This is a genomic window from Paenibacillus aurantiacus (assembly GCF_042431225.1).
GTDB classification, from domain to species: Bacteria; Bacillota; Bacilli; order Paenibacillales; family Paenibacillaceae; genus Paenibacillus_Z; species Paenibacillus_Z aurantiacus.
The window spans coordinates 402,114-458,936 of sequence record NZ_JBHMDO010000003.1 but is presented as its reverse complement, the minus strand read 5'-3'; the positions used below and the strand labels follow the sequence as shown (position 1 = coordinate 458,936).

Sequence of the window (56,823 nt, the reverse complement as noted above, 5' to 3'; positions counted from 1 at the left end):
CCTGCCAAATAACTTTAACCGTGGCGGTCGTGGCGAAGTGGTTAACGCATCGGATTGTGATTCCGACATTCGGGGGTTCAATTCCCCTCGATCGCCCCATTATTATTGGGGATTAGCCAAGCGGTAAGGCAACGGACTTTGACTCCGTCATGCCAAGGTTCGAATCCTTGATCCCCAGCCATGTTTGCGGAAGTGGCTCAGCGGTAGAGCATCGCCTTGCCAAGGCGAGGGTCGCGGGTTCGATTCCCGTCTTCCGCTCCATTCATGTGGCGCCATAGCCAAGTGGTAAGGCAGAGCTCTGCAAAAGCTTTACCCCCAGTTCGAGTCTGGGTGGCGCCTCCACCTTTTTAACACATGTGCCCTTAGCTCAGCTGGATAGAGCGTTTGACTACGAATCAAAAGGTCAGGAGTTCGAATCTCTTAGGGCACGCCAATTGAATATGCCGGTGTGGCGGAATGGCAGACGCGCGCGACTCAAAATCGTGAGGGAAACCGTGGAGGTTCGAGTCCTCTCACCGGCATTACAATTCCGTATTAACTACGGTGACTAAACACTGATTGGATCAAGTCCAGTCAGTGTTTTTTTGTTGAGTACTTTTGGCAGAGGCACAACATAGGTGCACCCAATGCTGCTGAACGTTGTTGTTACTTTCATTACTATTATTTGCTCGGTACAACACATAGACCGGCGCATGGATCGATATCCTCTATAATCATTGAACGAAGGGCCCTGGACGATCGGGCTCCTTTTTAGTTTAAGCCACTGATATTAGCCACGCTAAAGATTGCTCCATCCTTGGTCCATAACGGACTAGACCGAGGTCTAGGTTCAAAAACCGCCTGCGGTCCGTTTTGAAAACATCGCCAAACACCTAAACTATAAACATAAGCAAGGCAATGAAACAAAGCAGTCGATGAGAACGTAAAAAACATTACGAGGATTTAGGAGAGGCGGTGACAACAATATGAACGGTAAAACGGCACTGGGTGTAATTCTTGTTGTAGTCGGCGGATTAATGGTTTGGAACTTCTTTGGACACGGATTGTCCGGATTGATTGGGTTCCTGATGCCTTTCATTCTGATCGGATTGGGTGCGGTCGGGCTGAAGAACAACAGCAAAGTGATCGGCGCGATTTTGGTCGCAGTCGGCGCACTGATGTTGCTTCCTAAACTGTTGGGGATCGTAAGCTTGCTGATCGCGATCGGCATTATCGTATGGGGCGTATCGATGTTCAAACGCAGAAGAGAATTTTAAGTGAACATGAAATCGTTATAGGAGGGGCAAATATGAGCATCATTCGTCGAGTCCGCGATATTACGGTCGCCACATTGAACGAGCGACTGGAGAAAGCGGAAGATCCGGTTAAACTGATCGACCAGTTCCTTTGGTCGACTCGCGAAGAAATCATTAGCGCAGAGCGCTTGTATCAACAATATAGCGCCCACAGCAACCAATTGAAAGTACAGTGGCTGCAGGCTGAACAACAGAAGGAGAAGCGCGAACAGCAAGCGCTGACGGCCCTCAAAGCCGGCGAAGAGCATATGGCGCGCGTCGCGCTCCACGATAAAGCGGCAAGCGAAGAACGGGCTGCGCAGTATCGCGATCTATACGAACAGTCCAAAACGAGTCTCATCGAGCTTGAAGAACAACTTCGCGAACTTCGCAGCGAGTACCAGACGGTCTACGACAAGCGCGAGTATTACTCGGCACGCATGGAGTCGCTCCGGTTGCAGCAGCGCATGAACGCACGATATGCGGGTCAAGGTATTCATAATCAAGGGCTTGGCCAACAGCCAGCCGGAATGTTCCGCCGCTTGGACGACCGCATTACGGATATGGAGCTGGAAGCAAGAAGCTTGCGCGACCTTCGCCGGTCCGGTCAAGAGTTCCTGAGCGAGGCTGGAGCTGTCCTTCAATCCGCGATCGAACGCGAAATGGAACAGCTGAAGCGTAAATTACAGCAGGAAGGATGGAAGTCGCAATGAAGAAACTGTATCGGTCGCGCCGGGACAAAAAACTCTTCGGTCTTTGCGGGGGCATTGCCGAAGCGCTGAATGTGGATGCGACATTATTGCGGATTCTTCTGATCGTACTCACCGTATTTTCGGGCGGAGCCGTTATCATCGTGTACATTCTGGCGGGATTGGTCGTTCCGAGCGAGCCGCCTAGCTACCCTAACTTCGATCCACGATATGGCCATGGTCCTTATAATAACGGCTACCAAGGCGGATATGGCTCAACGCCGCCGCGTCAGCCGCATAACTACGGTGGTCCTTATGCAGGAGCTACGCCGCCGCAGCCTGATTCGGGCGCTTTCAACGGTGGTTGGCAAAACCCGCCGCAAGCCCAGCCTGCAGCGCATCTTGACGGTGTGATGGACGATCTGGAGAAAAAAGTACTGCGCAGAGAAATTGAAGAGCTGCGCGCTAAACTAGCCAAGTATGAGAAGGGAGAATAATAGAATGAACATTTTCAAACGCGTAAAAGACATGACGAAGGCATCGGTGCACGAACTGCTGGATAAAATGGAAGACCCTGTGGTAATGTTAAATCAGTACTTACGTGACATGGAGGCCGAGATTCATACGGCTGAAGTGACGGTAGCCAAACAAATGGCGAACGAGCGCCGCATGAAGCAGCGCCTGGACGAGGTAGTCCGCAGCGCGGCTGACCGCGAAGCGAAAGCGGAGACCGCGATTCGTTCCGGTCAAGAAGAGCTGGCGCGCAAATTGCTGGAAGAGAAAATTTATTTCGACCAGAAAACATCGGAATACCTCGAGCTGCATGGCCAAGCCAAAGGTCAAGCAGACGATCTAATGCACCAACTGCATACAATGAAAGACGAGTTCTATCAGCTTCGCAACAAACGCAACGAGCTTGCGGCCCGTGCTCAAATGGCTAAAGCGAAGAAGCAAATGGCGCAAGTATCCGCGGTTCATTCCCTCGAAAGCGGAAGCGCATCGCGAGGATTCAGCCGCATGGAAGAGAAGATCATCCAATTGGAAGCGGAAGCCGACGTTCTCCGCGTGCCTTACGGCTCGACAGGCGGCAGCTCCTCGCTGCACAGCACAGTAGACGTTTCGAAGCAGCTTCAAGTAGAAGAGCAGCTGCAGGCGCTTAAAGCGAAGCTGCAAAAGCCAGCTGCCGAGCAAGAATAGTCGAAGGCGTCACAGAGCATCAGTCGCGCTAAACGGTAGCGAGTCTTCCACGAACCGCGCACTGAGCGGAAGCCCGCCAATTAACGTGTAACATTATAGAGTTGGCATTGAGCGATCGTCTATGGTCGAATGTGACAGACGTCCCACACCGGGACGTCTGTCTTCGGCTATAGACCGCTTATCTACATAAACGGGAGGCAATCATTCGCATGGCAGATCGATCGGAGCCGAATCATAGCAAGGAACGCGCACAGCAAAGGGGAGGACCTCAGGGAGAGCAGCGAAGAGGCGGGAACATCGCGGAAACGGTCATTTGGCTGCTCGTTATTCTAGGGCTGCTCGTACTGGTTATGCAGGGGACGGGCTATATCAAGCTGTTCCAGTTCCAGAGCAAAGCCGCCGCAATCGGTCTCGGATTTATCGCGGTTGCATTAGCGCTCGCCGCGGCGTACAGTTATTTGCAGGGACTTAAACTCAAAACCGCGATTCAGCGTTTAACCGAAATGCAGCTTCGCGGGAAATCGAAGCCGAACGTCACACTGCCACCGGTTGCGGTAGATGGCTCCGAAGACGCCGTCGAACAGGAAGAGAATGACGTCTACACGGAGCAGGTTCGTTTCTCCGCGGTCATTGAAGAACGGCAGCGGCTTGCGAGAGAGCTTCATGACGCGGTCAGCCAACAGTTGTTCGCGATCTCGATGACGGCCACGGCGGTGAGTCGGACACTGGAGAAGGATTGGGAACGTGCCAAACGCCAAGTGCAGCTTATCGAGGAGATGGCTGCCGTGGCGCAATCGGAAATGCGTGCGCTGCTGCTTCACCTTCGTCCTGTTCACCTGGACGGTAAAAATCTTGGTCAGGCGCTGCACAGTTTAGTGGAAGAGCTCAAGCAGAAGGTGCCAATGGCGATTACGCTTGATGTGGATGACTCGATTTGTTTAGACTCGGAGGCAGAGGATCATTTGTTCCGCATCGCGCAGGAAGCGTTGTCGAATACCCTTCGGCATTCGAAAGCGGAGCAGATGGAGATTCGGCTTCAGCGGATTGACGGTGTCGCCCAGTTAATGCTGCACGATAACGGCGTCGGTTTCGATCTGGAATCCAAGAAGCAAGCTTCTTACGGCTTGCTAACGATGGAGGAGCGGGTTAACGTGCTTGGTGGATCGCTTCGAATCGTGACGGAGCCAGGAGCTGGGGTTACAATCGATATTCGGGTGCCGCTCGCGGCATAGAGGGAGGAGTACGCTGGAATGGAGGCTTTGGAACAGATGGAAGTATTGGAACAACCGATTAAAGTGCTGCTGGTAGACGACCACGAGATGGTGCGGATCGGCTTAGCCGCTGTGCTCAATACAGAGGACGGCATCGAAGTCGTCGGGGAAGCGAGCAACGGCATGGAAGGCATTCGATTGGCGACTGCTTATCAACCAGATGTGGTGCTGATGGATTTGGTCATGGAGGGTATGGACGGCGTCGAGACGACCCGCAAAATCATGGAGTTGTATCCCGATTGCCGCGTTATCGTGCTGACCAGCTTTTTGGACGATAGCAAAATGTATCCGGTTATCGAGGCGGGCGCGTTCAGCTACTTGCTGAAAACGTCGCGGGCGACCGAAATCGCCGATGCGATTCGCGCCGCGGCAAGGGGGCAATCCGTACTTGAGCAGCAGGTGGCCGCCAAAATGATGAACCGGTTCCGTCAGCCGAAGGTAGAAGCGAAAGCCGCCTTGCACGAACAGCTGACCGAACGCGAAATGGAAGTGCTGCTGCGGCTGGCACGCGGTATGTCTAACCAGGAGGTCGCGGAGGATTTGTTCATCGGCATTAAGACGGTGAAATTCCACGTCACGAATATTTTCACGAAACTCAACGTGGATGATCGAACACAAGCGGCGATCTATGCGCATAAGCACGGACTTGCGGAATAGTGGTGTTGCGTAGGAGAGCGGGCTGTTGTTCGGCAAGTTAGGCATGAGCAGCTGGATATTGCTTAATCGAGGTATTGAATGAAAGGCGGTGCGAACGAGCAGTTCGATCGCCAAGGCAGCGAGAAGTGAAGTCCTTATCAGTGTATGCTGGACCATGACGCCAACCGCGCCTGCGACAAGAGTACATCGAGCCGTCGGTTTGCTTCGATGGGGGTAAAGGGAGTTTCATACCGACAAATTAGAGAGATTAGGGGAGGTCGCGACACGCGGCCTTTTTTGCATTTTCGGACAAGCCGAGCAAGAATGGGGCTAACGTACGAGAACGCATGCGCCAAGCCAAACGTGAAAGGCTGGTGGACGAGAACGCATGCGTGAAATTGAACGTGAAGGCTGACTTACGAGAACAGATGCGTGAAGCCGAACGTGGAAGGCTGCCGGACGAGAACGCATGAACTGAAGCGATCCGACCAGTGCCTGGACGGTTGCCGATAACCCCTCGCGACAAGGGAATAGAAACGCAGGCATCATGGAATGGATGACTGACTATCGGGGAGGAAAGGGGTTTCTGCCAAGATCGTTTACGGACGCGTGGCTTCCTCCAGCTGTTTGAGGTAGGCATATGCGTGTTCGTTCGTCGTGCCGCACATGTCCAAGCTCGGCATGAGACTGCCGCAGACTTCGGGTCTCTCGGGTTGTCCGAATATACGGCATAGATTCTGGTCGGTCAGTTGTACGCATCGAACGCCGGCCGGTTTGCCATCCGGCATGCCGGGGATGGCGGAGGAGATCGAAACGACGGTGCAGCAGGCTGCGCATCCTAAGCGGCACTCCAAGGCAATCAACTCCTGTCTAGTCGGGTGGTATGAATGAGGGTTGCATAGATAGTGCTTGTCTCCCGAAGACGAACAATCGGATAGTCGCAGCTGCCTTCGGTTGCAAGTGCTTCCATCTCGGGCCAGACGATGACGGTGCGAATGTTATCCAATTGATCGAGCAGAGGAAGGTCGTCGGCTTTTCGGATGAGGACGAGTTTGGGATATCGTTCTTGCTTGAAGCCTTCTACAAGCGCGATGTCGATGTCATGCATCTGGGCTAACAGTTGATCCAATGTCGCCGGTTGGTTCGTTAATACTGCGGTGCGGCGGGCAGAGCTAATGGCCGTGACGTCGGCACCGGCTTCTTGATGCTGCCATGTGTCCGTGCCCGGGTGATCCATCGTAAAATCGTGGGCATCGTGTTTGACCGTCCCCACGCGATAGCCCGTTGTCTTCAACAGGCGCACCATCGCTGCGACAAGCGTTGTTTTGCCGCTGTTTTTGTAGCCCACGATTTGAATAACGGGCAAGGGCTTAGGTTGGGATTGCAGCATGTGTCCTAGGCCTCCTTGATGGTATTACAGATTAGTATAACATAGCCGGGGGCCGTATGGATTTGGCCTCGGTGGTAGAGTGGTCCGTGCTCTTCTGCTACAATGAAGGTACTTATAGAAGAGCGTCGGCACAGAGAGGAAACAGCAGGAGCAGCCTCATGGCGCAGGGGGAGAAACGATACGTGGAACAGCTTCAAGGAGCGTCGCGCTTCAATCGAAGAGCCATTAAAGTTGAAGAAGCGCAGCGCCGAATTCTGCATGCTTGTGTACATGGCCGAGTCGAACACGTCCCGATCGGACAAGCCATCGGGAGAAGGCTTGCCGCATCGTTAACCGCGACGAACGATTGGCCGCCCTTCGCGCGCTCCGGTCTGGACGGCTATGCGGTGCTTAGCGCGGATACGGTCGGTGCCAGTCCGAGTCAGCCGGTTCAGCTGGCCGTCATTGATCAGGTGGCAGCCGGCGAATTGACGAAGCGCAGCGTGCACACGGGGACTGCCGTGCGGATCATGACCGGGGCGGCGGTGCCGGAAGGCGCGGATGCGGTCGTCATGCTGGAGCAAACGGTAGCGTTGGAACGAGACGGCCAAGCGTGGGTAGGGATCAAGCAGTCCGCCGGCGCCGGCCAGAACGTGGCGAGAGCCGGTCAGGAATTCCACGAGGGTGATGCTATAGCGGTTAGAGGCGCGCTTGTGAGACCCGGGCACATTGCTTTGCTGGCGACATTCGGGTATGAGAAGGTGCCCGTCTATGCGCGGCCGAAGGTCGGCATCTTGTCGACAGGCTCCGAGCTGCTGCCGGTCGGCGCAGACCTTGCGCCAGGCTTAATTCGCGATAGCAACAGCGTCATGATCGCGGCGCTAGTGAAAGAAGCGGGGGGCGAAGCTTACACGATTGGCCGTATTACGGATGATCTCGCGGCAGTAAGGGAAGCGTTGTTTCAAGCGGCTGATGAATATGATCTGCTGCTGACAACGGGCGGGGTATCCGTAGGCGACTACGATGTGATGGCGGCTTTCATGCGTGAGCTCGAATATGGCGGTGAGGAAGGATCGGCCGTGCTTACACGCACATCGAGCAGCGAGGATGCAACGATCTTGTTGCATCCTCGCACGGAGATCGGCGAAGCGGCTGATGCCATAGCAAGGGCTAATGAGGGCCAGGGAGAAGGGACTGCGAGGGAAGGGCAAGAAGCGCGTGACGCCAGCGATTGCACGAAGATGCCAAAGTCCGGAGCAGAAACGGAAGGCGGTCGAATCGGTGATAGCGGCACATCTCTGCTATTCAACAAAGTCGCGATGCGGCCTGGAAGCCCGACGTCCGCCGGGCTTGTTGGAGGCAAGCCGCTGATTGCGCTATCGGGCAACCCCGGGGCTTGTTATGTAGGGTTCGAGCTGTTCGCGCGACCAGTCCTTAAACGGCTGCAAGGCGTGAGCGAGGCTGCTGCGAGGCCCCGGACAACAACAGCGACGCTGACGGCCGATTTTGACAAAGGCAGTCCGCACGAACGATTCGTCCGCACCCGCCTGTTCGTCAAAGACGGCATTCAGTTCGCCGATCCGCTGGCCTTCAACAAATCGAGCATGATGGCGTCGCTCCCGGACTCGGACGGCTTCATCTGCATTCCGGCAGGGCCATCGGGAGCTTCGGCGGGATCGCTGGTCGAGGTGATCGTGCTGCAAGATTAGGATAAGCGCGCAAGGGAAGCAATCATCAGTTGCCTGGCGTATCGGGAACTGTCAGACGTAGCGATTCAGCCAAAAACCGTTCCAGGGTACCGTCGAACTTTGATACGGCGTATCGTTATAGTAGTACTGGCGAAGATGGAACGATAGCACACCTGATTGCAGGAGCTCCGAGAATGGCAGGTTGCGGATCTCGTCGATCGCACTTGCGAGCTGCCTCGCGATGCCATCGCCGCCTGCCCATGCCCGGATGGCGGTGTGCGGGTGCGCGGCGAAGGCGGCATGGAGCTGCTCCAAGTCCAGGTGCCACTCGCTGTCTGTACGGCGAGCCAAGCCCGTTCTCCAGGAAGCGCCGCGAACGAGAGGCGCGTCAATCGCCTCTTGAAGCAGGGGATGCAGCGAGCCGCCTGCAGCATCGAATGCGGCCTGAAGCGAGTTCGTCTCGTTGACAAGCGTCTGGATGCGAGGGATCCATTGGGCTTGCGCTTCGGATGCCGTGTGCAGGGAGGTTACTCTGAGCTCGGCAACGGCTTGGGCAGCTTGACGGACGCGCAGGCTTTGCTTAAGCCAACGGTTCGCCTGTTCAATGGCGTCTTTGGCCGCATGCAGCATCTCGAGCGGAAGCCCTCCGCCGTAGGGCTGTCGATCGGGATTGGCTGCTAAGTCTTGGTGTGCAATCGGCCGGACGGGGAGGATGGCATCGATACGGTCTACAACCGGCGGATGAATGGATGGTATTCGCATAAAAGGCCTCCTTGGTGCGTCGTCCTCCACGGAACGCGCATCTATGTATACAGATTGTAACATTTATTCATGGTAAAAGGGAAGGGAGTCCAAAAAGACCTGCTTTATCGCAGGTCTTCCGTCATCGGCGTCGTTTAGATCGATACATTTCGGAACGTTCTTGGGTATCGACTACAGAAGCAGGAACAGAAATGCGATCAGCGAGAGATCGATCGCGAACGCCTCGCCGAACGGATTATAAGGACGGTAAGTATAGGGCCCTGGCTCCGGATACCGGTAGAACGGATCGAGCGGATCGAATGGATACGCTTGTATTTCTGCCTTCGCCGGTGGGGCAACTGCTGCTTTCGTTTCGGCTTTCTTTCCTTTCTTGGCGTTCTTGCCTTTGGCTTTCTTCTCTTCGCTTGTTGGCTTCTCCGAGCTGATGGCGGGACCGATCTGGTCGGCGTTCAACGTGACCAGGCCGCCGCGGCAGTGCGATAAAATTCCGATATGGCGGGTGCCTTCCTTAGTAATAATGCACACGGGCATGCCGCAAAACATATTGATACGCTCCTCATGGAGCGGGAAGATAGGTTCCATCGTCTTCGCGCACCTCCCTGGGTTTCCTGCTGGCAGTATATTCACCTAAGGGCGGATGCGTATGGTTATTTACCCAGATTGCGTCCCCGGTTAACGAATCACGCGGCATCAATAAAGCCGTAATCGTCCGGGATGCAAGATAGGGATGCAGCCACGTTTCGTTCAATATTCAGTGCAGCTAAAGATGAGAGTATTGGGATAAGGAGGCGCGATTAACGGATGCGGACTTCGGAACAAAATCGGGGCCTGGGCACGGCGGCTGGCGTCCTGCTGGCGTTGGCCGTCCTTGTAGCGGCGGCGGGATGGGCGATTTGGAACAAACAATCAGCAGGCGGGACTGCGACCGGAGAAAAGGCCGCCATTATGCGTGATTTCCGCGAAGTGTGGACATGGAGCGACGCGTCGTTTCGCGATGGTTCGGCGTCCGCGGCTTGGTCGTTCCGATTCGATGGGCGATGGACGAAAAACCAGGCGCAGTGGGTTGCGGAGGAACTGGGGATCGAAACGGTTGTCGCGGAGGACAACCACACGTATTCCGGCGTCTCGACTAGTACAGGGCCGATACCGCGCAAGACGACGCTTTGGTACCGAATTGCCGCAACAGACGAGCAAAGGGGCGAAACTGCGGGCGGGCTTGCGACGGATGCGGACGGCGCGGAAGAGGCGGACATGGTCCTTCTTCTCGAATTCGGAACAGGGGTGGAGCTTGCCTCAATTGGCAATGCTGTAGAAGAGCTGGAGACGAAGATGAAGAAAGAAGGACTCGCATATCGGAGCGGATTCGTCGGCCGAGGCGTTCGAAACGATCGGGCGGATGACGCGGCCGGCGCGATTGCCCTTCGGGCTGAGGCTGCCCGTAAGGAGTCGTACGATGACGGGCATACGGCGAGCATCACCTACTACACCTCGAAGCTGAACAGTGCGGTCGACAGCGGCGGCAAACGGGTGAATCTTCAAATCGCGCACAGCCGCAGCCGGGACGCGAAGCCGGAGTTGATCGTCGGCGTGCCGCTAATTACCGGGGATTATACGGCGGAAAATTAGCAAACATTAGCTTAGCGATCAGTATTTTTTATGTGCCAATGAATAGCAATTGGGTCCGTCGATATGCTAAACTACAATACATGATCAAGACAAATGGATAGTGGAGTAGAAAAAAATACATAGGAAAGAATGAGGCATATGACCGACGTGAGCAAGCAAGAATCGATTGCCGCAGCGGGAGCGGTATACTACTTATTCGGTGCTACAGGCGATTTGGCCCGGCGCAAACTGTTCCCTGCGCTGTTCAGCTTATATAAGGAAGGCAAATTGGCGGAAGATTTCGCGGTGGTGGGACTTGCCCGCAGACCTCGGACGAACGAGGAGTTCCGCCAAGACGTGTACGAGTCCATTGTGGAATTCTGCCGCTACAAGGCAGATGACCAGCAGCTATGGGCAAAATTCGCGGAACATTTCGTCTACATGCCGCTGGACATCAACAACGTTGAAGGTTTCCGCGAGTTGGGCAAGCTGACGCTTGAATTGGACGCGAAGTTCGGCATTCCGGGCAACCGGCTGTTCTACTTGGCGCTTGCGCCAAACTTGTTCGGCCCGGTATCGTTCAACCTGCGCGACGGGGGGCTGCTCGAGACGAAAGGCTGGAGCCGTCTTGTCATCGAGAAGCCGTTCGGCTACGATCTGGAGTCCGCGAAGAAGCTCAACGACCAGCTGAGCCAAGTGTTCAGCGAGGAACAAATTTACCGGATCGATCACTACCTCGGCAAAGAGATGGTGCAGAATATTCAGGTGCTCCGATTCTCCAATGCGTTCTTCGAGCCGTTGTGGAACAACAAGCATATCGCGAACGTGCAAATCACGCTAGCCGAAACCGTCGGCGTCGAGGAGCGCGGCGGCTATTACGACAAGTCCGGCGCGCTGCGGGATATGGTACAGAACCATCTTCTCCAGATGCTCTCGATGATCGCGATGGAGCCGCCTAGCCGTCTGCATCCGGAAGATATCCGCGATGAGAAGGTGAAGGCGCTGCGATCGCTTCGTCCATTCGCATCCGGCGAGGATGTGGCTCGCAACGTCGTTCGCGGCCAATATGCTGCCGGCGCGTTGAAGGGGAAGGGGCTTCCGGCCTACCGGGAGGAAGATTCCGTCGCGCCGGAGTCGAAGACAGAGACGTACGTGGGCGCCCGCGTATTCGTCGATAATTTCCGCTGGGCTGGCGTGCCGTTCTATATCCGGACGGGCAAGCGGCTTCCGGTGAAGACGACCGAGGTCGTTATCGAGTTCAAGAACGTGCCGGACAATGTGCTGTTCGCCAATCGTCATGACCTATCGCCGAACTTGCTCGTCATCCGCGTCAATCCGATGGAAGGCATCTATATCAAGATCAATGCGAAGAAGCCAGGCGCGGACAACGCGATCCAACCGGTCGTCATGGAGTTCTGCCAAAGCTGTTTGATCGGCATCAACACGCCAGAAGCGTACGAGCGCTTGATCTACGACGCGGCGCGTGGCGAATCGACGTACTTCACCCGCTGGGATGAAGTGGCGCAGGCGTGGTCGTTCGTCGACCGGATGGCGCAAGCTTGGAAGGAAGAGACCTCCGAGCTGCACGGCTACGCGGCCGGTTCGTGGGGGCCTACCCGCATGGACGAACTGTTAAGCGAGGACGGCTACTTCTGGTGGCCGGTCAACGGCCAGGACGAGGACAATGTCATATGGATTTCCGGCAGTCCGAAGTAAGCAAACGCGGCAGAAATGTCGTATAATAGAAGGAAACGCGCAGCCGATTCCATCGCCGGGCCACGTGCCCGGCGAAGGAGCGGCGTTTTGCGTGTTAAAGGCCTGCACGCACTAATCGATAACCATACCGCTCAAGCGTTCATCCCGGGACATATTCAAGCCCGGCCGTTCGCGAGGGAGCGGCAAGTGGTCTACGAAGGGAATGTACCATGAGCAAACCGTTAACCGAAGAATTACAGCGAGAAGTCGATAAACGACGCACGTTCGCTATTATCTCTCACCCGGATGCGGGTAAAACGACGTTGACCGAGAAGCTGCTCTTGTTCGGGGGCGCGATCCGCGAAGCCGGCTCGGTCAAGGCGCGCAAAGCAAGCCGCCACGCGACGAGCGACTGGATGGAGATCGAGAAGCAGCGGGGGATCTCCGTCACGTCCTCGGTCATGCAGTTCGATTACAGCGGTCATCGTATCAACATTCTGGACACGCCGGGTCACCAAGACTTCAGTGAAGACACGTACCGCACGCTGACGGCCGCGGATAGCGCGGTCATGCTGATCGACGTCGCCAAAGGCGTCGAGGCGCAGACGATTAAGCTGTTCCAAGTGTGTAGCCGGCGCGGCATTCCGATCTTCACGTTCATCAATAAGCTGGACCGCGAAGGCCAAAGCCCGTTCGATCTGATGGAAGAGCTGGAGCGCGTGCTCGGCATCCGTTCGGTGCCGATGAACTGGCCGATCGGGATGGGCCGGGAGCTGTGCGGCGTCTATGACCGGATGAAAAACCAGGTCGAGCTGTTCCAAGGCAACGACCATTCGAAGATCGAAGTGCGCAAAGTCGCCGACTATCGCGACCCGATCATCCGCGAGATGGCAGGCGACTACTTGGCTGATCAGCTCATTAACGATCTGGAGCTGCTTGATGTGGCAGGCGATCCTTTCGATCTGGACAAAATCGGGGGTGGCGAACTGACGCCGATCTTCTTCGGCAGCGCCGTCAACAATTTCGGCGTGCAGACGTTCCTGGAGAACTTCCTGGAGCTCGCGCCGAAGCCGACGCCGCGCGTAAGTACGAGCGGACCGGTAGAGCCGACCAGCGAGAAGTTCTCCGGCTACGTCTTCAAAATCCAGGCGAACATGAACCCGGCGCACCGCGACCGGATTGCATTCCTTCGTATCGTCTCCGGACGGTTCGACCGCGGGATGAGCGTGCGCCACGTGCGCAACGGCAAGGACATCAAGCTGTCCCAGCCGCAGCAGTTCCTCGCGCAGGATCGGGATATCGTCGAATCGGCGTACCCGGGCGACATTATCGGCCTGTTCGATCCCGGCATCTTCCGGATCGGGGACTCCTTGTCGCAAGGCAGCGAGATCGTCTTCGACGAGCTGCCGACGTTCTCGCCGGAACTGTTCGCCAAGGTCACGGTCAAGAACGCGCTCAAGCATAAGCAGTATCAGAAGGGCATCGACCAGTTGACCGAGGAAGGCACCATCCAAGTGTTCCGCACGACGAGCTTCGACGATACGATCCTCGGCGTCGTCGGCCAGCTCCAGTTCGAAGTATTCGAATACCGGATGCGCGCCGAATACGGGGTCGAAATCCAGCTACAGCGAATGCCGTACCAGTTCGCGCGCTGGATCGTCGACGAGAAGATCGATCCGTCCAAGTACCGCATTAACTCTACGCTCGTGAAGGACAAGAAGGACAATTACGTCGCCTTGTTCGAGAGCGAATACGCGATGCGCACGGCCATGGACAAGAACCCAAGCTCTAAGTTCTTGGAGATGGCGCCGTAATACAACCCAAAAACGCATGCTTTCCCTGTGGGGAAGGCATGCGTTTTCTTATGCAGCCGTCGTGTCGGCTGCGGTATCACGTGGCCTCACGAGGTTTGGCCGCCGACGTGTGACCGAGCACCGCGTGCCGCGATGGCACCGCGCGACGGGAGGTGCGCGCGGTGCGGAACCTAACGGTGTCCGGAAGGGAATGCCGCTTTGCTAGAAGAGGCCGGATCCGGAAGGAACGAACGTGCGAGCTGGCAAGCGATATTCTCTCGGCGAAACGAGCACTCATGAATAGCGTGGCTCGTCACGGCTGCATTTCGTGGGGCGCATCCCTGGTAGCCCTTCACTACCTACCGTATAAATGCATCCAGCAGCGGGTCGTACACGCCGTGCAGGAGCAGGTAGAGCAGAGCGCCAAGCCCCGCGCCGACGAGCGAGCCGTTAATGCGAATGCGGTTCAAGTCTTCGCCGACTTTATCTTCAATGAAGGCGATCAATCGCTGCTTCGTGAAGGTGTTTAGCGTCTCGCGCACGACTTGACCGATCACGCGATGCTCCGCGTCGACAAGCTTGCCAAGCAGCGACTTGATGAAACCGTCGACCCATGCTTTCTTGGCGGCATCCCTCTTGAACGCCGCCCAATAGTCTGAGACGAATCGTTCGGTCCACTCGCGCAGCGCGGTCATGGCCGGTTGTTGGGCAAGCGCCAAAGCTCTGGCATCTTCTTCTCCGTCTTCCCTCGTCATGCCCTCGCTCGTCTGCGGTAGCGAAGCCAATTCTTCGTCCAGCAGCCGGCGGAATGTTTGGAGAATGCCCTCGATGGAAGGCGCGAACGACAGGCGAGCGAGCACGTCGTTCTTCCAATTCTCCAGCGTCTCCGACAACGAGCTCTCCGCATCAAGCTGATCGGCCACTTCGCCGAGCATCCGCAATAGCAGCAGCCGCAGCTCGTGGTCGTGCCGCTTCAGATCGGCAAGGAAGAGAAGCAGATCGGCATGGATGGCTTCGGCGGCATCCTTCAAATTAAGCGCGTCGGATTCCTCGGCGAATATGAACGCGGCTTTCTTCAGAAATTGCATGAAGCCGCCGCCTTCGTTCAGCTGTTTGTCCTTCTCCTCCTCCAGAATGCGGAAGATGGCATCTTTGGTCTCCGGCGCGGCAGCGGCTTTCTCCGCTTCCGATACAAGGCGGTCGAGCAGGAGATGAATATCCTCGTGCGCGAGGAGCCAGCGTATCGACCGGCCTGCATAGGGCGTCAGGTCGGTCCGGCGAAGGAGCTCTTTGAGCCGCTCATCCCAGCCGGCGCTGATGCGAGTGAAGTCCATGCGGCTCAGCAGGCCGCCTAGCAGGCGCCAACCTGCGCGTGCGAGCTCTTCGCCCGGGAAGCGCCGATCGATCCAGCCGATGGCAATGTCCGCGAGCGGCGCTTGCGCCAGCTTAAGCTTGAGCGTCTCCGGTGGCAGCAACTGCGTCTCGACCATGCGGACGACGCCGTCGATCAGCTTGTCGCGGTTGCGGGGGACGATGGCGGTATGCTTGCCTTTGATCCCGAGCGGATGGCGGAACAGCGCGGTCACCGCGTACCAATCGGCCAAGCCGCCGACGAGACCGGCTTCGGCCATATAGAAGAGCAAGCTGGACCACCATGTATCCGGATAAGAATGACGGAGCCAGGCGGCCGCCAGGAAGACTAGGGCAACGACTGCGAGAACCACGTTCGCTATGCGTTTGTTCGACATCTCGCTACCTCACCCCCCAGCCGGTCGCCAGGAACAGGAGCAGACCGATCAGGCCGCCGACGACCGTGCCATTCAGCCGAATGAACTGCAGATCGCGTCCGGCTTTGTCATGGACGAAACGGATCAGTTCGGCTTCGGTGAATTGCTCCAAGCCCTCGCGCACGAGCCGGCCGATGGCATCGTGCTTCTGCTCGAAGCCCCGCATGGCGGCTTGCTTCAGTGCGCCGTCCAAACTCTCGAGCGAGGCGCGGCTGCCGCTGAATTTGCGGACGAACTCGGCGATTCGGCGATGCATCCATTCGGAGCGTTCTTGATCCGGTGTACTGCGCGCCGCACCTTTTTCTTCGGCCGCCGCAGCCGGATCAGGCTTCAGCCGACGCAGCCATTCCTCCAGCATGGCGCCGAGGTCCAAATGTTCGCGGGCGAAAGCGATGAGCTGCAGCTTGCCGCGTTCGACCTTCTCGCGCAGCGCTTCTTCTTCGCGCAGCCGGCGGGCATATTCCGCCAGCAGCTCTTTGAGGTGCAGGCGCTTCGGATTGTCGGGACGAAGCTGCTGCTGCAGCGCGAGCGCGAGCTTCATTTGGACGACATGGCTCATGCTGACCGGGTTGATACCGGCGACCGAGTTGACGAATTTGCGGTTATTGCGGTCGCCTTCGTAGGTTTTCAGCGCGGAAGCAACGAGCTGTTCCACCGCCTGGCGAAGCTCGGTTGTTTTGACCAAACGGATGCCTTCGCGGATGAGGAAGTCGAGCAGCTTGTCGTCATAGCCGTTGCGAATCGTCCAGTCCGCTACGTCTGCGAGCAGGTCGGAGGCTTGGAAGTTATGCGCGTGATCGAGGAGAAACGCCTGCACCTTGCGGGCCAGCTCGCCGATATCGGCGCCTTCCATCGCCTCGGACGCGAACCGCTGCAGCAGCCGGGTCAGATCCGCTTCGCCGCCGTGCTTGGTCAAATAGGTCTCCAGCATATCCGCGACTTGGAATTGTTCGACTTTCCGCCGAATGCTCGGCAGCGACAACAGCTCATGCTGAACCATGTCCACGATCTCGTTAATGAGCCGGTCACGGTTGCGCGCGATAATGCGGGTTCCCATGAAACGGGGCCACGGAATGCCGAGCGGCTGACGGAAGAGGGCGCTGACCGCGAACGTGTCGGCCAAGCCGCCGATGGTCGCCGCGCTGAACCCGGAATAACATAGGCCGCCCCAGAACGTGTGTTGAAAGGGATAAGCGGCGAGAGTGCCCACGAACGAGAGCGTGAGCGCGGAGTCGGCGTAACGCTTCACATGGTCTTTTTTGATCATAGGGTTGCTCCAATCCAGGATTGCTTTAGGGTCTGCAGGTTTGGTTCTAATTAAACAAGCAGGTGCCTGACGCTAACAGAACCGAACGCTTATCGAAGAAAATATAGAATAAACGTAACCAGTATAAGGGAAGGGGGATATTTCTACAACCGACCGAGGACGGGCGAGGAGGAAACGGAAGGCGGGTATGCGGTGGAGCCTGAAGATGAAATATGACGGTGGCGAGTGACGATGAAGATAGAGAGTGATGTGCGGCAGAAGATTGGACTGTAGCGCCGAGAGTGATGTGCGGCAAACGCGGTCTGGTCAGTAGTACTGGAGAGTAATATGGGAAAATGGCGCTGTTGGAATGCTCGGAGTGACAGAAATGCTGAGAAGTGGCCTGTAGTGCTGGAGAGTGACATAGGGGAAACTAGCGCTGTGGAGTGCTCGGAGTGATAGAAATGCTGAGAAATGGCCTGTAATGGCTGGAAAGAGACATAAGGGAAACTTGCGCTATTGGAATGCTCGGAGTGACAGAAATGCTGAGAAAATGGCCTGTAATGCTGGAGAGTGATGAAAAATTGAAGAGCGGGAATGAAGAAGTAAGAAGTCAGGAGCGCGAAGCGAGTCTGGACTACGTCCAGTGACTGAAATGCGCGGCAGCTGGATGGCGGTTACGCGAAAACGATCGAACAATGGAATGCGCGCGGAATGACTCGTGCCGGTATTGTTTCGCGGCGTGCCGATGATGAAGGGTAAAGGGTATGCTGTCCCAAGCGCTGGCCTGAGTCCCTGTTGCAGGACGGCTAAAACGCTTGGAATCAGCGAACGCTACATTACAGTGGGATCATCCGTCTAAGCGGCGATCTTGGTTAACTTGGGCTTGGGTTCGCGACGGCTTCCGTTTGGCGAAGATGGTCATATAGCGTTTGCACCATTTTCTGCTGGTCGGGCTCTGTGCTCTGCTCCCAGATGACTTCGAACAGAACGCCAAGACCGGGAAGCGCCATTTCGTCTCCGCCGATCGAATCGGTGATGACGCCTCGCAGTTCGTCGTTGGATTTATTTTGGACCCGATTAATGATGGCTTGCCGCAAATCGAGCGTTACCTTCACACGTATCCCTCCATCACTCGTTATCGCATATAATATGGCCTTGTCGGGGGTCTTTCATGCCGTGCGCGGTTTGCGGATCGATCGCCGATTTATGGTATAATGGGCAACGTGTGCAGGTTTATCCGAAGGGAGATACTCGGGCATGGCGAAAAAGCAATTCGCGGTCATCGGCATGGGGCGGTTCGGCTCCAGCGTCGCGGGCGCATTGACGAATCTGGGGTTTGAAGTGCTTGCCATCGATCGGGATGAGCAAAAAATTCAGGACATAGCGGACCAGGTAACGCATGCCGTATCGGCGGATACGACGGACGAGGACGCGCTTCGCGCCATCGGCGTTCGGAACTTCGACGTCGTGGTCGTGGCGATCGGCGCCGACATTCAGGCGAGCATTTTGACGACGCTCATCCTGAAGGATTTGGGCGTGCCGCGGCTGATCGTCAAGGCGCAGAACGAGCTCCACGGCAAAGTGCTGGGCAAAATCGGCGCGGACAAGGTCATTTATCCGGAGCGGGACATGGGCCTTCGCGTGGCGCACCATCTCATCTCGCCGAATATTCTCGACTACATCGAGCTGTCCGACGCTTACAGCATTGTCGAGCTGAAGGCGCCTTCCCAGGCGGTCGGACGCAACTTGAAGCAGCTGGACGTGCGCGCCAAATTCAAGTGCAACGTGCTGGCGATCAAATCCGGGGATCACATGAACATATCCCCTTATGCAGAAGACATCATCCGGGAGCAGGATATCCTCGTCATCGTCGGCAAAAACGAGGATCTGGCGCGACTGGAAATCGAATACGTGGAAGGCTGAGCAGCGAACAGTGAGCATGGATCGGATTATAACCATTACCTCCGCGCAGAACGACAAAGTCAAAGCGATGGCGTCGCTGCTGGAGAAGAAACACCGCGATCGCGGCGGGAAGTTTATTATAGAAGGCATTCATCTTATTCTAGAAGCGGTGCAAGCAGGCGCGGGTCTTGAGAGCGTCGTCTACGATATGGAGCGGGGCGTGCCGGAGGAGCTTCGAAGCACGCTTGCGCAGGCGAACGGCGAATACGAGGTGATCGAGACGACGCGCGCGATCATCGCCAAATGCACAGGGACGGACTCGCCGCCCCCGGTGTTCGGCGTCGTGCGCAAATTAGAAGCCGATCCCGATGCGCTATACCGCGCGAATGGTCTGGTCGTCGTCCTCGACGGCGTACGCGACCCCGGCAACGTCGGCACGATCATCCGCAGCGCGGATGCAGTAGGGGCCGATGCGGTCGTGCTGGGCAAAGGCTGCGTCGATCTGTACAACCCGAAGACCGTGCGTTCGACGATGGGCTCCTTATTCCACGTGCCGGTGGTAGAGGGCGACCTGAGCGAGCTGCTTCCCGCGGCGAAGGCCGAAGGAATGAGGCTCGTCGGGACGAGCCTTCAAGCGTCCGCGAACTGCTATGCCCACGACTGGCGCGGGCCGACGTGGCTGCTCATGGGCAGCGAATCGGATGGGCTGTCGGCGGCGGCGCTCGCGCAACTGGACGATCGCGTCATCATTCCGATGAAGGGGCAGTCCGAGTCGCTCAACGTCGCGATGGCCACGACGGTGCTGTTGTATGAGGCGCTGCGGCAGCGGGATTTTGGGTAGCGCGCGAATAGAGAATGGGATAAGCATGATAAGGAAGGTATAAGATGAAATCCGCCACGATGGCGGATTTTTTATTTTAGCATGCAACAGGCAGATAGACTTACAGACGATTAGTGAGGTTGTCCGCGTCAGTCTCTTTAATGGCCAGATCATGCTACTTCCTGACTCTATTATCAAGGTGCGACGGGCAGCGCGATCGATATAATGCTAGTTGAACGGCGCATACAAAGTATCATAGACAACAAGAAGAGGCGCAAGAACAATATAGTAAACGTTTGCGACGACGATCGAGGAGGGGCATGAACATGACCAAAACAAGAAAGTGGCCGGGGCTGCTGCTGGCCGCAACGATGATGGGCGGACTGCTGGCAGGCTGCAGTGGCGCGAAAGAGCCGAATCAAGCCGGCAACGGTGGCAATGCTGCCGAAAATTCGAATGCCGCAGGCGGCAATGCTTCCGGCGGAGATTTGAAACCGCTTACGCTAAGCTTCTACAGCGAGGATCCGAACCCGAACTGGTCGGATATGCAGGATGACGTCGGCAAGGCGATCACGGCGAAAACAGGCATTACGCTCGAAGCCGAATTCGCGGTTGGCGATCCGGTGCAGAAGTCGGCCTTGATCGCGGCCAGCGGCGATTATCCGGATCTCATCAGCGCGAAGGGCAGCATCAACAAGTTCGTCGATGCCGGCGCCGTGCTTAATTTGACCGATCTGATCGAAGAGCATGCGCCCAACATTAAGAAGGTGTACGGCGAGGAGATCAAGCGCGCGCGTTACAGCAGCGAGGACTCGGCGATCTATGCGCTGCCGACCTACGCGGGCGTCGGGCAGACGAGCTTCAATGCCGGCGGCGGCTTCGAGCTGCAGCACCGGGTCGTCAAGGAGCTCGGCTATCCGAAGATTCGCACGGTGAAGGATTTCGAGAACGCGATCAAGACCTACCTCGAGAAGCATCCGACGGACGAGAAAGGCAACCCGAACATCGGCTTGTCCTTGAACGCCGACGATTGGCGGATGTATATTTCCGTCACCGATCCGGCTCCGATGGCGACTGGCGCGCCGGGCGACGGCGAATATTTCATCGACTTCGACACGCAGGAGGTGACGTACCATTTTCGCCGCCCGGTCGAGAAGGAGTACTTCCGCTGGCTGAATCATATGAACGCCGAAGGGCTGCTCGATCCGGAGAGCTTCGTGCAGAAGTATGACCAATACAAGGCGAAGGTCGCGTCCGGCCGCGTGCTCGGTCTTATCGATCAGGATTGGAACTATGGCGATGGGGAGAAGGCGCTCAAAGCCGAAGGGAAATTCGAATACGGCTACGGCCATTACCCGGTTACGCTGTCGGAGGAATACAAGGATACGAGCTTCTGGCCGACCGGCTTCATGGGCGGCTACGGCATCGCGATCTCGGTCAATAACCCGGACCCGGTGCGCACGATCAAGTTCCTCGACTACCTCGCCTCCGACGAAGGCCAAGTGTTGATGAACTGGGGCATCGAAGGCAAGCACTACGAAGTCGCAGGCGGCAAACGCGCGATACCGAAGGACGTGAACGACCGCAAAATCAACGATGCCGCCACGTTCCAGAAGGAGTCGGGCATCGGGCATTATTTGAATCTGGCGCCTCATTACGGCGACGGGGTGAAGGATCCGAGCGGCAACTATTACACGACCCGATTCCCGGAGCAGATCGTGGCCGATTTCAACGACGTCGAGAAAGAAGTGCTGAAAGCGTACGGCGCGACGACGTGGAAGGATCTGTTCCCGAAGGAAGAAGAGTTCCCGGTTCGTCCGTGGGGCGCGGCTTGGAACATTCCGGTTCCCGGCGACAGCGAAATTACCGTGCTCGACGAGAAGCTGAAAAGCATCACGTGGAAACGAATTCCGGAAGCGATTCTCGCCAAGCCGGCTGATTTCGACCGGATCTGGGACGATTACATGGCGGAGCTTGCGAAGGCCGGGGTCGAGAAGGCCGAGGACTTGCGCAAAGAACTGGTTCAAGCGCGCATCGAAATGTGGAAATAGGCCAGGGTGGGAGAGGGCGGCACGCGATGCTCGGTCGCACGTTGGCTGCCTACCCTCATGCCCGGCCAGGCTCCGCCGCCCCCTCGTTCTTCCGAAATAAGCTAGGGGACACGCCGTACGCTTTGGTGAATTGGCGGGTGAAATAGTTGCTGTCGTTAAAACCGCACTCGTACGATACTTGCGTGATCGGGCGATTCGTCTGCTTCAAGAGGTGAAACGCGCGCTCCAAGCGCAGCCGCAGCAAGTACGAGATCGGCGTCAGTTGATAATAGGATCGGAAAATCCGGTTCAAGTGCCGGACCGACACGTTGGCATGATCGGCGATCGTCTGGAGCGAGAGCGGCTCCAAATAGTGATCTTCAATATAGGAGATCGCGGCGGCCAAATGCAGCAGATTGTTGGCGCTCCCGTTCTCCTGGCGATCATACTGCCGGGCGAGGTAGACGACGAGCTCCATGAACCGGGAGAGCAGCATCGTCTGATAGCCTTGCGTCTGTCCTTGATATTCTTCCATCAGTCCGGAGACGAGCGACGCGGCGTATTCCAGGCTCGGGATCGGCAAGCTGAGCTTGCTTGGATAGGGTTGGATGCTGCGATAGTAGGGTTCCAAAACGAACAAGGCCTGATAGCCGTTGGACGTCCGCAGATCGGGTCCTGCAAAACGAAGCATTTCCGCCCGGTACATGATGTTGCAGATTTTGAATTGATGGGGGTCTTTGTAGCCATGGGGCGTGTCCCCGTTGATGACGAAGACGTCCCCTTTCTTAATAAACGAGGTCTCATTATTCACGATGTGAGTCGCATGGCCATGCAGAACGATGACGAGCTCGGAGAAATCGACGTGCCGATGCAGCTCCGTGTCCTCGTCGTGCCCGCCGTACTGGATGAAGAACGGGAATTGCTCGTCGGTCGTAAACCAGGTCAAATATACGCTGCTCAAGGGGGCATCCTCCCTTCGCCGTATTCGGATGATGATTCTATCATCCCTGTTCCCGAGCGTAAGATCAAGACCAAGTCACCGCTTCCTGGCAGGTGCTAGCAAAGAAACCGTGCGGCTTCAAAATTAAACTAGAGGAGCATAACCATGCATTATCGCAATCCCGTCATAAGCGGCTTTCATCCGGACCCGAGCGTGTGCAGGTCGGGCGAGGACTACTATTTGGTCACGAGCTCGTTCGAATATTCACCAGGCGTGCCGTTATTCCACAGTAAGGATCTGGTCCATTGGGAGCCGATCGGCCACTGTCTGACGCGTCCGGAGCAGCTCGATCTGAGCAAGGCGTGGACGTCGGGCGGCATCTACGCGCCGACGATCCGGTTCCATGAAGGCATGTTCTATATGACGACCACGAACGTGTCGGGCGGCGGCAATTTCATCGTCTATACGGACAATCCCCGCGGCGTATGGTCGGACCCGATCTTCGTCGATCAGCCAGGCATCGATCCCGATCTCTTCTTCGGCGACGATGGGGCTGTCTACTACTCGACCTCGTGGGATCGAGATGGGCAAGGGGCCTATCAAAGCCGGATCGACTTGAGAACAGGACAGCGGCTCTCGGACATTAAGCTCATCTGGAAAGGAACGGGCGGACAGTTCCCGGAGGCGCCGCATCTGTACCGGATCGGCCAATGGTATTATCTGCTCATTGCCGAAGGCGGCACCGAGTACGGGCATATGGCGACGGTGGCAAGAAGCACGCAGCCGGACGGTCCGTTCGAGAGCTGCCCGCATAATCCGATCTTGACGCATCGCAGTCTGCAGCGTCCGATCCAAGCGACGGGGCACGGGGACTTCGTGCAGACGCCGGACGGACGGTGGTGGGCGGTCTTCCTCGGCATTCGGCCCGCGGGTTATCCGATGCGCCACCATTTGGGCCGGGAGACGTTCCTGGCGCCGGTCACGTGGACGGCGGACGGATGGCCGATCATCGGCGAAGGCGGCACGGTAGCCGACGCCATGCCGGCGGATGGTCTTGCGCTTCGCCCGCTCCCCGCGCCTGCGGTCCGGGACCACTTCGAGGCGGCGCGGCTTTCGCCGGCATGGACGTTCCTGCGCACGCCGAATCCGCCGCATTGGACGCTCGCGGAGCAAACAAGCTGCTTGACCCTTCACGGGACTCCGTCCACCTTGAACGACGGCGGCACGCCCGCGTTCGTCGGCCGCAGACAGCAGCATTTCGCCTGCCGCGCCTCCGCCCTGATGGCGTTCGATCCGCAGCATGACGGGGAAGAAGCGGGGTTGACCGTCTTCATGAATGAACGGTTCCATTACGAGATCGCGGTGACCCGGATTCGCGGCGAACGCAAAGTGGTGTTCCGAAGAAGGATCGGAAGTCTGTGGAAGGTGGAGAACGAGGCGCCGTGGAGCGAAGCTTCGATCGTGCTGACGGTGCGAGCGGATCGGGAGCAGTACGCATTCGGGTTCGCGAGCGGCGACGATCGGGAGCCTTTCTGGTTCGGCCGGGGGGAATGCGCGATGTTGGCGGCGGAGATGGCGGGAGGTTTTACGGGCGTGATCATCGCGATGTATGCCACCGGCAGCGGCTCGGCAGCGAGGACGCCCGCGCATTTCGACTGGTTCGATTATGAAGCGTTGGATTGAAGCAGCCTCGCGCATATGAAAAGGGTTAGCGACCGCATCCAAGATGCACCGCTAACCCTTGTTTGCCGTTCGAACGGAAGCGCCGGGAACAGGTGCGGATTAATGCGCCGCCTTCGGTTGATCCGCCGCCTCCTTCGCCGTGACGAAGGAGGTGACCTCGGCGCGCTTGCTTTGATAGAACAGCCAATTTAGCGCGATCGCCACGACGTAGAAGCCAATGAAGACGTAGAAGGCGGTCACGTAGGAGCCGGTGGCATTGATCGACCAGCCGAACAGCTTTGGAATGAAGAAGGAGCCGTAGGCTGCGAACGCCGCGGTGAAGCCGAGCACGGGCGCCGCTTCCTTCGCCGGGAAGATGTACGGGATCATCTGGAAGGTCGAGCCGGAGCCCGTGCCGGCCGCCAGGAACAGCACCAGGAACGAGACGAGGAAGCCCGCGAAGCTGCCCTGCTGGATGAAATAAATGACCGCGAGCGAGCCGAGTCCCATCATGAACAGCGTGATGGAGGTGACCTTGGCGCCGCCGAGCTTATCCGAGATGAATCCGCCGAAAGGACGGGCCGCCGCGGCGATGAAGGCGCCTAGGAAAGCGAGCGAGACATGGTCCGGAAACTGCGATTTCAGCAGCAGCGGGAACGCCGCCGAGAACCCGATGAAGGAACCGAACGTCGCGACGTACAGGTAAGTCATGATCCACGTGTGCTTCCGCTTGACGATGGCGAACTGGCTGGCGAACGACTGCTTCGCGCCCGGCAGATTGTCCATGCCGAAGAAGGCGATGACGGTCATGAGCACGATCGGGACGACCCAGATGAAGGCGGCGTTCTGCAGCCAGAACTGCTGCCCGTCCTTCACCAGTTGGCCATCGCCGGACAGCGCGGCGAAGGTGCCGGTTGTAATGATCAGCGGCGTGACGAATTGGACGACCGAGACGCCCATGTTGCCAAGTCCGCCGTTAATGCCGAGCGCCGTGCCCTTCTCTTTCTTCGGGAAGAAGAGCGAGATATTGGACAGCGACGAAGAGAAGTTACCGCCGCCAAGGCCACAGAGCGCGGCGAGCAGCAGCATGATGGAATATGGCGTACCCGGATCTTGGACCGCCACGCCGATCCCGATCGCAGGGATGAGCAGAAGGGCGGTCGAGATGACCGTCCAGTTGCGCCCGCCGACGATGCCGACCGCGAACGTGTACACGAACCGCATCGTCGCGCCGACCAGGCCGGGAATTGCCGCGAGCGTGAACAGCTGGCTCTCCGTGAAGGCAAAGCCGATATCGTTCAGCCGGACCGCGACCACGGACCAAATTTGCCACACGATGAACGCGAGCATGAGCGAGGGGACCGAAATCCACAAATTGCGCGTGGCGTGGCGCTTGCCTTCCCGAGCCCAAAATTCGGCGTTCTCGGGGTTCCATTGATTAATTCTTGCCATAACGAGTGCCTCCCGTCGGATGCGGGCTCGATCTTCGTCGTTCGCGGCCCGCACCGTGCTTTGATGAACCCAGTGTAGCAAGGGGCGGCGGGGTCGCACTGTAAAATAAATCACAATCGCTTGTTAAAAATAAACAACCGGGATTGGGGATTTGTCACAACGCGCGGCGGCATCGCGGGCAACGAAAGCCGGCGACCGGCTGTGATATTCGTTACAGCGGCAGTAGGTGCCAGGTGGTATGCTCGAGTCATTCAAGGGAAAGTGAAAATTTTCACGTGGCAGAGGCGTTTGACGAAATTAGGTTGTTAAATTTTCTGTAGAGGTATTTGACGAAATTAGGTTGTTAACTTCTAGTGTATGGCCGGTAATTCGCCGTGAATGGTTAAGTCGCGAACTCCAGCAAGTTCGTTCATACGCGTAGTCGTTTACGCCGCTAACTTATTTTCATAGCTGTTCATCCACCAAGCTCGTTATGATGCTAACTTCTTATTTCATCGTTGTTCATTTACCAAGGTCGCTTTCGCTGTTAGCTTCTTATTTTCATAACCAAGGTCGCCTGCATTACTAACTTCTTAACTTCGCAGCTGTTCATACGTGAAGTCGTTTACGCGGCTAACCTCTTAATTTACACAACGGTTCATTCGCATTGTGGTTCACGCTGTTAACGCCCATCGGGTTTCTACTTGAACCTATCATTCATGCTAACTATTCACATCGTTAAACGGAGGAGATTCGCCATGCTTCATCTATCGCTTACAGCCATAATTCTGCGATTCGCTCTCGGCGGGGGGGCCGTCGCTGCGGCCTCGCTCATCGCGAAGCGATCCGGCGGGGCCATCGGGGGCATCTTCGCCGCGTTCCCGGCCGTGTTCCTGGCAGCGCTGCTTACGATCCGATTCGACCATGCGGGAGAGGCGCTCGTCGCGAGGTCAATCGATTTGTCCGAAGGCGCGCTCATCGGCATGGGCATTAACGTGGCGTGCGCAGTCGCGGTGGGCGTATTGTGCGCGAGCAAAGGATGGAAGAAGGGACTATCCTTGTCTGTGCTCGGCTGGTTGATGGCGTCAATCTCGATATCGTACTTCATGTTCGCCGCTTAGGCCGCATCGCATAGAAAGAAGGGATTCCGATGAGAACAAGCGAGTTATTGCTCCGATTCATACTCGGCGGTCTGGCCGTCGTCCTTAGTTACGTCGCTTCCGTGCTGCTGCCATGGAAAGCGCTCGGCGGTATTTTCGCCGCCTTCCCGGCCGTCATGATCGTGGCTGTCTTGATGATGGGCATCAGCCAGGGTTCGGACAAGGCCGCCGCCGTCGCCAGAGGCTCCGTCTACGGGATGACGGGCTGCGCCGCCTGCGTGCTCACGGTGCTCTATGCGCTGCGGACGACGGGACTGTGGTGGTTCAGCCTTCTGCTCGGCGTAACCGTTTGGTTCCTAAGCGCGATGGCGATCTATAAGGTTCGCGGCTGGATGCAGGCCCGGGCCAAGGGATAAACGGGATGAGCGAATGGGTACAGCATGCTTCATAGGACGGGAACAATCCGGCGCCCTGCGAGTGACATTCATCACAGCGGGGCGCTTCGCGTTTGTGGTCTACTACGAACAGAAACGTTGGAAGCGGGGGGCAAGGAGAATGAATCGAGCATTTGCTTCGAGATGGGCGAGGAACGTCTTTGCGGCGGTTTGCGCGCTAGCCGTGCTAATGTATATCGGATCGCGATTTTTTACGCATCTGGACTTGGCGCTGTATGGATACATGGTGGGCACGGTGGTGTTTATCGGCGGTTTCTTCTACCGCTTCATGGCTTGGGCGGATCGGCCGCCGACCCGCATCCTGCTTCGCAAGGGGATCCGGCTGGTATTCCGAAGATCGACCCCCGCGGTGGCGGCGGATCATCTCGTCGTGCACCGGTTCATCTGGAACCGCGGGTGGTACCGCTGGCTGCAGCATATTCTGCTCGGCTGGGGATGCATCCTGTCCGCGTTCGTCACGTTCCCGCTCGTGTTCGGCTGGATGTACTTCACGATGGCGGATAACGGCTATTACACCGTCGTCGGCTTCGGCATCGATCTGATGCGGGTGCCTGCGGACGGCTGGATCGCATTCCTGTTCTACAATGCGCTCAATATTACGGCGTTCATGGTCATCGGCGGCGTCTGCATGGCGCTGTACCGGCGATTGCGCAACAAGCAGGCGCTGGCGGAGCAAAGCTTCGCGTATGATTTTCTGCCGCTGTACCTGCTGCTGTTCATCTCGGTGACGGGGCTGCTGCTAACGTTCAGCAATATTTTCCTGCACGGCTTCGGCCATCCGGTCATGTCGCTTATCCATCAATGGTCCGTCATTCTGACGCTGCTCTATCTGCCGTTCGGCAAGCTGGCGCATATTCCGATGCGGCCGCTCAGCGTACTGGCGAGGAATTACCGCGATCACTACGGACAGACGGCGCCCAAGGCGTGCAAGGTGTGCGGAACGGAATTCGTATCGGCCGAACAGTCGCGGGACGTCGTCGACGTGCTCAAGCAGAACAACCTGGAGTTCAAGACGGAGGAAGGCGCTCACTTGGCGGAATTGTGCCTGCCCTGCCGCCGCAAATACCGGATGTCCCGGTTCACGGGCATCCCGACCCATCAATTCCGCGTGAAGGAGGCGAACCAAGATGCCAAAGGATAACGGAGCCGCCAAGGCGCCCATCGCGAACAAGCATCATCCCGGCGAGAAACTCGTTGCGACCCACTGCTCCTATTGCGGCATGCAGTGCGGCATGAATCTGCGCGTCAACACGGCCACGAATACGATTATCGGCGTCGAGCCGCGCTACGATTGGCCGGTCACGCTCGGGAAGATGTGCCCGAAGGGCGTCACCGCCTACCAGCAGACGAATCACGGCGATCGTCTCATGACGCCGCTTATCCGGGACGACCGGTCGCTGCGCGGGACGAAGGAAGGGTTCCGACAAGCCTCCTGGGAGGAAGCGTACGACCTGATCGTGCGCAAGTTCAAATCGCTGCAGAGCAGCTACGGCCCGGATGCGCTATCGGTCTTCAGCGGCGTGTCCATGACGAACGAGAAATGCTACCTGACCGGCAAATTCGCGCGCGTCGGCCTGCAAACCCGGTACATCGATTATAACGGACGATTCTGCATGTCCAGCGCGGCCGCCGGCTTCATGCGCACGTTCGGCATCGATCGGGGGTCGACGCTGCCATGGACCGATTTGAACGAGACGGATTGCCTGTTTATTGCCGGCAGCAACACCGCGGAATGCCACCCGACCTCGATGTTCCGCATCTGGGAGGTGCAGAACCGGGGCGGGTATCTGATCGTCGTCGATCCGCGGGAGACCCCGATCGCCAGGCGCGCCGACCTTCACCTCGATCTGCGGCCGGGGACGGATCTCGCGCTCGCCAACTGCATGGTGAATTTGCTCCTGGCCGGGGGCTACGCCGACGAGGCATTCATCGGGGCGCATACGAACGGGATCGAGGAGCTGGCCGAGACGGTGAAGTTGTTCACCCCCGAATATACGAGCGAAATAACAGGCGTCGCGCCGGAGAAGCTGATCCGCGCGGCCGAGCTGTACGGCAAGGCGCCGAACGCGGTCGTCATGTTCGCCCGCGGCATCGAGCAGCAGCATAAAGGCTCGGACAACGTGTCCGCTTACACGAATATGTGCCTCGTGACAGGCAAGATCGGACGGCCCAAGTCCGGCGTGGCGACCTTCACGGGGCAAGGGAACGGGCAAGGCGGCAGGGAGCACGGGCAGAAAGCCGACGCGCTGCCGGGCTACCGCAAAATCACGAATCCGAAGCACGTCGAGGAGATCGCCCGCGTATGGGGCATCCGGCCGGAGGAAATGCCGGCGCCTGGCATCTCGGCCTACGAAATGTTCGAGCTCATGACGAACAAGACGATCCGGAGTCTCTACCTGCTGTGCTCGAATCCGGCCGTCTCCGCGCCGAATCTGAACGAGGTGCGGGCGGCGCTGATGAGCCTCGACTTCATGGTGTGCTCGGATATTTTCCTCTCCGAATCGGCCGAGTTCGCCGACGTCGTGCTGCCTTCCACGACCTGGAGCGAGGACGAAGGCACGGTGACGAACTTGGAGGGCCGCATCATCAAGATCAACAAGGCGCAGGAGCCGATCGGGCAGTCCAAGCCGGATTGGCTTATGCAGATCGAGCTGGCGGAGCGGCTTGGCAGAGGCGATTATTTCCGCCACTTGACCTCTGCGCGGGCGATTAACGATGAATTCCGTCTCGCTTCCAAAGGCGGCTACGCCGATTACTTCGGCGCGACCTGGGAGAAGATCGACCGGCAGCAGGGCGTGTTCTGGCCGTGCAAAGACGAGCAGGATCCCGGCACGCCGCATATGTTCCTGGACAAGACGTTCTATCATCCGGACGGCAAAGCGAAGCTGTGCGCGCTTCCGTATCGGCCGCCGGCGGAGGAACCATGCGAGCAATACCCGCTGCGCCTGACGACGGGACGGGTCGTATACCACTACTTGTCCGGCAACCAGACGCGGCGCATCCCGTTCCTGCATGCGATGTGTCCGGAGCCGTTCGTCGAGGTTCATCCGGAGACGGCGGAGCAGTACGGCATCGCGCATGAGGAGACGGTGCGGCTGCATACCCGGCGGGGCGAGGCGCGCTTCAAGGTGAAGCTGACGGAGGCGATTCGTCCGGATACCGTGTTCGTGCCTTATCACTTCGGCCATGACGACTCGGTCAATCTGCTGACGATCGCCGCGCTCGACCCGATGTCCCGCATGCCGGAGTTCAAGGCGTGCGCCGCCCAGATCGAGAAGGTCAAGGCGGTATCTCAATTCGCATCTGCCCAGACAGGAGACTCCCGATGAAGCAATATCTCTATATCGAAATGGACAATTGCGTCGGCTGCCGCAGCTGCCTGGCGGCTTGCACGCAATGCGGCGGCCACGACGAGCGCAACCGCAACTACGTGCTCGACGTGAACCCGTTCGTGGACCGGCAGACGATCCCGCTTATGTGCCTGCACTGCGTCGACCCGGCCTGCGCGCGCAGCTGCCCGGCGCAGGCGATTCAAGTGACGAAGGAAGGGGCGGTCCTCTCGGCGCTTACCGAGAAGTGCGTCGGCTGCCAGAACTGTACGATCGCTTGCCCGTACGGCATTCCGAAGTTCGATCGGGCCCAGAACCTGATGTACAAATGCGACCTCTGCTACGACCGGACCAAAGAAGGCATTCCGCCAATGTGCGCATCGGTCTGCCCGACCAATACGCTGCAGTGGCTGACCGAGGAAGAATGGAAAGCCAAGGAGCAGCGGCACGCCATCGGGCAGTGGAGCGCGAGCCGTTCCCCGGAGCCCCCGCTCGAAGGCGAGACGAACGTCAAAATCAGCCTGCCCGGCATTCTTCAAGGCATACAAAAGCTGTATTAAGGAGGCCACCAGCATGAGCGAGGACAACCATAAGAGAACGCAAGCGCCCGATGTGCCCTTGAACGAAGATAATTACACGCATAACATCCGCAAGTTCCATGAACGGAAGCTGGACCGCCGCAGCTTCCTGAAGACGATGGTCGGCGCCGCCGGCGTCTTCGCGGTCTCGACGCTGCCTTGGGGCGCGATCGCGGCGAAGCATCTGGCAGAGGGGAGCAAGCGCGAATACCCGGAACGGGTCATCGGGTCGGCTGCCGATCTGCCGGTGGGGGAGGCGCTGGAATTCGCGTATCCCGGCGAGCACGATACCGCCCTGCTGGTGCGCTTAGGCGACGGCGAATACAAGGCTTACCACAATGCCTGCACGCATCTGAAGTGCCCGGTGTTCTGGGACAAGGCGGAGGGCGACCTGCTCTGTCCTTGCCACCACGGCGTCTTCGACGTGCGGACCGGGAAGCCGAAGGCCGGACCGCCAAGAAGGCCACTGCCCGAGATCGAGCTTCAAGTGAAGCAAGGGACCGTCTACGCCACCGGGGTGAAGCGCTATGAAACGTAGTTATCGGGGCGTGATCTATCTAAGTCTCGTCCTGCTGCTGTGCATCGTGTGCACGCAGCAGGTGGTGAACGCTTTTTTCTATGAACGTTACGCGCTCACGCTCCTTTTCGCGGGGTTGAACGTGGTGCTGTTCCCTGTCGCGCTCTGGCTCTACCGGCGGGAACGGGATACGGAGTGATGAGGAGTAACGAGGGAAGGGAGGCGCGCGGATGACGTGCGAATATAACGCCGATCTTTGCTTCATCCGGCCGATCGGTTGGGGCGGCGACTTGGGGGGCGAAGCGGAGGCGCTGGCGCGTAAGCTGTTCGCCGGCGCGGCGATCGGGACCGAGACGAGCGCGGAGGAGGGGCTGGAGATCGCGATCGTCCGGGCGAACGGGCTGGCGGCATGGCGGTCGGAGGCGGAATTGATGGACTGGCTCGACGACAAGCTGCCGGAATCGTGGTGGATTTGGCTGGCGGGCATCAAGGCCGAGGTGATCCCGAAGGCGGATTACGGGCCATGCCGGCTGAAGAAACGAACGCCTGTCGAAGGACGGGCGCATGCCGAACAATGAGCGCAAAATTAAGCTTCCCGCGCGTGATTTATGTCACAGGCAAGCCGAACCGGTTTTCTTATAATGAACCCATAACCAAGAAGATTGGGATGTGATAATCATGACCGGAACGAACAACGCGCGGCGCAAGCTGGTTCTAATCGGCAATGGCATGGCCGGCGTCAATGCGCTGGAGCAGATTTTGAAGCTGACGAACGCTTTTGAGATAACCGTGTACGGCGAGGAGCCGCACCCCAACTATAACCGGATCCAGTTGTCTTACGTGCTGGAAGGCAGCAAGACGATCGACGATATTATTTTGAACAGCCGGGACTGGTACGAGGAGAACGGAATCGCGCTGCATACGGGCACAAAGGTCGTGCGGATCGATACGGCGGCGAAGCGGGTGTATACCGAGGCAGGCGACAGTGCGGACTATGACGTGCTGGTCATCGCGACCGGCTCCAAGCCGTTCGTGCTGCCGATTCCGGGTGCAAACAAGAAGGGCGTTGTCGGCTTCCGGGATATCGCGGACTGCGAAGCGATGATCGAAGCGGCCGGGCGCGTGAAACAGGCGGCGGTCATCGGCGGCGGGCTGCTCGGGCTCGAGGCGGCCAAAGGGCTCGTCCAGCTAGGCATGGAGACGACGGTCGTCCATCTGATGGATACGCTCATGGAGCGTCAATTAGACGAGACGGCGGCGGGGATGCTGAAGGCCGAACTGGAGCGCCAGGGTATCAAGTTCCGCATGGGCGCGAAGACCGTCGAAGTGCTGGGGGGCACGGAGGCGAGCGGTCTTCGGTTCGAATGCGGCGAGGAGCTGGACGCGCAGCTGGTCGTCATGTCCGCGGGCATCGTGCCGAACGCGGAATTGGCGAAGGCGAGCGGCATCGCGACCGGCCGCGGCATCCAGGTGAACGACTACATGCAGACGAGCGCGCCGGACGTGTATGCGGTGGGCGAATGCTGCGAGCATCGGGGCGTCTGCTACGGCCTGGTCGCGCCGTTGTTCGACCAAGGCGCGGTCCTCGCGAAGACGATCGCGGGCGCGAACACGGCGCCGTACGAAGGCTCGACGGTATCGACCAAGCTGAAAATCTCGGGCGTGGACGTGTTCTCCGCCGGCGAATACCTCGATGCCCCTGATCACCGGGTGCTGCGCCTTCACGACGAGTGGCGCGGCGTCTACAAGAAGGTGCTGCTTCGCGACAAGCGAATCGTCGGCGCGGTCATGTACGGCGACGTGACGGACGCTCCGCTGCTCGCCCGCCTGGTGCGGGAGGGCGGCGAGATGTCTGATGAGCTCTACGCCGAGCTGTTCGGCGGCGGCTCCGGCTGCTGCGGGGGCGGGGGCAAGAAGAGCTCGGCCGTCCAAGGCATGGCCGACGAGGAGATCGTCTGCGGCTGCAACGGCGTTACCAAGGGCGACATCGTGCGGGTCATCCGCGAGGACGGCCTGTCGACCGTCGACCAGATCAAGGTCAAGACGGGCGCGACGCGCTCGTGCGGCGGCTGCAAGCCGCTTGTCGAACAGCTGCTGCAATTCGTGCTGGGCGACGGCTATCAAGATAAGCAAGAGACCAAACACGGCATTTGCGGCTGCACGGACCATACCCGGGACGACATTGTGGCGGCCATCCGCGAGAAGCATTTGACGAGCGTGCGCGAAGTGATGGCGGTGCTGGACTGGCGGCAGCCCGAAGGCTGCTCGAAGTGCCGGCCGGCGCTGAACTACTATTTGGGCATGGCGTGGCCGCAGGAGCACGAGGATGAACGCAACTCGCGGTTCGTCAACGAACGGCTGCACGCGAACATTCAGAAAGATGGCACGTACAGCGTCATCCCGCGGATGTACGGCGGCGTCACGACCCCGGAACAGCTGCGCCAGATCGCCGATGCCGCGGATAAGTACGGCGCCAAGATGGTGAAGGTGACGGGCGGCCAGCGGATCGACCTGCTGGGCATCGCCAAGAAGGATCTCCCCGCGATATGGGAAGAGCTCGGCATGCCGTCGGGTTACGGCTACGCGAAGGCGCTGCGGACCGTCAAGACCTGCGTCGGCAATCGCTTCTGCCGCTTCGGCACGCAGGATTCGATCGGCATGGGCATTCGGCTGGAGCAGAAATTCGAGCGGCTGTGGATGCCGGCGAAGTTCAAAATGGCGGTCAACGGCTGTCCGCGCAACTGCGCCGAATCGGGTACGAAGGACCTCGGCATCGTCGGCAACGACGGCGGCTGGGAAGTGTACGTCGGCGGCAACGGCGGCATCCGGATGAAGGAAGCGGAGTTGCTGTGCAAGGTGAAGGACGACGAGGAACTTGTGGACACTTGCGGGGCGTTCATTCAGTACTACCGGGAGACCGGCAACTACGCGGAGCGCACCTCGGATTGGCTCGAGCGGATCGGCTTGGAGCAGGTGCGGAAGTTCGTCATCGAGGATGCCGACAACCGGAAGGCGCTCATCGGGCGCGTGGAGACGGCGCTCGCGAAGCTTGCCGATCCGTGGCGCGAAATCGTGGAGAGCGGCAAGCTGCAGCAGGAATACTTCCACCTGATCGAAGTGGCACGAGACTGAAAACGGATGAAGGAGGTTGGAGAACGATGAGCGTACAGACGCAACTGGTTTACAGGGCGGTGGGCCCATTGCTGTCCTTCCCCGTGGGAGCGGGGAAGGAGGTGCGGATCGGCTCGCTTGCGCTGGCGGTATTCCGCACGACGGACGGCAGCATGTATGCCCTCGAGAACCGTACGCCGCACCGCAAGGGCGGCCCGCTCGCGGAGGCGATCGTAAGCGGACACTACATTTATTGCCCGCTGCGGGATTTGAAGATCTCGCTCCGGGACGGGTTGGTGCAGGAGCCGGATACCGGTCAAGCGCGGACGTACCCGGTCAAGATCGAGGATGGTTACGTGCACATCGAGGTGCCCGCCTAAATTCGAGGAAGCGCGAAGAGGGATGCCGGGCTGTTCGGATGCATCCCCAAAACCAATCAGCTTAACCGATACGCTATGGGGGGAAGAGGATGCAAACCAAGCCCGAATTACAATTCACGCTGCACCGGCTTCGCGAGGATCACGACAAGCTTCGCGAGGCGGCTGCGCGCGCCTGCCGGATGGCCGAAGAGGTGAAGAGCTGCCCGGCTGCGGCGGAGCGCTCCAGAATCCGGCTCGTGGAACATATCGCGGAAGCGCTTGGCGCGGAGCTCGCCCGGCACGGGCAATGGGAAGGCGAAGTGCTGTTTCCGCTGCTGACCGATTTATTTCCGATGGAGAGCAATCCCGATTTGCCAACGTCGCTCTGGATGCTGGAGAAGGAGCACTGGCACGCGGATCAATGCTACCAAGCCTATCTTCACAATATGAAGGTCTACTTCGAGCTGCGGGATGAACAGCTGCTGCGGCTGGGCATGACGGAGCTGGTCCATGCATGCCGCTTGGTCCGCAGACACGTGGACTCGGAGACGGAGCTGCTCGTGCCCCTGTGCGAATCGCGGCTGAGTATGTGATTAATTTCACACCGAGAAACGCCCGATGCGGTTACACTAAAGTCATCAGAAGCGAATGCCAAGGCAAGGAGGCGTGTGACATGGTGGAAGCGATGGACGAGACATGCGGACATCTCTATGCGGAATAAAGCCACGAGCAGAATTAGAGGATCGAAGCGGAGGCGAGAGACCATGCAGATGACGACGAGCAAAGCCGCCACGCTGGAGCCGGGCAATTCGGCCCGGATCAGCGGGTTCATGGAGCTGGCGCAGCGGCTGCAGCGCGAGCATGAACAACTGAAGGACCGGTGCGGCGCGCTGTGCGAGCTCAGCCGGCGTGCAGCTTCCAGCACGAGCTTGATCGAGGCCGCTCCGCTCCTGTCCGAGCTGCGGACCCAGGCGGCGTCGCTGCTCGCGCTGCTGGAGCGCCACTCGACGTGGGAGGACGGGGAGCTGTTCCCGTTCTTCTCCCGGTACTACAAGCTGAAGATGGAGCCGACCATTATGCCCTCGCTATGGGTGCTCGAGAAGGATCACGAGCTGGCGGTCCAGTTCTTCGAATCGTTCCTGCAGAAGAGCGATGCATTGATTGGCCTGTTGAGCATGGACACGCAAGGGGCCAAGCTGACGGAGGTCAAGCAAAGCTGCGATGATCTGACGCAGGGCTGCTTGATTTTGACGAGCCATTTTGAGATGGAGGAAGAGCTGATCTATCCGATGGCGGAAGACATTCTGACGGATATGGATTATTTGTTCTCGTAAAGGAGGCTTGAAGCGATGATCACCTGCGAACAATGCAGACGGACGACTAGGGACGGCGCGGCGCCGGGGAACAGCTGGATTTGCTCGGATTGCCGTGTTGGGGATGGCCAGCCGGCTGAGGGAGAAAGGGACAATTCATGAACGAGGGTGCGTATGCCGCCCACCGGATGGCCCGCCTGTGCGATAGATCACGGCGGGCCTTTGTTGCGGGCGCAAGATGATGAACGCATAATCCGGCATTGATGGCAAAGGTTCGGGCGGGCGACGAACAACGACGGGGATGAAGAGAACCAAGATCGATTCGATCGGGCCATCCGAGGCGCGGGGTACCCGATTCTGAAGAGGCGTGCGGACGGAAGGCCAACGTCACTGATTCCGGCAGCCTCCGAAGGGGATGCGGGGCAGGCAACGATTTTTCCGACCTGTGAGCAATGTCATAGTTTACCAGTCATGAGGGCGGTAAGATGAAGCCATAGAGGAGATGCGTCTTACCGAATCCACATCTCCAAGGAGGAGAAGACCATGGCTGTTAAAGAAAGCAAGCTCGAAGCGCAGCATTCCGCGCAGGAAGAAGTGAACCGGCTGGCAGCTCGCGCAAGGCAGGCGCAGGAAGCTTATCTCGGCATGGATCAGGCACAAATCGACCGCATCGTGCAGGCAATGGCGCTCGCTGGATTGGACCAACATATGGCGCTGGCGAAGATGGCGGCGGAGGAGACGGGACGCGGCGTCTACGAGGACAAAATCACCAAGAACATTTTTGCGACGGAATACATCTATCACAGCATCAAGCATGCCAAGACGGTGGGCGTCATCGAAGAGAACGCCTTCGAGAATTACAAATTGGTCGCCGAGCCGGTCGGCATCATCGCCGGCGTCACGCCGGTCACGAACCCGACGTCCACGACGATGTTCAAGGCGCTGATCGCCGCCAAGACGCGCAATCCGATCATCTTCGCGTTCCACCCTTCCGCGCAGCAGTCCAGCGCGGCGGCGGCCCGCATCCTGCGGGATGCGGCCATCGCGGCCGGCGCGCCGGAGCATGGCGTGCAATGGATCGAGACGCCGTCGCTGGACGCGACGGGGCTGCTCATGAACCATCCGGACGTGGCGCTCGTGCTCGCGACGGGCGGCTCGGCCATGGTCAAGGCCGCGTACAGCACGGGCAAGCCGGCGCTGGGCGTCGGGCCGGGCAACGTGCCGTGCTTCATCGAGCAATCGGCCGATCTGAAGCGGGCCGTGACGGATCTCATTCTATCGAAGACGTTCGACAACGGCATGATCTGCGCCTCCGAGCAGGCGGTCATCATCGAAGAGCCGGTCTACGACCAAGTCCGCAAGCTGATGAGGGACAGCGGCTGTTATTTCCTGAATAAAGCCGAGACCGAGGCGGTATCCAAGCTCGCGATCAACAGCGACAAATGCGCCGTCAACGCGGTCATCGTCGGCCAGCCGGCCGTGAAGATCGCCGAGATGGCCGGCATTCAAGTGCCGCAAGGGACGAAGATTCTCGTCGCCGAGCTCGCGGGCGTTGGTCCTTCCTTCCCGCTGTCGGCCGAGAAGCTCAGCCCGGTGCTGGCGTGTTACAAAGTCAAGAACGCGCAGCAGGGGATCGAACGCGCGGCGGAAGTGGTCGCCTTCGGGGGCTTGGGCCACTCCTCGGTCATCCATTCGAATGACGACGCGGTCATCCAAGCGTTCGCTGCACGGCTTAAGACGGGTCGGGTCATTGTCAACTCGCCATCGACCCACGGCGCCATCGGCGATCTGTACAACACGAACCTGCCTTCGCTCACGCTGGGCTGCGGCTCCTACGGCCATAACTCGACGACGTCCAACGTCTCGGCCGTGAACTTGCTCAACATCAAGCGCGTGGCGTACCGGACGGTCAATATGCAGTGGTTCAAAATTCCGCCGAAGGTCTACTTCGAGAAAGGCGCGACGCAATATTTGGAGAAGATGCCGGACATTTCCCGCGTGCTGGTCGTGACCGACGCGATGATGGTGAAGCTCGGCTACGTCGAGAAGCTGGAATATTACCTGCGCAAACGGACGAATCCGGTCGCGATCGAAGTGTTCTCGGACGTGGAGCCAGACCCGTCGGTCGAGACCGTCGAACGCGGCACGGCGGTGATGGATGCTTTCAGACCGGACTGCATCATTGCTCTGGGTGGCGGTTCGCCGATGGACGCGGCCAAAGCGATGTGGCTGTTCTACGAATACCCGGACACGAGCTTCCATTCCTTGAAGCAGAAGTTCCTCGATATCCGCAAGCGCATCTACAAATACCCGCGGCTGGGCGAGAAGGCGAAGTTCGTTGCGATTCCGACGACCTCCGGCACCGGCTCGGAGGTGACCTCCTTCGCGGTCATCACCGACAAGAAGGACGGCCATACGAAATACCCGCTCGCCGATTACGAACTGACGCCGGACGTTGCGATCATCGATCCGGAATTCGTCTACAGCCTGCCGAAGACCGCCGTCGCCGACACTGGCATGGACGTGCTGACGCATGCGATCGAGGCCTACGTCTCGGTCATGGCGAGCGATTATACGGACGGTCTGGCGCTGCATGCAATCCGGCTCGTATTCCAGAATCTCGAGAAGTCCTATCACGAGGCAGATCCGACCGCGCGCGAGAAAATGCACAACGCTTCGACGATCGCGGGCATGGCATTCGCCAACGCGTTCCTCGGGATCAACCACAGCTTGGCGCACAAATGGGGCGGGCAGTATCATACCGCGCATGGACGTACGAACGCGATCCTGATGCCGCACGTCATCCGCTATAACGCGCAGAAGCCGACGAAATTTGCTTCGTTCCCGAAATACGGCCATTTCGTCGCCGATGAGCGTTATGCCGAGATCGCTCGCATGCTCGGCCTGCCGGCCCGCACGACGGAAGAAGGCGTGAACAGCCTGATCGAAGCCATCCGCAAGCTGAACGCGTCGCTCGGCATTCCGGAGAAATTCCAGGATCTTGGATTTGATCCGGCCGATTTCGAGGCGCGGGTCGACTACCTGGCCGACCGCGCCTTCGAGGATCAGTGCACGACCGCCAATCCGCGCATGCCGCTCGTCGCCGAGCTGGCGGATGTGTACCGCAATGCCTTCTACGGCAAGTTCTGATTCGAATGTGCCTCGTCCGGCTGCCGATCCGCAAGATCGGCAGCCTTTTGATACTGTAGGAGATTGTGATCTTAGAACCGCTTTAAAACCCACTGAAGCTTTGTCCGAAAGGACAAAAGCGTGCCCAACTCTAGCCGACCCGCCGACCGCGAACAAACGTGCCGCACGAAAAAGGGAGTCCTGAAGTTTTCCAGCGGAAAACTCACTTCGGAAGCATAAGCTGGGCGAAGTCCTATGGTTCCCCTCGGCGGAGGGGGAAGGGGGAGGAAGCAACAAGGGGGGTTGAAGCAACGGTGACGCATCTCACTGCGCGCGTATCCAGCCCATGGTGTAATGGAAGGGCAAGGCATACGCCGCCATTCGATAACGAAAGGATTGATCCCTATGCTGTCCGGCGTCATCTTGGCAGGGGGCGGGCATGCCGCCACCCATGGAGAGAACCGCGCCTTTTATGAACTGGAAGGCCAACTGCTTATTCAGAAGCAAGTCCGGGAAATGCAGGCATGCTGCAGCGACGTCACGATCGTCACCGATCAGCCGGGGGCTTTCCTTCGCGTGGTCGATCGGAGCATCCGCATCATTAGCGATTACTATCCGGGAAGCGGGCCGCTCAGCGGCATGCACGCCGGCCTCGCCCTCGCGAAGAACCGGTCTGTCTGGCTGCTCGGCTGTCATATGCCTTACCCTTCGGCGGCCGCGGCCAAGCTGCTCTGGGAGCGGCAGACGGGAGGAGCGGACGCTATTCTGCCGTGGGTGGAGGGCGGCCCTCATCCTCTTCACGGTCTATATGACCGCGACTGCGCAGACCGGCTGGAGGCCTTGCTGAGCCAAGGCAGCACGACGAAAGCCGATCTGCTGGAGACGATCTGCTGGCAGCCCTTGGAGGAGGCCGAGTTCCGGGCCCGCGGCATCGGCAGCCGGTTCGTGCGCGCGATCCAGTCGCCTGAGGACTGGATGCGTGTCTACGCTGAACAAGCCGGGTCCATGGTCAATCGCGCCTATCCCGCAAAATCGGCCGAACTGTGAGCAATGTCATAGTGAAGGGGCTGTAAAGCCGGTAATTTAGAGATATAGAACAACGGAGGTGCGTAAACGATGGCGATGAAAGAGCGGGAAGTCAGGGAAGGACTGAATCGGCAGAGAGCATGGCGGGGCTTCGGGGAAGGGAGCTGGCAGAGGCAAATCAACGTTAATTCGTTCATCGAGGCGAACCTCACGCCGTACGAAGGCGACGAGGCGTTCCTCGCCGGTCCGACGGAAGCTACCGTTTCCTTGTGGGAGCGGGTGAGCGAGCTGCTGAAGGAGGAGCGTGAGCGGGGCGGCGTCCACGATATCGACGTCGACACGGTGTCCACGATCACGTCACACGAACCGGGCTACATCAACGAGACCCAGGAGCGCATCGTCGGCCTGCAGACCGACGCGCCGCTGAAGCGGGCCGTACAGCCGTTCGGCGGCATCAAGATGGCGGCGGACGCTTGCACGGCATATGGATATAAGCTGAATCCCGAGCTCGACCGTCTCTTCACGGAAATCCGCAAGACGCACAATCAAGGGGTTTTCGACGCCTATACGACGGAAATGCGGGCCGCGCGCAAGGCAGGCATCATCACCGGCCTGCCGGACGCTTACGGTCGCGGCCGCATCATCGGCGACTACCGGCGCGTGGCGCTGTACGGCGTGGACCGGCTGATCGCGGGCAAGAAGGAGGAGCTACTCGAACTCGAAGTCGATGCGATGACCGAGGACGTCATCCGCCTCCGCGAGGAGCTGTCCGAGCAGATTCGCAGCCTTGCCGAGTTGAAGAAGATGGCCGCTTCGTACGGCTTCGACATCTCCTTGCCGGCCGTCAACGCAAGAGAAGCGGTACAATGGTTGTACTTTGCCTATCTGGCGGCCATCAAGGAGCAGAACGGCGCGGCGATGAGCCTTGGCCGGGTGTCCAGCTTCCTCGACATCTTTATCGAGCGAGACATGAAGGAGGGCACGCTGACCGAGAGCGAAGCGCAAGAGCTGGTCGACCATTTCGTCATGAAGCTGCGCATCGTCAAATTCCTGCGGACGCCAGACTACAACGAGTTGTTCAGCGGCGACCCGACCTGGGTGACCGAATCCGTCGGCGGCATGGGCATGGATGGCCGAACGCGCGTGACGCGCAACTCCTTCCGGTTCCTGCACACGCTCTATAACCTGGGACCGGCGCCGGAGCCGAACCTGACGATTCTGTGGTCGACGAAGCTGCCGGACAATTTCAAGCAGTACTGCGCGCGCGTCTCGGCGGAGACGAGCTCCATCCAGTACGAGAACGACGACCTGATGCGTCCGTACTTCGGCGACGACTACGGCATCGCCTGCTGCGTATCGGCGATGCGAATCGGCAAGCAGATGCAGTTCTTCGGCGCCCGCGCCAACTTGGCCAAAGCGCTGCTGTACGCGATCAACGGCGGCGTGGACGAGAAGCTCGGCGCGCAGATCGGGCCGAAGCTTGCGCCGATTACATCCGACGTGCTCGACTACGAGGAAGTCAAAGCCCGCTTCGACGCGGTTCAGGATTGGCTGGCGCAGCTGTACATGAACACGCTGAACGTCATTCACTACATGCACGACAAATACTGCTACGAGCGCATCGAGATGGCCTTGCACGACCGGGATATCGTCCGGACGATGGCGTGCGGCATTGCCGGCCTGTCGGTCGTCGCCGACAGCTTGAGCGCGATCCGCTACGCGAAGGTGCGCCCGGTCCGCAACGAGCAGGGCATCGCGGTCGACTTCGAGATCGAGGGCGACTATCCGATGTACGGCAACAACGACGACCGCGTCGATGCGATGGCCGTGGAGCTGGCCGAGGGCTTCATGAACCGGCTGCGCAAGCATGCGACCTACCGCGGCGCGATTCCGACAATGTCCGTGCTGACGATCACCTCCAACGTCGTCTACGGGAAGAAGACCGGCAGTACGCCGGATGGCCGCAAAGCGGGCCAGCCGTTCGCGCCGGGCGCCAACCCGATGCACGGCCGCGACCGCAAAGGCGCGCTCGCCTCGCTCGCTTCCGTGGCGAAGCTGCCGTACGCGCACAGCCTGGACGGTATCTCGAATACGTTCTCGATTATTCCGAAGGCGCTCGGCCGGGAGGACGCGGTCCGCTACAACAACCTGGCGGCGCTGCTCGACGGCTATACGACGAGCGGGGGTCACCATCTGAACGTGAACGTCTTCAACCGCGAGCAGCTGCTCGACGCCATGGAGCACCCGGAGAACTACCCGCAGCTGACCATTCGCGTCTCGGGCTATGCCGTCAATTTCATCAAACTGACGAGAGAGCAGCAGCTCGACGTCATCAGCCGCACGTTCCACGGGGAAATTTGACAGCCAGACGTGCATCAAAGAGAGGAGCGTGGCCCGCATGAAAGGCCGCATACATTCGATGGAAACCTTCGGGACGGTGGACGGCCCCGGCATCCGCTTCGTCTTGTTCATGCAGGGCTGCGCGCTGCAATGCCAATTTTGTCATAACCCCGATACATGGGATACGACCGGAGGCCGCCAGGTGACGGTAGAGGAGATTGTGGCCGAAATCGAGCCGTACCTGCCTTATTATAAGGGCTCGGGCGGCGGCATCACGGTGACGGGCGGGGAGCCGACGCTGCAAGCACCCTTCGTTGCGGAGCTGTTCAAGGCGTGCAAGGAGCGGTTCGGGCTGCACACCGCGCTGGACAGCTCGGGATTCTGCGAGACGTCCCACGCAGAGGCGCTGATGGCGCATACCGACCTCGTGCTGCTGGATCTGAAGCAGATGAACAAGAAGAAGCACGAATGGTTGACCTCCCAGCCGAACGACCGCATTCTGAAATTCGCGCGATGGCTGTCTTCGATCGGCAAGCCGGCGTGGATCCGGCACGTGCTCATCCCGGGCGTCACGGATAACGCGGAAGATTTGAACGCCTTGGGCGAATTCATCTCGCTGCTCACCAACGTCGAGAAGCTCGAACTGCTGCCTTACCATCGGATGGGCGTCTACAAGTGGCAGGCACTGGGCCGGACTTATCCGCTCGAAGGCGTGCCGACTCCGACGGAACGGGATATTAGGCGGGCTCGTGAAGTCATCGACAGAGCCATGAAGCATATCGTGCTGTAACGAGGTTACGAGCACGCGAAGAAGGCGCACCCGCGCCTTTTTTGGCGTCGGTTCGCCCGGTCGCTTGCCGATGCCGTCAGGGTTTTCCCTCCGGCATTCGAGGCGGAGCGTGCAGGGAAGGGAGTATTCCCCGACCGCCGCCTGTGATTTTCCTCATAGGCAGCATAGGGGAATTCCGCCGCAAAGATCAGTGGAGCCCCCGATGTTCGGCATTGGCCGCGGCGCGTTATGATGGAGGTAACAAGGAAGCCCGTCGCGGGCGGAAGAAGGGGACGGATGAAATGGGGATGACGGTTGGGCGCGCGGAGGGACTGGAACCGGTATTGTCGAACGAGAGCTTTGAACTGCTCAAGAGCATCATGTACGTCAAGAATGCCGAGAAAGGCAGCAGCCTGTTCTGGGAGGGCGATAAGGCGGATAAGTTGTTCTTCATCTTCAGCGGGCGGGTCCGGACGATCAAATCGTCGGACAGCGGGCGGACGCTCACGTTGTATCTGCATCAGAAGGGCGATCTGGTCGGTCAAATGGATCCGTTCCACGATTCGCTGCACGGCTTCGGCGCGGAGGTGACCGAGGATGCGAAGGTCGGCGTCATCCAGCGCAAGGACCTGGAGGTGCTGTTGTGGCAGCACGGCGATCTGGCGGTGGAGTTCATGAAGTGGATGGGGCTGATGCACCGGCTGACGCAGACCAAATTCCGCGACCTGATGATGTTCGGCAAGACCGGCGCGCTCTGCTCGCTGCTCATCCGGCTTAGCAATTCCTACGGCAAAGACAGGGACGGCGGCATCTTCATCGACCTGAAGATCAACAACACCGAGATGGCCGACATGATCGGCGCGACACGGGAGAGCGTCAACCGGATGCTGAGCGACCTGAAGAAGGAGGGCGCGATCCAATACGCCGACGGCCACTTCATGATCAAGGATCTTCATTACTTGCGGGATGTCTGCCACTGCGAGAATTGTCCGAAAGAAATTTGTCGGATGTAGCCGATTGGTTTGCGTTCCCAATCGCGAGATTGGGAATGCAGCATTCGGCGATCCTGTAGCCGATTGGTTTGCGTTCCCAATCGTGAGATTGGGAATGCAGCATTCGGCGATCGTGTAGCCGATTGGTTTGCGTTCCCAATCGTGAGATAGGGAATGCAGCATTCGGCGATCGTGTAGCCGATTGGTTTGCGTTCCCAATCGTGAGATAGGGAATGCAGCATTCGGCGATCCTGTAGCCGATTGGTTTGCGTTCCCAATCGTGAGATAGGGAATGCAGCATTTGGCGATCCTGTAGCCGATTGGTTTGCGTTCCCAATCGTGAGATAGGGAATGCAGCATTCGGCGATCGTGTAGCCGATTGGTTTGCGTTCCCAATCGCGAGATTGCAGCCCCTGGTAAGTGAGCAATTTCACAGCTCCACCCCGGAAGCGGGCGTATACTCGGCTCCATAGAGAGCGGAGGGATGGAGATGGGCTATACGAAACCGGAACGACTGGCGGAGCTTGCAATCCTTACAGGAGTGAAGAAGGCAGCCTTGCCGCTGCGGTCCCAAGCGCTGCTCGGCTTTGCGGCCGGGGCTTACATCGCGCTCGGGTATGCGCTGGCAATCAAGGCGAGCGCCGCCGTGCCCGAATCGTGGGGCGGCATGAACGGCTTGATCGGCGCGGCGGTGTTTCCGCTAGGGCTCATGCTATGCCTGGCGGCCGGCGGCGAATTGCTTACGGGCAACATGATGGCGGTCCCGTTCGCCGCCTATGCGGGCCGGGTCTCCTGGCGGGGATGGATGGCCAACTGGAGTGTGATCACTGTCGGCAACTTCGCGGGCGCGTTGTTCGTCGCCTACGTCTTCGGCCATCTAGGAGGGCTGACGGAGCACGGCGCCGCGCTGGCGAGAACCGCGGTGCTCGCCGCAAGCAAGCTGGAGGAGCCCTTTGGCGTCGCGTTCCTGTCGGGAATCGGCTGCAATTGGCTCGTCAGCTTGGCGGTATGGATGGCTGGCGGTTCGAAGGACGGCGCGGGCTTCGCCGCCGCGGTCTGGTTCCCCACGATGGCATTCGTGGCGCTCGGCTTCCAGCACGTCGTGGCCAACATGTTCCTCATCCCGGCGGCGATCTTCGCCGGCCAGGCGGACTGGCTGGATTGGCTGCGCAACTTCGTGCCCGTATATCTCGGCAATGCGGCAGGCGGCGCGATCTTTGTCGGCGGACTGTACGGAGCCGTCTATCTTCGACGGTTGTGAGCGGGGCGCGTGCCGGTCGCGATGGGATCGAGGCCAGAGGTCGCATGCGGCGCTGCAGGGAGGGACGGCCTCCAAGCGGCGCCGCTTTGTACTGTAGGGGCATTCCCTTATGGGGGAATAGGGGCGTTCCCTTACATACATGCCAACGCCGGCATTCTACAATAAGAGGAAGGCGAACTTGGGTCAACCGTAGAAAGAAAGGTGAAGAACCATTGAATGGACTACGACTTCAAGAGCGGTTGTCGCTTGCGCTTGCGCGGCTGTGCCGCAGCAGCGGGAGCGATTTTGCCGCATTGGCGCTGCCGGCGGCCGATTATCGCCTTATGCGCTGGAATATCGTGTTGGGCGGCCGCAATGCGAAAGTCGCGCAGTTGAAGATCAAGCCGGGCGTCGGCATTGGCGGTATGGTGCTGCGGCATGGAACGGTATACACTGTTAACGAGATCGAAAACGCGGAATTGTTGACCGAATGTCCGGTTATGCTGGCGGAGCGGCTGACGGCGGGAATCGCATATCCCGTGCAGGCGGAGCCAGGCGGCTATAGCGGCATTCTCCTTTTGGGCAGAAGAGGCAGGCAGGCGTACGAGAAGAAGGAGCTTCCATGGGCGGAGGCGCCGCTGCGGCTGTCCGAGCTGACGGGCGACAAGGCCGATGGTGGCGAGGCATATACCGCACCGGTCGATGCTAAGGAGTGAAGAATCGAAAATGATAAAAATCTTGATCGTGGACGACCACGCCATGGTGCGCTCCGGCATGCGGTTACTGCTGGACGGCAAGGCGGATATCGAGGTCGTCGGAGAAGCGTCCGAAGGCGACGAGGGCATTCGCGAGGCGGAGGCGCTGCGTCCGGATGTCGTCTTGATGGACTTAAGCATGCCGCACGGCAAGGATGGGCTGACGGCTGCCGCGGAGCTGAAGGAACGCATGCCGGACGTTGCCGTGCTCATCTTGACCATGCATGACGACGACGAATATTTGTTCCGGGCGATCCATGCAGGCGCCGCGGGCTACGTGCTCAAGAGCGCGCCGCACGAGGAGCTGCTCACGGCAATCCGATCCGTCGCCAAGGGCGACGCCTACCTGTACCCGACGGCCACGAAACGGCTCATGCACGAATACGTGGAGCGGATGAAGCGGGGCGAGAGCGCGGATGTGTTCGATACATTGTCGGAGCGGGAGAAGGAAGTGCTGACGCTGGCGGCCCAAGGGTATGCGAATAAGGAAATCGCCGAGCAGCTGACGATCAGCGTCAAGACGGTCGAGACGCACAAGAGCAACGTGATGGAGAAGCTCGGGCTGAAGACGCGGCCGGAACTGATCAAATTCGCGATGAAAAAGGGGCTGCTCCGCTTTGACTAATGAAGCTCGTTATCCCGAACGCGACGTCATTGCCGAGCATGTCGAGACGCTGCTCGCCCAATTGGACGGCCAGCTGGAAGATAGCCCTTTCCGCTCGGAGCTCAGACAATCGTTGAAGCAGCTGGCCGACGTGAAATTCGCGCTGGACGCTTCCTCGATCGTCGCGGTCACGGACCATAAAGGGAAAATTCAATACGTTAACGATAAATTTTGCGAAATATCCAAATACCCGCGCCATGAGCTGCTGGGACAGGATCATCGCATCGTCAATTCCGGCTACCACGACAAGGCGTTCATGCGCGAGCTATGGGCCACGATTCAAGCAGGCCAAGTGTGGTCCGGGGATATCCGTAACCGGGCGAAGGACGGGTCCTATTATTGGGTGAATACGACGATCGTGCCGTTCGTGGGGGAAGACGGAGAGCCGTATCAGTACTTGGCCATCCGCAACGAGGTCACCCGGCTGAAGAAGGTCGAGGAGGAGCTGCAGGAGTCGCTCGCCAAGGCGATGACGATCCAGGAGGACGAGCGGCGCAAATTCTCCCGCGAGCTGCACGATGGCATCGGACAAAGCCTCTTCTCGCTCTTGATCGGGCTCGACCGGGTCATCTCCGCCGAGACGCCGGAGAAGCGCGAGCTCGGGGCGATCCGTAATCAGGTGGCGGGCATCATCGAAGAGGTGCGAGGGCTGGCCTGGGAATTACGGCCTTCGGTGCTGGACGATCTGGGCATCGCGCCGGCGCTGCGTACGTATATCGACAATTATGCTGCCCATTATGGCATCAAGGTGGCGTTCGCCTGCGACTTGCGCGGACGGTTCGATATCGGCGTGGAAACGGTCATTTACCGGGTCGTGCAGGAAGCGCTGACGAATATCGCCAAGCATGCCGACGTCGCCGAAGCCGAGGTGGTCATATCAGCAAGGTCGGAGGAGATCGTAACCCTCATTGCCGATCAGGGCTGCGGCTTCGATCCCGAGGCGGGAAGCAAGGGCGTCGGGAGGTTCAGCATGGCCGAGCGGGCCCGGATCGCGGGCGGCAGCCTCGATATCTCGTCCGCGTCCGGACGAGGCACGACCGTCACGCTCACGCTTCCGAATTTGCGATCGCAAGCGTGATTTTACGCACATCCCGCCGGATCGGCGACGTGCTACACTGATGATCAAGAGGAGATGATTCGCATGAAAGAGAAAGCGTTCGTCATGATTAAGCCCGATGGGGTTAGGCGCGGATTAATCGGCGAGATCGTCAGTCGTTTCGAGCACAAGGGCTTGAAGCTGGTTAGAGCCGAGTTGAAGGAAATTTCGAGGGAAACGGCGCAGACTCATTACGGCCACTTGAAGGACAAGCCGTTCTTCGGCGAGCTGGTGGACTACATTACGTCCGGTATGGTTTTCGCGATGATCGTGGAAGGGCAGTCGGCTGTAACCAATTCACGCTCCCTGATCGGACCGACCAACCCGGCGGAAGCGCCTCCAGGCACCATTCGAGGCGATTATGGCCTGGATGTGGCCGAGAACGTCATCCACGGATCGGATTCGCTCGATAATGCCGCCAAGGAAATTCGGTTGTTCTTCGGCCGGGTGTGAGCAAGATCACGGCGTTCATCGGATAAGAGAGCTATACTATAAGCATAAAGGGAAAGCGGCAGAAGCCGGAAGCGTGCCACACGAGGCGCGGCAAAATCTAGCTCGGTCATCAGGCGCCGGCTTTCTCTACACTAATATGTGAAAATATTCACATAAGCTGAGGAGTGAGAAATATGATGAAGTTTTTGCGCGAAAACGTGTACGCCGCCGTATTGCTGACGCTGCTCCGCCTCTATGTCGGTTGGCAATGGCTTGATGCGGGCTTCCATAAGCTGAAAGACGGCTTCGACGCCGCGGGCTTCCTGAAGGGAGCAATCGCGAATCCCGTCGTCGATCGCGGCACGAACGAGCTGATCTATCCGACCTTCACGAAGTTCCTCGAACATGCGGCGCTGCCGAATGTGAAAATCATCAACATCGTTATCCCGCTTGGCGAAACGCTGGTCGGACTAGGATTGATCGTCGGCGGTTTGACGGCGGCGGCCGCGTTCTTCGGCCTGCTGATGAACTTCATGTTCCTCTTCGCCGGTACGGTCAGCACGAACCCTTGGCTAATCATGCTGGGCGGCATCGTGATGATCGCGGGAGCGGGGGCCGGCCGGTTCGGACTCGACTACTTCCTGCTGCCGTTCCTGCGCAAGCACCTTCGCTTCCATCGCAAAGGTGGAGGCGGGACCGTTCCGCCGGTCCAACCGCTGCCAACTCACACCGCGCACTGATACGTTCATTATCCGAAACGAGGCGATCACGATGATGGCATTTGATCCGAAAGCGACGCTTACGACTCGAAATCTCCTTCAGTTCTGCTACACCTGCCAGGAAGCGCATGAGTGCGACACCGAACGGAGATGCATCGCGTGCTGGCAAGCCAATGGCACGTGGGTAGAACCGGCGAATGCCGAACGAACGACGGAAGAGCTGCTCGTGTTCTACGCGCTGTAGCTCCGAGGTTGGAATTTCTTCATATCCCAGCGAGATAGATAGGCTGGCGCCGAACGAACGGCGCCGGCCTTTTGGCATACGCGCGGTCCCCTAGCCAATGTGGTCAGGAGAGTAATAATACGCGGGAAGAATTCGCAGCCTGCGGTTGGTAGGGGCGAGCACATGCAGCTTTCAGACTACAAGAAGTACGCGAACCAACGGCCCTCCTCGTTCCTGTATCAAGAAGGCTGTGATATCTGGACTATTTTTTATAAAAAGTTAATAGAATCTTGTCGAAATTAGCATTTGGCGAAAAGGAAAAAGTTATCATATGAAGAATGATATAGGATAAGCTTTTTCTTTACAATTTATCGAAATACCGCCATCTTGGATGCTTCTGATCCGGGGTGGCGAGTGCAGGTGAGCTTTGGCCGGACGAGGAAGTTGGAGACAAAGAATAGTGCGTCTGCATCTTGATGGGTAGAAAGAACGGCCGTCGCACGAGCCGTAGAGGCCTAATTTATGACAAATTTTCTAGTGATATCGTCGCAGATTGCCCGAGATTTGGTATAATGGCAACATCTGTATGATCTTGACCGCATGACGATAAGGGATTCACGCAAGCTTTGGGGGAATCGGAATGGACAGCTTATTGGGACACAGACTGAAGAACGACGTGACGACCGCATACGGGTTAACCATCATACCGGCGCATACGATTATGGAAGAAGGACATCTGGCGCTGTTGGCTAAGCACGGGATCGACCCGGAAACGCTTGTAGTCGTCCAACCTGGACGGGGATCGAACGAGCGGCGGGAATCGAACACCCGAAAGCACGAATCCGCGGTACGGCAGGCGGTACAGGCTTCCAAGTTGCTATTTGCCAAAATGCAAGAAACACGCAAAATTCCGGTCATGGAACTGCGCAGCGAGGTGCTTCCGCTCGTCCAACAGGCTGCGGAAGCACCTGACGTGTTCGACCTGTTCGAAACGATCAGGGCCAAGGACGATTATACGTATGAGCACAATATCGGGGTCGGCGTACTATCGACGCTTATTGGCAAATGGATGAATCTAAGCGAGACGGAACTCTCGGTATTATCCCTAGCCGCTACGCTCCACGACGTCGGCAAAGTCAAAATTCCAGCGGAACTTCTGAACAAGCCAGGCAAGCTTACGGCCGCGGAGTATGCGATCGTCAAGCAGCACACCGTGTTCGGTTACGAGATGCTCAAGGGGACGGCAGGGCTCAGCAGCAGGGTTGCGCTTGTGGCGCTGCAGCATCACGAACGCAGTGACGGCGGGGGCTATCCGCTCGGACTTCGGGCAGAGCAGATCGATCCGCTTAGCCGAATCGTCGCTGTGGCCGACGTCTTTCATGCGATGTCCTCGCGGCGCCCTTATCATGAACCGGTCCCGTTTTATGACATCTTAAACCAGATGCGGCAAGGGAGGTTCGGCTTTTTCGATCCGCAGATTGTGTCGATTTTTCTGGATAACATGGTAGGCCGTATGGTAGGCAGGAAGGTCGTGCTGACAGATGGCAGGTCGGGCGAAGTGGTGTTTTTGAATCCGCATTCGATGGAGAGGCCGCTAGTACGAGTAGAGGACGAGTTCATAGACCTAAGCAAGGTGGGCGACGTGCATATTCTTAGAGTGAGCATCTAAATTATGCGCAGAAAGAAGAAGAGGAGCGGCGCGGGCTGCTCTTCTTGTAAAATTAAGTCTTTTCATGGCGAATAATATTGTGTAGAATGAGAAAAGAATAGTCCGAAAGTAGTATGTGTACCGCCAAGGCAGTGATCTACATGACTTTCTTCTCGGACGCAACGGACGGATTCTGTTCCTCGGCTTGAAGATTTACGGTCTTCCAAGCCTCGAAGAATTTATTTGAAATGCCCAGGTGCTCAATGATTTTCTCCGCGGGAATAACGATTTTTTCATTCATAGTTATAATTCCTCCTGAAAAAAGATAGACCACCCCCATGCGAATGAGAGATGGTCGGTTGCACTACTAGCTCCACCGCATCCAAGTGCCCAGATACAGATAACGGTTTCATAGCTCCCATATAATGAATGGCATGTACGACATAATCGGTTGGATCTAGAATAGCATCCGTTTTTTATCGCTTTGTTAAACGTGACACGCTTCTTGATTTAAATTAGCCTGATTTTATGAAATTTCCTATCTACTTGGTCTGCTCAACCAAGAAGAATTCTCAGCATTCAAAGTGATCAAACATCAGCACAGGAAGAGTGAACAGATCATGGTGATGTTTCACAAGTTGTTCAAGAGCATCCCGATATTTGAAGGGCTGGAGATGGACGAGCTGAAAGCCATCGAACCGCTCTTCAAAAAAAGAACCTATACCCGAGGCACGATCCTGTTCATGGAAGGCGACTTAGGGGACGAATGCTTTGTCATTGACAGTGGTCTGGTGAAGATCTTTAGGGTCGACGAATCGCGCGAAATTACGCTGGCTCTTCTGCATGAAGGCGACTATTTTGGGGAAATGGCTATGATTCGGAAAGGAATGCCGCGTTCCGCTACGGCCGAGGTGATCGAGACCGGGATGTTGTACTCGCTAAGCCGGACAGACTTTATGTATTTCTTGGAAAGCAACCCCAAAATGTGCCTTAAGCTGCTAGAAGAGACCATGGAGCGTCTCCGCAACGCCAATGAACAAATTTACGATTTAACCTTTCTGGATTTGAAAGCCAGACTTCATAAAGTGCTTGTCCGCATGGCGGACGAGAAAGGCGTTCCCGTCGAAGGCGGCATGATGATCCCATTCAAGTTGACCCATCAGCAGCTGGCGAATTTGGTAGGCTCGATCCGAGAGTCGGTCTCCAAGATGTTGATTGAACTGCAGGATGAACAACTCATCAGCGTCAAGAACAAACAGTTCACGATTCATCGCCGTTAAGAGCTATCCAAGCTCATTACTATTATTGTACATGACGGCTGTTTTTGAAACTGTATCCTGGCATACAAAATGGCCCGAAACCTTGGGTAAAGAGGATTGGAAACCTCCAATAGCCTATGGTTACGCCGTTTTCAGCGATGAAGCAGTGATGCTAAAGTTTCCATAAAGTAGGGTTGCGCAAGCCGCTGAGACGTTATTAATTTACCGTAAGAATCATCCGCTTACAAATAGTGGTTGATTCTTTTTTGTGCCGCCGGAAATCGATTGCCTGACTATAATATTCGGATAATTCCGCTTTTTTCAGGGTGCCGCCGTATCGAAGATGGATGGAGGTCTTCTTCTTTTTTGGACGGACCTTGCATAAGCTGTGGTGGAGAGCGCGGACGAGATCCGAAGAAGGGGGCCGCCGATCAATGGCAAGGTGGGGAAGACGAGGATGGCGCAGCAGGCGGATGAAACGGGGCAAGCTAGGGTTGCCGCGTCTTGGGCGCAAACAATTTTGGCTGATCATGCTTGCGCTTGCCGCGGTGCTCATCTTTCAATTTTTTGTATTCGTGGAGCGCAATTTGAAGGGGCCGCTCATGAATGTCGCGACTATTCGGGTGAAGCAGGTCGCGACGCAAGCGATCAACAAAGCGATTACCGAACAGGTGGCGAGCGGAACGGAGACGGAGAAGCTAATCGATTGGAAAATGAACGCATCCGGGAAAACGTCCGGTTTCATGATCAATTACGCCGAGCATATGCGCATTCGGTCGGAGACGACGCAGACGGTGCAGGAGACGCTGGGCGAATTGGGGGAGATTCCGGAGCATGTGCCGGTTGGCCAAGCGCTCGGCAGCGCGATTATCGCGTCGTTCGGCCCTCGGGTACCGGTGAAGTTCGAGCCTCTCGGCTCGGTTAAGGTCGATCTGTTCACCCGGCAGAAGGAAGCGGGCATCAATAATATCCTCGTTGAGGTATACATGCGGATCATCGCGGAAGTTTCGATCATCATTCCATTCGATACGAAGCCCGAGATGGTCGAGACCGAAATTCCGATCTCGTATTTGCTGGTCGTGGGCGACGTGCCGATGTACTACTACGACAACAAAGGAAATCCGATCGGCGATTCGGCCCAAGGCGCGCCGAGCATTACGCTGCCATCCGGCAATACAGGCGGGGTCACGACGACGGTGCCGGAGAGCTCGGACGAGGAGATGGATGCAGAAGGGGCTGACAATGACGCGAATTCGGCTCAAGGCACACAGCCGGACCATGACCAGGCACAGAGTCAGGATGACGTGGCCGGGCGTCCGTCTGAAGGCGGGGAGTGAGCCGGCCGCCAGTTCCGGCGGAGGAGACCGATATGGAAGAGGCGCAGCCCGGCATTATCGCCGGATTGCGCCTTTTGCATTGCAAGGCAAATGGGATCTTCACCCGTTATTTCTTCTTGCGCAAACGCCGTGCCTCTTCCTTCTCCCACCGGTGCAGCAGCGGATAAGGATCGAACGACCACTCGATCAGGCCGCGGTCGCGGTAGACGCCGTAATGGAGATGGGGCGGGAACTTGCCCGACGTGCCGGGTTTGCCGTAGCCGGAGCTGCCAACCCATCCCAACGTCTGGCCGGGCTTAACGACGGTGCCGACCTGGACCGACTTGTCATAACCGGACAGGTGGGCATAGTAGTGATAGATGTTATTCAAGTCGCGTACGCCGATGCGCCAGCCGCCATACGGGTTCCAACCCTTCGTCTCGACGATGCCGTATGTCGTGCTTCGTACCGGAAGTCCGTGGTCGGCGAAAATATCGGTTCCTTCATGGATCCGGTAGCCGCCCCAGCTTCGTTTGGTCCCCCATGTGCCCCGATACGAGTAATGGCTGCCGATCGGAACCGGGAAGGCGTGTCCCTCCAGATCGAGCTTGCCGTACGTTTCGTAGATTTTGGCGAATTGGCCGACCCGCTGAACGGCTCTCGTATTGTGGTAGAACTGCCATAAGGCGATCGCGAAGTCTTCGTCGGACGGCCCGAACTGCATCATATGGCTCGCCACCGCGTACAGCAGATCCGCGTCGCTCGTTCTTTTGGCTAGTCCGTCGCCGTCACCGTCTTTGCCGAGTCCGTTGAACCAGCGAATGGTGGCGGGAAGCTCGTCCACGTTGTTCGGGTTCAAAGTGCCAGCCCATTCCGTATCCGTCATGTAAATGCCGATCCATTGGCCGAGCTGGCCGCGTGATTTGGGTCTGGCTTTGGTGATGGTGCGCTCGTATTGGTCGATGGCGGCCAGTCTGTACCATGGAATATGGGTGGCGGCGCCCATCCATTCGTACAACTCGCGGCGTTTCTCGAACGGATCGGCCGCTTCTTGCGCGACACCCCCGCTATGGGCAGGGTCTGCTGCTGCGATGGAACGCTCGCCCGTTGTACGTTTCACCTGCGGCAGGGCTTCCCCCGCCCAAGCATGGGCGTTCGTCAGGGGCAGCAGGCAGAGCGCGCAGACCGCCGCCGTCAACCGCAGTAACCGATTGCTATTCAAAACGCGAGTCACCTCCTGGCTGCGAAAATGGAATCAATTCATCATGCATGAGGATAGTCGATAGCATTTGCAATCGGCCGTTTTTTATCCCAAAAACGACGGGAGACCAGAAACGGGTCTGGCATGGCGTGCTTCTAGCCTTCATATGATGATCAGCTCCAGGAATGGAGTACAGGCAAAACATGTTCGTAAATGATATTATAGACCTATTCGAAAAGAGTCCTTCGCATCTGGGAAAGTGGTTAGGGAGTTGATGGAAATCGAGCTTTCGCTTTCGCGGCCAAAACTCTCTTTGCGCTGGGCCCCTTCACTACCTTATAATAAAACGACGGAACAAACACGTTATGGACAAGAAGGCGGGTATGACAATGAAGACGAAACAGCAGGCGCTACCAAAGCCGGACTGGCTTCGGATCAAACTTACAACCGGCGGTAACTACGCCGAGATTAAAGATATGATGGGCTCGAAGAAACTCCACACCGTATGCGAGGAAGCGCGCTGCCCGAACATTTACGAATGCTGGGCGAACCGGACCGCAACCTTCATGATCCTCGGCGATATTTGCACGCGCGCATGCCGCTTCTGCGCGGTGAAGACCGGCATGCCGACCGAGCTCGATCTGGAAGAGCCGAAGCGCGTTGCCGAAGCGGCCGAGCAGATGGGCCTTCGCCACTGCGTCGTCACCTCTGTCGCACGCGATGACCTGAAGGACGGCGGTGCGATGATTTTCGCCGAGACGGTCAAGGCGATCCGTGAACGCTTGCCATTATGCAGCGTGGAAGTGCTTATTCCCGACTTCATGGGCAGCGAGGAATCGCTTCGGGTCGTCATGGATGCGAACCCGAATATACTTAACCACAATATCGAGACCGTGGCACGCATGTCGGATCGGGTGCGCGCTAAGGCGAAATACCCGCGCTCGATCGAGCTGTTGAAGCGAGCGAAGCAAATGAAGCCGAACATTCCGACGAAGTCCAGCATCATGCTCGGCGTTGGGGAGACGTACGAAGAAATTTTGCAGGCGATGGACGATCTGCGCGCGGTGGATGTCGATATTCTGACGTTGGGCCAGTACCTGCAGCCGACGCCGAACCATCTGCCGATCGTGCGCTACGTCCATCCGGACGAATTCGCGCAGTTGAAGGAAGAAGGCTTGAAACGCGGCTTCAGCCACGTGGAATCGGGACCGCTTGTCCGCAGCTCGTATCATGCGCATGAGCAGGTCAAGTCGGCAAGCGAAGCCAAGACGGCCGCGACCCTGTAAGAAGGAGTGACGAACAGCATTGATCCATATCGGCGGCAGAACCTATGAACTGGTTTACGATCACAAGAACGGATGGAACCCCGAGGCGTTCCGCAACCGGTACAGCGACGTGCTGGAGCGCTACGATTACGTTATCGGGGATTGGGGCTACAATCAGCTTCGGCTG

Annotated in this window: 54 protein-coding genes, 7 tRNA genes and 1 riboswitch (2 of these 62 running past the window's edge); of the genes, 50 read left to right on the top strand and 11 right to left on the bottom strand. The window is 58.2% G+C overall.

Features of this window, described 5'->3' with window-relative positions:
• The 13 genes from ACFFSY_RS02990 to ACFFSY_RS02930 all read left to right on the top strand — a co-directional run.
• Positions 1-7: transfer RNA gene (locus ACFFSY_RS02990), tRNA-Trp, on the top strand; it begins 67 nt to the left of the window's first position.
• Positions 8-23: 16 nt separating this feature from the next.
• Positions 24-99: transfer RNA gene (locus ACFFSY_RS02985), tRNA-His, on the top strand.
• Positions 100-106: 7 nt separating this feature from the next.
• Positions 107-181: transfer RNA gene (locus ACFFSY_RS02980), tRNA-Gln, on the top strand.
• A gap of 5 nt (positions 182-186) precedes the next feature.
• Positions 187-261 (top strand) — tRNA-Gly (locus tag ACFFSY_RS02975).
• Between the two features lie 7 nt (positions 262-268).
• A tRNA-Cys gene (locus ACFFSY_RS02970) sits at positions 269-342 on the top strand.
• Positions 343-356: 14 nt separating this feature from the next.
• Positions 357-433: transfer RNA gene (locus ACFFSY_RS02965), tRNA-Arg, on the top strand.
• Between the two features lie 9 nt (positions 434-442).
• A tRNA-Leu gene (locus ACFFSY_RS02960) sits at positions 443-521 on the top strand.
• A gap of 444 nt (positions 522-965) precedes the next feature.
• Complete coding sequence (locus tag ACFFSY_RS02955; protein WP_377489642.1) at positions 966-1,256, top strand: LiaF transmembrane domain-containing protein; 291 nt, start codon at positions 966-968, stop codon at positions 1,254-1,256.
• A gap of 32 nt (positions 1,257-1,288) precedes the next feature.
• Positions 1,289-1,987 (top strand): PspA/IM30 family protein, encoded by a 699-nt coding sequence (locus tag ACFFSY_RS02950; RefSeq protein WP_377489639.1) that lies wholly within the window; start codon positions 1,289-1,291, stop codon positions 1,985-1,987.
• Positions 1,984-2,460, top strand: coding sequence for a PspC domain-containing protein (locus ACFFSY_RS02945; protein WP_377489636.1), 477 nt, complete (start codon positions 1,984-1,986; stop codon positions 2,458-2,460). The genes ACFFSY_RS02950 and ACFFSY_RS02945 overlap by 4 nt, the downstream gene beginning before the upstream one ends.
• 4 nt (positions 2,461-2,464) lie before the next feature.
• A complete protein-coding gene (locus ACFFSY_RS02940; RefSeq protein ID WP_377489633.1) occupies positions 2,465-3,160 on the top strand; it encodes a PspA/IM30 family protein in 696 nt (231 codons plus the stop codon).
• 209 nt (positions 3,161-3,369) lie between these two features.
• A complete protein-coding gene (locus ACFFSY_RS02935; protein ID WP_377489630.1) occupies positions 3,370-4,392 on the top strand; it encodes a sensor histidine kinase in 1,023 nt (340 codons plus the stop codon).
• Positions 4,393-4,410: 18 nt separating this feature from the next.
• On the top strand, positions 4,411-5,088 hold the full coding sequence (locus ACFFSY_RS02930; protein WP_377489627.1) for a response regulator: 678 nt from the start codon (positions 4,411-4,413) through the stop codon (positions 5,086-5,088).
• Between the two features lie 578 nt (positions 5,089-5,666).
• Here the strand turns inward: ACFFSY_RS02930 and ACFFSY_RS02925 are convergent.
• The gene (locus ACFFSY_RS02925; protein ID WP_377489624.1) at positions 5,667-5,921 is read right to left on the bottom strand and encodes a YkgJ family cysteine cluster protein; all 255 of its coding nucleotides are present in this window, start codon (positions 5,919-5,921) and stop codon (positions 5,667-5,669) included.
• Positions 5,922-5,926: 5 nt separating this feature from the next.
• Positions 5,927-6,457 (bottom strand): molybdopterin-guanine dinucleotide biosynthesis protein B, encoded by a 531-nt coding sequence (mobB, locus tag ACFFSY_RS02920; RefSeq protein ID WP_377489621.1) that lies wholly within the window; start codon positions 6,455-6,457, stop codon positions 5,927-5,929.
• A 158-nt stretch (positions 6,458-6,615) separates the two neighbouring features.
• On the opposite strand from mobB, the gene ACFFSY_RS02915 reads away from it, so the two are divergent.
• Positions 6,616-8,145: a molybdopterin molybdotransferase MoeA gene (locus tag ACFFSY_RS02915; RefSeq protein WP_377489618.1), complete on the top strand. Its 1,530-nt coding sequence runs from the start codon at positions 6,616-6,618 to the stop codon at positions 8,143-8,145.
• 51 nt (positions 8,146-8,196) lie between these two features.
• On the opposite strand, the gene ACFFSY_RS02910 is transcribed toward ACFFSY_RS02915, so the two are convergent.
• Together ACFFSY_RS02910 and ACFFSY_RS02905 are read right to left on the bottom strand one after the other, a co-directional pair.
• Positions 8,197-8,886, bottom strand: coding sequence for a vWA domain-containing protein (locus ACFFSY_RS02910; protein WP_377489615.1), 690 nt, complete (start codon positions 8,884-8,886; stop codon positions 8,197-8,199).
• Positions 8,887-9,057: 171 nt separating this feature from the next.
• Complete coding sequence (locus tag ACFFSY_RS02905; protein ID WP_377489612.1) at positions 9,058-9,468, bottom strand: hypothetical protein; 411 nt, start codon at positions 9,466-9,468, stop codon at positions 9,058-9,060.
• 219 nt (positions 9,469-9,687) lie between these two features.
• Between ACFFSY_RS02905 and ACFFSY_RS02900 the strand changes: the two genes are divergently transcribed.
• The 3 genes from ACFFSY_RS02900 (at position 9,688) to ACFFSY_RS02890 (ending at position 14,000) form a co-directional block, all read left to right on the top strand.
• Positions 9,688-10,512, top strand: coding sequence for a YwmB family TATA-box binding protein (locus tag ACFFSY_RS02900; protein ID WP_377489609.1), 825 nt, complete (start codon positions 9,688-9,690; stop codon positions 10,510-10,512).
• A 138-nt stretch (positions 10,513-10,650) separates the two neighbouring features.
• A complete protein-coding gene (gene zwf, locus ACFFSY_RS02895) occupies positions 10,651-12,207 on the top strand; it encodes a glucose-6-phosphate dehydrogenase (protein WP_377489606.1) in 1,557 nt (518 codons plus the stop codon).
• A gap of 209 nt (positions 12,208-12,416) precedes the next feature.
• Entirely contained in the window at positions 12,417-14,000 is a 1,584-nt protein-coding gene (locus ACFFSY_RS02890; RefSeq protein WP_377489603.1) for a peptide chain release factor 3, read from the top strand.
• Between the two features lie 338 nt (positions 14,001-14,338).
• Here ACFFSY_RS02890 and ACFFSY_RS02885 read toward each other — a convergent pair whose 3' ends face one another.
• The 3 genes from ACFFSY_RS02885 to sspI form a co-directional block, all read right to left on the bottom strand.
• Complete coding sequence (locus ACFFSY_RS02885; RefSeq protein WP_377489600.1) at positions 14,339-15,727, bottom strand: DUF445 family protein; 1,389 nt, start codon at positions 15,725-15,727, stop codon at positions 14,339-14,341.
• A 4-nt stretch (positions 15,728-15,731) separates the two neighbouring features.
• On the bottom strand, positions 15,732-17,033 hold the full coding sequence (locus ACFFSY_RS02880; protein WP_377489598.1) for a DUF445 domain-containing protein: 1,302 nt from the start codon (positions 17,031-17,033) through the stop codon (positions 15,732-15,734).
• 854 nt (positions 17,034-17,887) lie between these two features.
• Positions 17,888-18,130, bottom strand: coding sequence for a small acid-soluble spore protein SspI (gene sspI / locus ACFFSY_RS02875; RefSeq protein WP_377489595.1), 243 nt, complete (start codon positions 18,128-18,130; stop codon positions 17,888-17,890).
• 142 nt (positions 18,131-18,272) lie between these two features.
• Here sspI and ACFFSY_RS02870 point away from each other — a divergent pair, with 142 nt between their 5' ends.
• The 3 genes from ACFFSY_RS02870 (at position 18,273) to ACFFSY_RS02860 (ending at position 21,788) form a co-directional block, all read left to right on the top strand.
• Positions 18,273-18,938: a potassium channel family protein gene (locus ACFFSY_RS02870; protein ID WP_377489592.1), complete on the top strand. Its 666-nt coding sequence runs from the start codon at positions 18,273-18,275 to the stop codon at positions 18,936-18,938.
• Between the two features lie 16 nt (positions 18,939-18,954).
• Positions 18,955-19,758: a TrmH family RNA methyltransferase gene (locus ACFFSY_RS02865; RefSeq protein WP_377489589.1), complete on the top strand. Its 804-nt coding sequence runs from the start codon at positions 18,955-18,957 to the stop codon at positions 19,756-19,758.
• A gap of 305 nt (positions 19,759-20,063) precedes the next feature.
• On the top strand, positions 20,064-21,788 hold the full coding sequence (locus ACFFSY_RS02860; protein WP_377489586.1) for an ABC transporter substrate-binding protein: 1,725 nt from the start codon (positions 20,064-20,066) through the stop codon (positions 21,786-21,788).
• A gap of 55 nt (positions 21,789-21,843) precedes the next feature.
• Here the strand turns inward: ACFFSY_RS02860 and ACFFSY_RS02855 are convergent, their stop codons facing one another.
• A complete protein-coding gene (locus ACFFSY_RS02855) occupies positions 21,844-22,728 on the bottom strand; it encodes a helix-turn-helix domain-containing protein (protein WP_377489583.1) in 885 nt (294 codons plus the stop codon).
• A 144-nt stretch (positions 22,729-22,872) separates the two neighbouring features.
• Between ACFFSY_RS02855 and ACFFSY_RS02850 the strand changes: the two genes are divergently transcribed.
• Positions 22,873-24,390 (top strand): glycoside hydrolase family 43 protein, encoded by a 1,518-nt coding sequence (locus ACFFSY_RS02850; RefSeq protein WP_377489580.1) that lies wholly within the window; start codon positions 22,873-22,875, stop codon positions 24,388-24,390.
• Between the two features lie 99 nt (positions 24,391-24,489).
• Here the strand turns inward: ACFFSY_RS02850 and ACFFSY_RS02845 are convergent, their stop codons facing one another.
• Positions 24,490-25,821, bottom strand: coding sequence for a NarK family nitrate/nitrite MFS transporter (locus ACFFSY_RS02845; protein WP_377489577.1), 1,332 nt, complete (start codon positions 25,819-25,821; stop codon positions 24,490-24,492).
• Positions 25,822-26,558: 737 nt separating this feature from the next.
• Between ACFFSY_RS02845 and ACFFSY_RS02840 the strand changes: the two genes are divergently transcribed.
• From ACFFSY_RS02840 to ACFFSY_RS02720, 25 genes are all read left to right on the top strand, one after another.
• A complete protein-coding gene (locus ACFFSY_RS02840) occupies positions 26,559-26,921 on the top strand; it encodes a DUF3147 family protein (protein ID WP_377489574.1) in 363 nt (120 codons plus the stop codon).
• A 29-nt stretch (positions 26,922-26,950) separates the two neighbouring features.
• Positions 26,951-27,316 (top strand): DUF3147 family protein, encoded by a 366-nt coding sequence (locus ACFFSY_RS02835; protein WP_377489571.1) that lies wholly within the window; start codon positions 26,951-26,953, stop codon positions 27,314-27,316.
• Positions 27,317-27,455: 139 nt separating this feature from the next.
• Positions 27,456-28,496 carry a hypothetical protein gene (locus ACFFSY_RS02830; RefSeq protein ID WP_377489568.1) on the top strand — a complete coding sequence of 347 codons (1,041 nt, stop codon included), beginning with the start codon at positions 27,456-27,458 and terminating at the stop codon, positions 28,494-28,496.
• Positions 28,483-30,684 (top strand): molybdopterin oxidoreductase family protein, encoded by a 2,202-nt coding sequence (locus tag ACFFSY_RS02825; RefSeq protein ID WP_377489565.1) that lies wholly within the window; start codon positions 28,483-28,485, stop codon positions 30,682-30,684. Before ACFFSY_RS02830 ends, ACFFSY_RS02825 begins: the two co-directional genes overlap by 14 nt.
• Positions 30,681-31,244, top strand: a complete 564-nt coding sequence (locus ACFFSY_RS02820) for a 4Fe-4S dicluster domain-containing protein (protein ID WP_377489562.1) — start codon at positions 30,681-30,683, stop codon at positions 31,242-31,244. Before ACFFSY_RS02825 ends, ACFFSY_RS02820 begins: the two co-directional genes overlap by 4 nt.
• A 13-nt stretch (positions 31,245-31,257) precedes the next feature.
• Entirely contained in the window at positions 31,258-31,800 is a 543-nt protein-coding gene (locus tag ACFFSY_RS02815) for a Rieske (2Fe-2S) protein (protein WP_377489559.1), read from the top strand.
• Entirely contained in the window at positions 31,790-31,978 is a 189-nt protein-coding gene (locus ACFFSY_RS02810) for a hypothetical protein (protein WP_377489556.1), read from the top strand. The genes ACFFSY_RS02815 and ACFFSY_RS02810 overlap by 11 nt, the downstream gene beginning before the upstream one ends.
• Before the next feature lie 31 nt (positions 31,979-32,009).
• Entirely contained in the window at positions 32,010-32,357 is a 348-nt protein-coding gene (locus ACFFSY_RS02805) for a hypothetical protein (RefSeq protein ID WP_377489553.1), read from the top strand.
• Between the two features lie 100 nt (positions 32,358-32,457).
• Positions 32,458-34,911 carry a nitrite reductase large subunit NirB gene (nirB, locus tag ACFFSY_RS02800; RefSeq protein ID WP_377489550.1) on the top strand — a complete coding sequence of 818 codons (2,454 nt, stop codon included), beginning with the start codon at positions 32,458-32,460 and terminating at the stop codon, positions 34,909-34,911.
• Between the two features lie 26 nt (positions 34,912-34,937).
• Positions 34,938-35,270, top strand: coding sequence for a nitrite reductase small subunit NirD (gene nirD / locus ACFFSY_RS02795; RefSeq protein ID WP_377489547.1), 333 nt, complete (start codon positions 34,938-34,940; stop codon positions 35,268-35,270).
• Between the two features lie 89 nt (positions 35,271-35,359).
• Entirely contained in the window at positions 35,360-35,842 is a 483-nt protein-coding gene (locus ACFFSY_RS02790) for a hemerythrin domain-containing protein (RefSeq protein ID WP_377489544.1), read from the top strand.
• 171 nt (positions 35,843-36,013) lie between these two features.
• A complete protein-coding gene (locus ACFFSY_RS02785) occupies positions 36,014-36,583 on the top strand; it encodes a hemerythrin domain-containing protein (RefSeq protein ID WP_377489541.1) in 570 nt (189 codons plus the stop codon).
• A gap of 522 nt (positions 36,584-37,105) precedes the next feature.
• Positions 37,106-39,712, top strand: coding sequence for a bifunctional acetaldehyde-CoA/alcohol dehydrogenase (gene adhE / locus ACFFSY_RS02780; RefSeq protein WP_377489538.1), 2,607 nt, complete (start codon positions 37,106-37,108; stop codon positions 39,710-39,712).
• A 384-nt stretch (positions 39,713-40,096) separates the two neighbouring features.
• Positions 40,097-40,738, top strand: coding sequence for a molybdenum cofactor guanylyltransferase (gene mobA / locus ACFFSY_RS02775; protein ID WP_377489535.1), 642 nt, complete (start codon positions 40,097-40,099; stop codon positions 40,736-40,738).
• Positions 40,739-40,807: 69 nt separating this feature from the next.
• Positions 40,808-43,078 carry a formate C-acetyltransferase gene (gene pflB / locus ACFFSY_RS02770; protein WP_377489532.1) on the top strand — a complete coding sequence of 757 codons (2,271 nt, stop codon included), beginning with the start codon at positions 40,808-40,810 and terminating at the stop codon, positions 43,076-43,078.
• Between the two features lie 37 nt (positions 43,079-43,115).
• Positions 43,116-43,847: a pyruvate formate-lyase-activating protein gene (pflA, locus tag ACFFSY_RS02765; protein ID WP_377489529.1), complete on the top strand. Its 732-nt coding sequence runs from the start codon at positions 43,116-43,118 to the stop codon at positions 43,845-43,847.
• 281 nt (positions 43,848-44,128) lie between these two features.
• A complete protein-coding gene (locus ACFFSY_RS02760; RefSeq protein ID WP_377489527.1) occupies positions 44,129-44,839 on the top strand; it encodes a Crp/Fnr family transcriptional regulator in 711 nt (236 codons plus the stop codon).
• A 469-nt stretch (positions 44,840-45,308) separates the two neighbouring features.
• A complete protein-coding gene (locus ACFFSY_RS02755) occupies positions 45,309-46,079 on the top strand; it encodes a formate/nitrite transporter family protein (RefSeq protein WP_377489524.1) in 771 nt (256 codons plus the stop codon).
• Between the two features lie 212 nt (positions 46,080-46,291).
• A complete protein-coding gene (locus tag ACFFSY_RS02750) occupies positions 46,292-46,774 on the top strand; it encodes a hypothetical protein (protein ID WP_377489521.1) in 483 nt (160 codons plus the stop codon).
• A 10-nt stretch (positions 46,775-46,784) separates the two neighbouring features.
• On the top strand, positions 46,785-47,438 hold the full coding sequence (locus ACFFSY_RS02745) for a response regulator (RefSeq protein ID WP_377489518.1): 654 nt from the start codon (positions 46,785-46,787) through the stop codon (positions 47,436-47,438).
• Complete coding sequence (locus tag ACFFSY_RS02740) at positions 47,431-48,555, top strand: PAS domain-containing sensor histidine kinase (protein WP_377489515.1); 1,125 nt, start codon at positions 47,431-47,433, stop codon at positions 48,553-48,555. Before ACFFSY_RS02745 ends, ACFFSY_RS02740 begins: the two co-directional genes overlap by 8 nt.
• A 63-nt stretch (positions 48,556-48,618) precedes the next feature.
• The gene (ndk, locus tag ACFFSY_RS02735) at positions 48,619-49,026 is read left to right on the top strand and encodes a nucleoside-diphosphate kinase (protein WP_377489512.1); all 408 of its coding nucleotides are present in this window, start codon (positions 48,619-48,621) and stop codon (positions 49,024-49,026) included.
• 173 nt (positions 49,027-49,199) lie between these two features.
• Complete coding sequence (locus ACFFSY_RS02730) at positions 49,200-49,745, top strand: TQO small subunit DoxD (protein WP_377489509.1); 546 nt, start codon at positions 49,200-49,202, stop codon at positions 49,743-49,745.
• 31 nt (positions 49,746-49,776) lie between these two features.
• Complete coding sequence (locus ACFFSY_RS02725; protein ID WP_377489506.1) at positions 49,777-49,968, top strand: hypothetical protein; 192 nt, start codon at positions 49,777-49,779, stop codon at positions 49,966-49,968.
• 619 nt (positions 49,969-50,587) lie between these two features.
• A complete protein-coding gene (locus ACFFSY_RS02720) occupies positions 50,588-51,616 on the top strand; it encodes an HD-GYP domain-containing protein (protein ID WP_377489503.1) in 1,029 nt (342 codons plus the stop codon).
• A gap of 136 nt (positions 51,617-51,752) precedes the next feature.
• Here ACFFSY_RS02720 and ACFFSY_RS02715 read toward each other — a convergent pair whose 3' ends face one another.
• Positions 51,753-51,896: a hypothetical protein gene (locus ACFFSY_RS02715; protein ID WP_377489500.1), complete on the bottom strand. Its 144-nt coding sequence runs from the start codon at positions 51,894-51,896 to the stop codon at positions 51,753-51,755.
• Between the two features lie 43 nt (positions 51,897-51,939).
• Positions 51,940-52,024: riboswitch (cyclic di-GMP riboswitch) on the bottom strand.
• A gap of 191 nt (positions 52,025-52,215) precedes the next feature.
• Here ACFFSY_RS02715 and ACFFSY_RS02710 point away from each other — a divergent pair.
• Together ACFFSY_RS02710 and yunB are read left to right on the top strand one after the other, a co-directional pair.
• A complete protein-coding gene (locus ACFFSY_RS02710; RefSeq protein ID WP_377489497.1) occupies positions 52,216-52,875 on the top strand; it encodes a Crp/Fnr family transcriptional regulator in 660 nt (219 codons plus the stop codon).
• Positions 52,876-53,288: 413 nt separating this feature from the next.
• The gene (gene yunB / locus ACFFSY_RS02705) at positions 53,289-54,191 is read left to right on the top strand and encodes a sporulation protein YunB (RefSeq protein ID WP_377489495.1); all 903 of its coding nucleotides are present in this window, start codon (positions 53,289-53,291) and stop codon (positions 54,189-54,191) included.
• Between the two features lie 106 nt (positions 54,192-54,297).
• On the opposite strand, the gene ACFFSY_RS02700 is transcribed toward yunB, so the two are convergent.
• The gene (locus tag ACFFSY_RS02700; protein ID WP_377489492.1) at positions 54,298-55,392 is read right to left on the bottom strand and encodes a M23 family metallopeptidase; all 1,095 of its coding nucleotides are present in this window, start codon (positions 55,390-55,392) and stop codon (positions 54,298-54,300) included.
• Positions 55,393-55,736: 344 nt separating this feature from the next.
• Between ACFFSY_RS02700 and lipA the strand changes: the two genes are divergently transcribed.
• Both lipA and ACFFSY_RS02690 read left to right on the top strand, forming a co-directional pair.
• Positions 55,737-56,657 carry a lipoyl synthase gene (gene lipA, locus ACFFSY_RS02695; protein ID WP_377489489.1) on the top strand — a complete coding sequence of 307 codons (921 nt, stop codon included), beginning with the start codon at positions 55,737-55,739 and terminating at the stop codon, positions 56,655-56,657.
• 19 nt (positions 56,658-56,676) lie between these two features.
• Positions 56,677-56,823, top strand: the 5' portion of a protein-coding gene (locus tag ACFFSY_RS02690) for a YutD family protein (RefSeq protein ID WP_377489486.1). Its footprint extends 693 nt past the window's final position; only the first 147 of its 840 coding nucleotides appear in the window; its start codon is at positions 56,677-56,679; its stop codon lies beyond the right edge, outside the window.

Coding starts and splice junctions, on each gene's coding strand:
- ACFFSY_RS02785 (WP_377489541.1), top strand. CDS start 36,014: ATGCAGATGACGACGAGCAAAGCCGCCACGCTGGAGCCGGGCAATTCG.
- ACFFSY_RS02840 (WP_377489574.1), top strand. CDS start 26,559: ATGCTTCATCTATCGCTTACAGCCATAATTCTGCGATTCGCTCTCGGC.
- pflA (WP_377489529.1), top strand. CDS start 43,116: ATGAAAGGCCGCATACATTCGATGGAAACCTTCGGGACGGTGGACGGC.
- ACFFSY_RS02880 (WP_377489598.1), bottom strand. CDS start 17,033: ATGATCAAAAAAGACCATGTGAAGCGTTACGCCGACTCCGCGCTCACG.
- lipA (WP_377489489.1), top strand. CDS start 55,737: ATGGACAAGAAGGCGGGTATGACAATGAAGACGAAACAGCAGGCGCTA.
- ACFFSY_RS02900 (WP_377489609.1), top strand. CDS start 9,688: ATGCGGACTTCGGAACAAAATCGGGGCCTGGGCACGGCGGCTGGCGTC.
- ACFFSY_RS02830 (WP_377489568.1), top strand. CDS start 27,456: ATGAATCGAGCATTTGCTTCGAGATGGGCGAGGAACGTCTTTGCGGCG.
- ACFFSY_RS02860 (WP_377489586.1), top strand. CDS start 20,064: ATGACCAAAACAAGAAAGTGGCCGGGGCTGCTGCTGGCCGCAACGATG.
- ACFFSY_RS02930 (WP_377489627.1), top strand. CDS start 4,411: ATGGAGGCTTTGGAACAGATGGAAGTATTGGAACAACCGATTAAAGTG.
- pflB (WP_377489532.1), top strand. CDS start 40,808: ATGGCGATGAAAGAGCGGGAAGTCAGGGAAGGACTGAATCGGCAGAGA.
- ACFFSY_RS02720 (WP_377489503.1), top strand. CDS start 50,588: ATGGACAGCTTATTGGGACACAGACTGAAGAACGACGTGACGACCGCA.
- ACFFSY_RS02850 (WP_377489580.1), top strand. CDS start 22,873: ATGCATTATCGCAATCCCGTCATAAGCGGCTTTCATCCGGACCCGAGC.
- zwf (WP_377489606.1), top strand. CDS start 10,651: ATGACCGACGTGAGCAAGCAAGAATCGATTGCCGCAGCGGGAGCGGTA.
- ACFFSY_RS02755 (WP_377489524.1), top strand. CDS start 45,309: ATGGGCTATACGAAACCGGAACGACTGGCGGAGCTTGCAATCCTTACA.
- ACFFSY_RS02825 (WP_377489565.1), top strand. CDS start 28,483: ATGCCAAAGGATAACGGAGCCGCCAAGGCGCCCATCGCGAACAAGCAT.
- ACFFSY_RS02730 (WP_377489509.1), top strand. CDS start 49,200: ATGATGAAGTTTTTGCGCGAAAACGTGTACGCCGCCGTATTGCTGACG.
- ACFFSY_RS02865 (WP_377489589.1), top strand. CDS start 18,955: ATGGATCGGATTATAACCATTACCTCCGCGCAGAACGACAAAGTCAAA.
- ndk (WP_377489512.1), top strand. CDS start 48,619: ATGAAAGAGAAAGCGTTCGTCATGATTAAGCCCGATGGGGTTAGGCGC.
- nirD (WP_377489547.1), top strand. CDS start 34,938: ATGAGCGTACAGACGCAACTGGTTTACAGGGCGGTGGGCCCATTGCTG.
- ACFFSY_RS02945 (WP_377489636.1), top strand. CDS start 1,984: ATGAAGAAACTGTATCGGTCGCGCCGGGACAAAAAACTCTTCGGTCTT.
- ACFFSY_RS02885 (WP_377489600.1), bottom strand. CDS start 15,727: ATGTCGAACAAACGCATAGCGAACGTGGTTCTCGCAGTCGTTGCCCTA.
- ACFFSY_RS02955 (WP_377489642.1), top strand. CDS start 966: ATGAACGGTAAAACGGCACTGGGTGTAATTCTTGTTGTAGTCGGCGGA.
- ACFFSY_RS02905 (WP_377489612.1), bottom strand. CDS start 9,468: ATGGAACCTATCTTCCCGCTCCATGAGGAGCGTATCAATATGTTTTGC.
- ACFFSY_RS02760 (WP_377489527.1), top strand. CDS start 44,129: ATGGGGATGACGGTTGGGCGCGCGGAGGGACTGGAACCGGTATTGTCG.
- adhE (WP_377489538.1), top strand. CDS start 37,106: ATGGCTGTTAAAGAAAGCAAGCTCGAAGCGCAGCATTCCGCGCAGGAA.
- mobB (WP_377489621.1), bottom strand. CDS start 6,457: ATGCTGCAATCCCAACCTAAGCCCTTGCCCGTTATTCAAATCGTGGGC.
- ACFFSY_RS02805 (WP_377489553.1), top strand. CDS start 32,010: ATGACGTGCGAATATAACGCCGATCTTTGCTTCATCCGGCCGATCGGT.
- yunB (WP_377489495.1), top strand. CDS start 53,289: ATGGCAAGGTGGGGAAGACGAGGATGGCGCAGCAGGCGGATGAAACGG.
- ACFFSY_RS02815 (WP_377489559.1), top strand. CDS start 31,258: ATGAGCGAGGACAACCATAAGAGAACGCAAGCGCCCGATGTGCCCTTG.
- ACFFSY_RS02915 (WP_377489618.1), top strand. CDS start 6,616: ATGGCGCAGGGGGAGAAACGATACGTGGAACAGCTTCAAGGAGCGTCG.
- ACFFSY_RS02835 (WP_377489571.1), top strand. CDS start 26,951: ATGAGAACAAGCGAGTTATTGCTCCGATTCATACTCGGCGGTCTGGCC.
- ACFFSY_RS02935 (WP_377489630.1), top strand. CDS start 3,370: ATGGCAGATCGATCGGAGCCGAATCATAGCAAGGAACGCGCACAGCAA.
- ACFFSY_RS02710 (WP_377489497.1), top strand. CDS start 52,216: ATGGTGATGTTTCACAAGTTGTTCAAGAGCATCCCGATATTTGAAGGG.
- ACFFSY_RS02950 (WP_377489639.1), top strand. CDS start 1,289: ATGAGCATCATTCGTCGAGTCCGCGATATTACGGTCGCCACATTGAAC.
- ACFFSY_RS02790 (WP_377489544.1), top strand. CDS start 35,360: ATGCAAACCAAGCCCGAATTACAATTCACGCTGCACCGGCTTCGCGAG.
- ACFFSY_RS02745 (WP_377489518.1), top strand. CDS start 46,785: ATGATAAAAATCTTGATCGTGGACGACCACGCCATGGTGCGCTCCGGC.
- ACFFSY_RS02715 (WP_377489500.1), bottom strand. CDS start 51,896: ATGAATGAAAAAATCGTTATTCCCGCGGAGAAAATCATTGAGCACCTG.
- mobA (WP_377489535.1), top strand. CDS start 40,097: ATGCTGTCCGGCGTCATCTTGGCAGGGGGCGGGCATGCCGCCACCCAT.
- ACFFSY_RS02725 (WP_377489506.1), top strand. CDS start 49,777: ATGATGGCATTTGATCCGAAAGCGACGCTTACGACTCGAAATCTCCTT.
- ACFFSY_RS02940 (WP_377489633.1), top strand. CDS start 2,465: ATGAACATTTTCAAACGCGTAAAAGACATGACGAAGGCATCGGTGCAC.
- ACFFSY_RS02890 (WP_377489603.1), top strand. CDS start 12,417: ATGAGCAAACCGTTAACCGAAGAATTACAGCGAGAAGTCGATAAACGA.
- ACFFSY_RS02810 (WP_377489556.1), top strand. CDS start 31,790: ATGAAACGTAGTTATCGGGGCGTGATCTATCTAAGTCTCGTCCTGCTG.
- ACFFSY_RS02820 (WP_377489562.1), top strand. CDS start 30,681: ATGAAGCAATATCTCTATATCGAAATGGACAATTGCGTCGGCTGCCGC.
- ACFFSY_RS02910 (WP_377489615.1), bottom strand. CDS start 8,886: ATGCGAATACCATCCATTCATCCGCCGGTTGTAGACCGTATCGATGCC.
- ACFFSY_RS02845 (WP_377489577.1), bottom strand. CDS start 25,821: ATGGCAAGAATTAATCAATGGAACCCCGAGAACGCCGAATTTTGGGCT.
- nirB (WP_377489550.1), top strand. CDS start 32,458: ATGACCGGAACGAACAACGCGCGGCGCAAGCTGGTTCTAATCGGCAAT.
- ACFFSY_RS02870 (WP_377489592.1), top strand. CDS start 18,273: ATGGCGAAAAAGCAATTCGCGGTCATCGGCATGGGGCGGTTCGGCTCC.